At 59.1% G+C, this 57,671-nt stretch carries 46 protein-coding genes, 1 tRNA gene and 1 pseudogene (1 of these 48 running past the window's edge); 31 read left to right on the forward strand and 17 right to left on the reverse strand.

The features are described 5' to 3' along the window. The 10 genes and pseudogenes from tuf to X760_RS66715 all read left to right on the forward strand — a co-directional run. Positions 1–309 (forward strand): annotated as a pseudogene (gene tuf, locus X760_RS66675) (elongation factor Tu); the annotation flags it as partial. Positions 310–459: 150 nt separating this feature from the next. Further along, positions 460–2,145, forward strand: a complete 1,686-nt coding sequence (locus X760_RS66680) for a hypothetical protein (protein WP_023721630.1) — start codon at positions 460–462, stop codon at positions 2,143–2,145. Between the two features lie 21 nt (positions 2,146–2,166). Next, complete coding sequence (locus tag X760_RS78935) at positions 2,167–2,340, forward strand: hypothetical protein (RefSeq protein ID WP_156948204.1); 174 nt, start codon at positions 2,167–2,169, stop codon at positions 2,338–2,340. 223 nt (positions 2,341–2,563) lie between these two features. Beyond that, complete coding sequence (locus X760_RS78225; RefSeq protein ID WP_023721632.1) at positions 2,564–4,351, forward strand: hypothetical protein; 1,788 nt, start codon at positions 2,564–2,566, stop codon at positions 4,349–4,351. 105 nt (positions 4,352–4,456) lie between these two features. Then, the gene (locus X760_RS66690; RefSeq protein ID WP_023721633.1) at positions 4,457–4,939 is read left to right on the forward strand and encodes a group II truncated hemoglobin; all 483 of its coding nucleotides are present in this window, start codon (positions 4,457–4,459) and stop codon (positions 4,937–4,939) included. A 130-nt stretch (positions 4,940–5,069) separates the two neighbouring features. Next, positions 5,070–5,585 carry a hypothetical protein gene (locus tag X760_RS66695; protein ID WP_023721634.1) on the forward strand — a complete coding sequence of 172 codons (516 nt, stop codon included), beginning with the start codon at positions 5,070–5,072 and terminating at the stop codon, positions 5,583–5,585. A gap of 77 nt (positions 5,586–5,662) precedes the next feature. Next, positions 5,663–5,738: transfer RNA gene (locus X760_RS66700), tRNA-Trp, on the forward strand. Between the two features lie 47 nt (positions 5,739–5,785). Then, positions 5,786–7,063: a site-specific integrase gene (locus X760_RS66705; protein WP_245278702.1), complete on the forward strand. Its 1,278-nt coding sequence runs from the start codon at positions 5,786–5,788 to the stop codon at positions 7,061–7,063. Between the two features lie 269 nt (positions 7,064–7,332). Next, on the forward strand, positions 7,333–8,427 hold the full coding sequence (locus X760_RS66710) for a MobA/MobL family protein (RefSeq protein WP_023721636.1): 1,095 nt from the start codon (positions 7,333–7,335) through the stop codon (positions 8,425–8,427). 330 nt (positions 8,428–8,757) lie between these two features. Beyond that, positions 8,758–9,219 carry a hypothetical protein gene (locus X760_RS66715; RefSeq protein WP_023721637.1) on the forward strand — a complete coding sequence of 154 codons (462 nt, stop codon included), beginning with the start codon at positions 8,758–8,760 and terminating at the stop codon, positions 9,217–9,219. An 11-nt stretch (positions 9,220–9,230) separates the two neighbouring features. On the opposite strand, the gene X760_RS73865 is transcribed toward X760_RS66715, so the two are convergent. Then, positions 9,231–10,460: a M48 family metalloprotease gene (locus X760_RS73865; protein ID WP_051409741.1), complete on the reverse strand. Its 1,230-nt coding sequence runs from the start codon at positions 10,458–10,460 to the stop codon at positions 9,231–9,233. A gap of 8 nt (positions 10,461–10,468) precedes the next feature. Continuing rightward, positions 10,469–12,103, reverse strand: a complete 1,635-nt coding sequence (locus X760_RS66720) for a type IV secretory system conjugative DNA transfer family protein (protein ID WP_051409742.1) — start codon at positions 12,101–12,103, stop codon at positions 10,469–10,471. Positions 12,104–12,947: 844 nt separating this feature from the next. Here X760_RS66720 and X760_RS66725 point away from each other — a divergent pair. Continuing rightward, positions 12,948–13,127, forward strand: a complete 180-nt coding sequence (locus X760_RS66725) for a hypothetical protein (protein WP_023721640.1) — start codon at positions 12,948–12,950, stop codon at positions 13,125–13,127. Between the two features lie 44 nt (positions 13,128–13,171). Further along, on the forward strand, positions 13,172–13,702 hold the full coding sequence (locus tag X760_RS66730) for a hypothetical protein (RefSeq protein WP_023721641.1): 531 nt from the start codon (positions 13,172–13,174) through the stop codon (positions 13,700–13,702). Positions 13,703–13,940: 238 nt separating this feature from the next. Here the strand turns inward: X760_RS66730 and X760_RS66735 are convergent, their stop codons facing one another. Further along, positions 13,941–14,243 carry a hypothetical protein gene (locus X760_RS66735; RefSeq protein WP_023721642.1) on the reverse strand — a complete coding sequence of 101 codons (303 nt, stop codon included), beginning with the start codon at positions 14,241–14,243 and terminating at the stop codon, positions 13,941–13,943. Further along, entirely contained in the window at positions 14,243–15,115 is an 873-nt protein-coding gene (locus X760_RS66740) for a phage integrase N-terminal domain-containing protein (protein ID WP_023721643.1), read from the reverse strand. Before X760_RS66740 ends, X760_RS66735 begins: the two co-directional genes overlap by 1 nt. 927 nt (positions 15,116–16,042) lie before the next feature. On the opposite strand from X760_RS66740, the gene X760_RS0139310 reads away from it, so the two are divergent. Further along, positions 16,043–16,258, forward strand: coding sequence for a hypothetical protein (locus X760_RS0139310; RefSeq protein WP_031194765.1), 216 nt, complete (start codon positions 16,043–16,045; stop codon positions 16,256–16,258). 9 nt (positions 16,259–16,267) lie between these two features. Continuing rightward, entirely contained in the window at positions 16,268–16,624 is a 357-nt protein-coding gene (locus X760_RS0139315; protein ID WP_031194767.1) for a DUF2958 domain-containing protein, read from the forward strand. A 127-nt stretch (positions 16,625–16,751) separates the two neighbouring features. On the opposite strand, the gene X760_RS66745 is transcribed toward X760_RS0139315, so the two are convergent. After that, a complete protein-coding gene (locus X760_RS66745; RefSeq protein ID WP_156948208.1) occupies positions 16,752–17,261 on the reverse strand; it encodes a hypothetical protein in 510 nt (169 codons plus the stop codon). Positions 17,262–17,358: 97 nt separating this feature from the next. Beyond that, complete coding sequence (locus tag X760_RS76630) at positions 17,359–17,943, reverse strand: hypothetical protein (protein WP_023721645.1); 585 nt, start codon at positions 17,941–17,943, stop codon at positions 17,359–17,361. Between the two features lie 308 nt (positions 17,944–18,251). Between X760_RS76630 and X760_RS79190 the strand changes: the two genes are divergently transcribed. Then, the gene (locus tag X760_RS79190; RefSeq protein ID WP_348633250.1) at positions 18,252–18,764 is read left to right on the forward strand and encodes a hypothetical protein; all 513 of its coding nucleotides are present in this window, start codon (positions 18,252–18,254) and stop codon (positions 18,762–18,764) included. A gap of 234 nt (positions 18,765–18,998) precedes the next feature. Then, the gene (locus X760_RS66755; RefSeq protein ID WP_198030543.1) at positions 18,999–19,838 is read left to right on the forward strand and encodes an ATP-binding protein; all 840 of its coding nucleotides are present in this window, start codon (positions 18,999–19,001) and stop codon (positions 19,836–19,838) included. 252 nt (positions 19,839–20,090) lie between these two features. Here the strand turns inward: X760_RS66755 and X760_RS66765 are convergent, their stop codons facing one another. The 3 genes from X760_RS66765 to X760_RS66770 form a co-directional block, all read right to left on the reverse strand. Next, entirely contained in the window at positions 20,091–20,942 is an 852-nt protein-coding gene (locus X760_RS66765) for a hypothetical protein (RefSeq protein ID WP_156948210.1), read from the reverse strand. Between the two features lie 42 nt (positions 20,943–20,984). After that, positions 20,985–21,116: a hypothetical protein gene (locus X760_RS78940; protein WP_023721650.1), complete on the reverse strand. Its 132-nt coding sequence runs from the start codon at positions 21,114–21,116 to the stop codon at positions 20,985–20,987. A 343-nt stretch (positions 21,117–21,459) separates the two neighbouring features. Further along, the gene (locus tag X760_RS66770; protein ID WP_198030544.1) at positions 21,460–22,332 is read right to left on the reverse strand and encodes a hypothetical protein; all 873 of its coding nucleotides are present in this window, start codon (positions 22,330–22,332) and stop codon (positions 21,460–21,462) included. Between the two features lie 729 nt (positions 22,333–23,061). Here X760_RS66770 and X760_RS66775 point away from each other — a divergent pair. Next, positions 23,062–23,646, forward strand: coding sequence for a hypothetical protein (locus tag X760_RS66775; RefSeq protein ID WP_023721652.1), 585 nt, complete (start codon positions 23,062–23,064; stop codon positions 23,644–23,646). A 1,519-nt stretch (positions 23,647–25,165) separates the two neighbouring features. Next, complete coding sequence (locus X760_RS66780; protein ID WP_280940430.1) at positions 25,166–27,082, forward strand: ParB N-terminal domain-containing protein; 1,917 nt, start codon at positions 25,166–25,168, stop codon at positions 27,080–27,082. 1,462 nt (positions 27,083–28,544) lie between these two features. On the opposite strand, the gene X760_RS66785 is transcribed toward X760_RS66780, so the two are convergent. The 4 genes from X760_RS66785 to X760_RS66800 all read right to left on the reverse strand — a co-directional run bounded on the left by X760_RS66785 (position 28,545) and on the right by X760_RS66800 (position 30,621). Further along, a complete protein-coding gene (locus tag X760_RS66785) occupies positions 28,545–28,823 on the reverse strand; it encodes a DUF2285 domain-containing protein (protein WP_023721654.1) in 279 nt (92 codons plus the stop codon). Between the two features lie 51 nt (positions 28,824–28,874). Continuing rightward, positions 28,875–29,291, reverse strand: a complete 417-nt coding sequence (locus tag X760_RS66790; protein WP_023721655.1) for a hypothetical protein — start codon at positions 29,289–29,291, stop codon at positions 28,875–28,877. A gap of 95 nt (positions 29,292–29,386) precedes the next feature. Continuing rightward, complete coding sequence (locus X760_RS66795; RefSeq protein WP_156948216.1) at positions 29,387–29,791, reverse strand: hypothetical protein; 405 nt, start codon at positions 29,789–29,791, stop codon at positions 29,387–29,389. A 26-nt stretch (positions 29,792–29,817) separates the two neighbouring features. Continuing rightward, positions 29,818–30,621, reverse strand: a complete 804-nt coding sequence (locus tag X760_RS66800) for a hypothetical protein (RefSeq protein WP_031194776.1) — start codon at positions 30,619–30,621, stop codon at positions 29,818–29,820. Between the two features lie 239 nt (positions 30,622–30,860). Between X760_RS66800 and X760_RS66805 the strand changes: the two genes are divergently transcribed. From X760_RS66805 to X760_RS66815, 3 genes are all read left to right on the forward strand, one after another. After that, the gene (locus X760_RS66805) at positions 30,861–31,406 is read left to right on the forward strand and encodes a recombinase family protein (protein WP_023721659.1); all 546 of its coding nucleotides are present in this window, start codon (positions 30,861–30,863) and stop codon (positions 31,404–31,406) included. Between the two features lie 107 nt (positions 31,407–31,513). Next, positions 31,514–32,755, forward strand: a complete 1,242-nt coding sequence (locus X760_RS66810; protein WP_023721660.1) for an ATP-binding protein — start codon at positions 31,514–31,516, stop codon at positions 32,753–32,755. A gap of 3 nt (positions 32,756–32,758) precedes the next feature. Further along, complete coding sequence (locus X760_RS66815) at positions 32,759–33,415, forward strand: RloB family protein (protein WP_023721661.1); 657 nt, start codon at positions 32,759–32,761, stop codon at positions 33,413–33,415. A gap of 161 nt (positions 33,416–33,576) precedes the next feature. Here X760_RS66815 and X760_RS66820 read toward each other — a convergent pair whose 3' ends face one another. Further along, a complete protein-coding gene (locus tag X760_RS66820) occupies positions 33,577–33,972 on the reverse strand; it encodes a hypothetical protein (RefSeq protein WP_023721662.1) in 396 nt (131 codons plus the stop codon). 81 nt (positions 33,973–34,053) lie between these two features. Beyond that, positions 34,054–35,424, reverse strand: a complete 1,371-nt coding sequence (locus X760_RS75310) for an integrase family protein (protein ID WP_084642958.1) — start codon at positions 35,422–35,424, stop codon at positions 34,054–34,056. A gap of 751 nt (positions 35,425–36,175) precedes the next feature. Here X760_RS75310 and X760_RS66825 point away from each other — a divergent pair. Next, positions 36,176–40,279 carry a hypothetical protein gene (locus tag X760_RS66825; RefSeq protein WP_156948218.1) on the forward strand — a complete coding sequence of 1,368 codons (4,104 nt, stop codon included), beginning with the start codon at positions 36,176–36,178 and terminating at the stop codon, positions 40,277–40,279. A gap of 113 nt (positions 40,280–40,392) precedes the next feature. Next, complete coding sequence (locus X760_RS66830) at positions 40,393–41,838, forward strand: hypothetical protein (RefSeq protein WP_023721665.1); 1,446 nt, start codon at positions 40,393–40,395, stop codon at positions 41,836–41,838. 200 nt (positions 41,839–42,038) lie between these two features. On the opposite strand, the gene X760_RS66835 is transcribed toward X760_RS66830, so the two are convergent. Continuing rightward, entirely contained in the window at positions 42,039–45,347 is a 3,309-nt protein-coding gene (locus X760_RS66835; RefSeq protein ID WP_023721666.1) for a VPA1262 family protein, read from the reverse strand. 182 nt (positions 45,348–45,529) lie between these two features. Further along, on the reverse strand, positions 45,530–46,966 hold the full coding sequence (locus X760_RS66840; protein WP_023721667.1) for a HEPN domain-containing protein: 1,437 nt from the start codon (positions 46,964–46,966) through the stop codon (positions 45,530–45,532). 607 nt (positions 46,967–47,573) lie between these two features. Here X760_RS66840 and secE point away from each other — a divergent pair. From secE to rpoC, 8 genes are all read left to right on the forward strand, one after another. Beyond that, positions 47,574–47,777 carry a preprotein translocase subunit SecE gene (gene secE, locus X760_RS66850; protein WP_023721668.1) on the forward strand — a complete coding sequence of 68 codons (204 nt, stop codon included), beginning with the start codon at positions 47,574–47,576 and terminating at the stop codon, positions 47,775–47,777. Positions 47,778–47,804: 27 nt separating this feature from the next. Further along, positions 47,805–48,332, forward strand: a complete 528-nt coding sequence (gene nusG / locus X760_RS66855; RefSeq protein WP_006333333.1) for a transcription termination/antitermination protein NusG — start codon at positions 47,805–47,807, stop codon at positions 48,330–48,332. Between the two features lie 159 nt (positions 48,333–48,491). Then, a complete protein-coding gene (rplK, locus tag X760_RS66860) occupies positions 48,492–48,920 on the forward strand; it encodes a 50S ribosomal protein L11 (RefSeq protein ID WP_023680440.1) in 429 nt (142 codons plus the stop codon). Between the two features lie 4 nt (positions 48,921–48,924). Beyond that, positions 48,925–49,623: a 50S ribosomal protein L1 gene (gene rplA / locus X760_RS66865; protein WP_023721669.1), complete on the forward strand. Its 699-nt coding sequence runs from the start codon at positions 48,925–48,927 to the stop codon at positions 49,621–49,623. A 391-nt stretch (positions 49,624–50,014) separates the two neighbouring features. Next, positions 50,015–50,533 carry a 50S ribosomal protein L10 gene (gene rplJ / locus X760_RS66870; RefSeq protein ID WP_008875657.1) on the forward strand — a complete coding sequence of 173 codons (519 nt, stop codon included), beginning with the start codon at positions 50,015–50,017 and terminating at the stop codon, positions 50,531–50,533. A 54-nt stretch (positions 50,534–50,587) separates the two neighbouring features. Continuing rightward, positions 50,588–50,965 (forward strand): 50S ribosomal protein L7/L12, encoded by a 378-nt coding sequence (gene rplL / locus X760_RS66875; RefSeq protein ID WP_023680442.1) that lies wholly within the window; start codon positions 50,588–50,590, stop codon positions 50,963–50,965. Between the two features lie 281 nt (positions 50,966–51,246). After that, entirely contained in the window at positions 51,247–55,383 is a 4,137-nt protein-coding gene (gene rpoB, locus X760_RS66880; protein ID WP_023721670.1) for a DNA-directed RNA polymerase subunit beta, read from the forward strand. 131 nt (positions 55,384–55,514) lie between these two features. Next, on the forward strand, positions 55,515–57,671 hold the 5' portion of the coding sequence (gene rpoC / locus X760_RS66885; RefSeq protein ID WP_023721671.1) for a DNA-directed RNA polymerase subunit beta'. It continues 2,040 nt past the right edge of the window; 2,157 of the gene's 4,197 nt are visible here — the first part of the coding sequence; the start codon lies at positions 55,515–55,517; the stop codon falls past the right edge of the window.

Raw genomic sequence — 57,671 nt, forward strand, 5'->3', positions numbered from 1 at the left:
CTGGCCAAGCCCGGCACCGTCAAGCCGCACAAGAAGTTCGTCGCCGAAGCCTACATCCTGACCAAGGACGAGGGCGGCCGTCACACGCCGTTCTTCACCAACTACCGTCCGCAGTTCTATTTCCGCACGACGGACGTGACCGGCATCGTGTCGCTGCCGGAAGGCACCGAGATGGTGATGCCGGGCGACAACATCACCGTCGATGTCGAGCTGATCGTGCCGATCGCCATGGAAGAGAAGCTGCGCTTCGCCATCCGTGAAGGCGGCCGCACCGTCGGTGCCGGCATCGTCGTCACCATCAAAGAGTAATCAACGCCGGCGTTGCCGGTCGAGATCGAATGCGAAAGGGCGGTCTTCGGGCCGCCTTTTTGATTCGAATAGATTAACCGCCTTGCTTCAAATCCCGTTGCAAGCGCCTCTGCCGTAACTAGTATAGGTTGCATCGAGGGGGCTGCCCGAATGGTTCCATGGCGCCGTTTGCATAGTCAGGCATTGTGGTCGTTAGGGCTGATCTGCCTGGTGTCGTTGCTCGCCTTGGGCCACGCTGCCTTCGCAGCCGATGCCAAGAAATCCACGCCGGAAAAATCCACGCCGGATCTCGGCCCGACGATGCGGTTCGTTGTCGTCCGCAGCAGCGCGCCGGGCTGCGAGCCGACCTGTCCGGAATGGATATCGGCGGAAGGCTCGATAGAAGCCGGCACGCCGGCCCTGTTCAAACGCACGCTGAAGGCGCTTGGCGGCCGAAAGCTGCCGATCGTCGTCGATTCCCCCGGCGGCAATGTCGAAGCGGCGCTGACACTTGGTCGCCTGATCCGCAAGAACAAGCTCGATATCGCCGTCGGCAAAACCCGGTTCGTCGGCTGTCTGCCAGATGTGAAAAACTGCAAGGAAAAGGACGGCAAGGGCGCCCGTTATTTCGGCAATGCCTATGCCGACGGCGCCATCTGCAATTCCGCCTGTCCGTTGATGTTTTCCGGTGGCATCCGGCGCGTGGTCGGGGAATGGGCCTTTCTCGGCGTCCATCAGATCACCACGACCTATATCCGGACGAAATTGCTGTACCGCACCACCTACCGCGTGGTGAAGGGTAAGAAGAAGATCCTCAGCACCAAGGTCGTCAGCCGGAAGAACGCCGGCAGCTACAAGACCTACGAGATGAACAAGCCGCTGGAGCGGAAGCTGGCGGCCTATCTGAAGGAGATGGGCGTCGGCCTGGGCGTGCTCGAGACCATGAAAGGCACGCCGGCCAGCAGCATCCAGCAACTGGTTCCCTACGACATGCTGCAAATGAATCTCGTCACCAGCTTGGATGCCGTCGACCTGCTGACCGCGCCAACCCTATGCAAATCCGATCCGTTGCCGGCGAGTTGTAGGGAGCTGCCGGCGCCGGCGAATGTCGCGAAGCCGGCCGGCGAAGTGGTGGCGAACGCCGAGCCTGCACCCGCAGGGCACGAAACCACGCGGCCGAAGGAGGCCGCAGACATGCGCTTCGTCCTGGTCCGCGGCAGCAATCCGCTTTGCAATCCCAACTGCCCGGAATGGATCTCGGCCGAAGGCACAATTACCGCCGACACGCCCGAAAAACTGCGCCAACTGCTGGACGGCGTCGGCGACCGGCGTCTGCCCATCGTCATCAACTCGCCGGGTGGTGATGTGCTCGGTGCTTTGGCGGCCGGAAGGCTGATCCGCGAACGCAAGCTCGACGTCACCGTGGCGCGGACAGATTTCATTGGCTGCGAACCGCGGCAGGCCGACTGCACGGCCGAAGACGGCGTCTATAACGGACTGACGGTCGATGCTGGCGGCGCGTGCGGCTCGGCCTGTCCGATCATGCTCGCCGGCGGTGTCAAACGCCTCGTCGGCCCGCGTGCACAGTTGAGCGTGCATTCGGTAGGGCAGGAGCAAAAGGTCAAGGCCTATCTCGAGGACATGGCCATCGGCCCCGGTCTGTTTACCGCAATTCAGCTGAATTCAGTCGAACGGCAGCTCGAACTCGACAGGATGCTGAAATACGGGCTGACAACCGGGCATCAATCGGCAGACGAATTGACAGGCCCCGGCATCTGCAGATCGGAGCCACAGCCCGAGAACTGCCGCGAAGCCTCGGGCGCCAAGGCTCAGGCCAGCACGCCGGTCAAATCGTAAGGCGGGCTTGATAGCTGCGAGCTGATCGTGCCGATCGCCATGGAAGAGAAGCTGCGCTTCGCCATCCGTGAAGGCGGCCGCACCGTCGGTGNCGAGCTGATCGTGCCGATCGCCATGGAAGAGAAGCTGCGCTTCGCCATCCGTGAAGGCGGCCGCACCGTCGGTGCTGGCGTCGTCGTCACCATTATAGAGTGATCGGCGCCGGCATTGCCGGTCGATGCGAAAGGGCGGTCTTCGGGCCGCCTTTTTCGCTTACTGACTCGAGGCAGAACAATCTTGCGCGGGTGTTTCAAAGCTATTGCAACCACCATTGCCGCAACTATTATAGGTTGCATCAAGGGGGCTTTTGCCAAGCGTGGTTTCGGGACGCCGTTTAGATAGCGTGGCAAGGTGGTGGCGCGGGCTGCTGGTTATTGCCATGGCGATGGCTGCCTTCGCCGCAAAGGCCGAGGATGTCTTCCCGAAATGGTCCGATCCGACGACTTGGACCGATCCGAAGCTATTATCCGATGATCTCTCGCCGATGCGATTCGTCGTCGTGCGCAGCAACGCGACCGGCTGCGAGTCTAACTGTCCGGAATGGATTTCGGCAGAAGGCGCCATCGAAGCGGGCACGCCAGCGCAGTTCAAGCGCATATTGAAGACGCTCGGCCGCCGCAAACTGCCGATCATCGTCAATTCCCCGGGCGGCAATGTCGATGCTGCGCTCCAGCTTGGTCGAATAATCCGCAAAAACAAGCTCGATATCGCCGTCGGTACGACCAAGTTTTCCGATTGTTGGCCCGGGATGAAAGATTGCCGGGCCAATGACGGCAAGGGCGCAGCATATTTCGGCATTGCGTCTGACGGGGGTGCCATGTGCAACTCCGCATGTCCGCTGATGTTTGCCGGAGGCGTCGGACGCGTGGTCGGCGGTTGGGCCTATCTAGGCGTCCATCAGATCACTACGACCTATTTCCGCACAACACGGCACTATCGAACCACCTATCGAGTTGTGCGGGGCAAAAAATATAGGATCACCACAGAAACCATCACTCAAGACAATGCCGGCTACAAGACCTATGAGATGAGCAAGGCGCTTGAGAGGAAACTTTCGGCCTATCTCAGGGACATGGGTGTCGGACGGGGCGTAATCGACAGAATGAAGGCCACGCCCGCCAGCGACATCCGGCAGATCGCCCTCGACGACATGCTGACGATGAAGCTGATCACCAGCAGGGACTCCCTCGACATACTTACGCAGGCGGGCATATGCCAGCGGAGTCCTGCGCCGCCGAACTGCAGGGAGGTCCCTGCGAATGCCAAGCCGGCCAAGGTGGCAGCAATCGAAGCGAAGGCCGGACCGTCTCAGCCGGCTCAAGTCCCACTTTCTCACCTGGCCAAGGAGGCACCTGCTCAGCCGGTCGAGGCAGTGCCAGGAAACGAGGCGCCGGACAAGGGCTTCATACTCGTTCGCGGCAGCGATCCGATGTGCGAGCCCCACTGCCCGGAATGGATGTGGGCTCGGCCGCTCGTGGCAGTGCCGGGGAACGGGGCACCCGAGATGCGCTTCGTTGTGGTTCGCCGCAGCAATTCGTCCTGCAATCCCGACTGCCCGGAATGGATCTCGGCACAAGGCGTAATCACGAGCCAAACCCCGCAGAAGCTGGGCCAGTTGCTCGCTACGCTTGGCAGCCGGCGGCTGCCTATAGTGGTGAGCTCGCGAGGCGGCGACTTGTTCAGCGCTCTGGCGATGGGGCGACTTATCCGTGAAAAGAAGCTCGACGTCGCCGTTGCCCGTACCGATTTCGTTGGCTGCGACCCGGAAGAGTGGAATTGCTTGGCCAAAGATGGCGCCTATGCCGGAGTGGCCAGCGATGCGAAAGGCGACTGCGATTCGGCCTGCGCGCTGATGCTGGCTGGGGGCGTCAGGCGGCTTGTCGGTCCACGGGCGCTACTCAGCCTTTACCTGATGGGACAAGCCCAGCTGATCAAGGCTTACCTTGACGAGATGGCAATCAACCGTGATCTGTTCATGACGCTTCAGCGCATTTCGGTCGAGCGTCAGCTCGAACCTGACGTGATGCTGAGGGCCGGACTGACGACTGGGCCGCAATCAGTGGACGAGCTGACCGGTGCCACCCTGTGCAGATCGGTGCCGAAGCCTGACAATTGCCGCGTGGTGCTCTCGCCCAATGCGCAGGCCGAGGCGCCCGCCAAATTGTAGGGGCGCGTCGGTTTCGGAAGCTGGCCATCGAGACAGGTTGAGCGATGCTGGATGTTTCCGCTATCGTCCGGTGTGGTAGAAGACCAGCCAGGCGAGGGATCGCAAATGAGCCAGGACGTCCCGACATTGTTCGAATGGGCCGGCGGCACCGAAGCGCTGAACCGCCTGACCCAGACCTTCTACGACAACGTCTCTCGGGATCCCATTGTCGGGCCGGTGTTCAAGCATATGTCGGCGGACCATCCGGCCCACGTCGCGGCCTTCATCGGCGAAGTTTTCGGTGGACCGAAAACCTACAGCGAAAAGCATGGCGGCCATCGCGAAATGGTGATGCATCACCTCGGCAAGCATCTGACGGAGGAGCAGCGCCGGCGCTGGATCAATCTCCTAGCCGACGCCGCCGACGAGATCGGGCTGCCTGACGATCCCGAATTCCGCTCGGCCTTCATGGCCTATATCGAATGGGGATCGCGGCTGGCCAAGATGAACTCCAACAAAGGTCCGACCTGCGATCCCGAGGCGGAACCAATGCCGGTCTGGGGTTGGGGCGTGCCGGGCGGCCCCTACAAGCCGCCTTCGGGAAACTGACCGGGCGCGAATCGGTCGAAACCCTGCCGGCCAGGAAAACGGGTGGCTATGGAGGTCTCGGTCCTCCAGGCTAACGGTTTAAAGTCGCCGTCGACTGGCGGGGCCACACTGAAAAACCGGAGGCTTTGCGATGAGATCGGAAGGCAAGAAAAATTCAGGCAGCACCTTTGACGGCAGCCGCGGAACCCGAAATCCGTTCGGTGTCATGGATGTCCCCACTCCCGACGACGAGGAGGTGTCGGCGTTCGCCGCCGGCGTAAAACTGGAGGGAACTGCAAGCGATGAAAACGCCGAAGCCTGGGGCACCGAAAGCGACGGCGACCGCAACGACACCATCGAAGGCAGGTGGTCCAGCCGATGGAACGGCGGTGCCGACCCCACGATTCCAGGCGATAGCAAGGGTAAATGGAAGTCTGGCCGGGGCGAGCTGACGACGGCGGGAGAGAGAGTTTACCTACTGTTCGATTGGCATGATGGCGTGCGCAAGGGGCTCATTGATGCGCGGCGCGTCAGTGCGAAAGGGCTGGTTGGAAAATATATCAATCTGACCGACCCACAAATCGTGCGTCCCTGGGTCGGTTTGGTCGTCAGCAATCAACGGATCGACGGGAAATGGCCGGGAGGACGCCTCGACTTTCGAAGATGAAGGCTGGGCAGCGCACACCGCTCTTTACAGAGCGCGCGGAAGCTTTTAGGAAGCGCCTGCTGCGCCGACATGCGCATACGGGCATAGCTCAGTTGGTAGAGCGGCGGTCTCCAAAACCGCAGGTCGTAGGTTCGAGCCCTGCTGCCCGTGCCACTAAGGCAACAAAATCAAGCATTTAGGAATTCGCTTGATTGCCGGAAGTGCCGAAACTAGCCTTACACATCTCTTTCACAAACTTGCACGTCCGCAGGGAGTGTCTGACGGTGGCCGAAACGCACACGATTCTCGAAGGCAAAGTTCACGTCTATCGGCGCAACGACAGCCCGATTTGGCAGTGTTCGACGTATCTCAAAGGCAAAAACTGGCGGGTCAGCACCAAGGAAGAAAGCCTGGCGCGGGCCAAGGACTGGGCCGAGGATTGGTACTTCGGCCTTAAGGACAAAGGCCGGCGCGGCGAATTGTCGACCGAGAAAACGTTCAAGGACGCCGGAGACCAGTTCATCTCTGAATACGAGGTGCTGACCGACGGCGAGCGCAATGCCCGTTGGGTCCAGGATCATTACCGGCGCGTTCGCACCTATCTGGTGCCGTTCTTTGGTAAGATGGGCCTCTCGACCATCACTGCCGGCACGGTGCAGGACTATCGCATTTCCCGGATGACGCCTGCCGAAGGTAAGAAGGCACCCTCACGCAGCACATTGCACCACGAAACCGTGACCTTGCGGCTGGTCCTGAAAACCGCTGTACGCCATCGCTGGCTGGCGCATCTGCCCGACATCTCCCAGCCCTACAAGAAGTCCGCGAAGGTCGTCCATCGCGCCTGGTTTACGCCAGAGGAGTACAAACAGCTGTACCAAGCGACGCGGGCCCACGCGCAGGAGGCGCGAGACGTTAGCCACAAAGCCAAGAAGGGCGAGCAGGCCTGGCGGGTGTGGCTGGCGGACCAGCTCCACGACAAGATCCTGTTCCTGACGAACACGGGCCTGCGACCGGACGAGGCCACCTGGCTCGAATATCGGGACGTCGAGGTCGTCAAGGACGAGGCGAGCGGCCAAAAGATCCTTGAAATCCAGGTGCGCGGCAAGCGCGGGGTAGGGTACTGCAAAAGTACGTCCGGCGCCGTATTCCCCTTCCAGCGAATGGTGGCGCGCAACAAGCCGAAGCCCACCGACCGGGTTTTTCCGGTCGACCACAAGAAGCAGTTCAACGGCATCCTCGATAAGCTCGGCCTCAAGTCCGACCGCGAGGGCAATCGGCGAACGCTGTATTCGCTCCGCCACAGCTACATCAGCTTCCGGTTGCTTGAGGGCGCCGACATCTACCAGATCGCCAAGAACTGCCGGACAAGCGTCGAAATGATCGAGAAGCACTATGCGGTGCATCTCAAGAACCGCCTCGACGCGGCTGCCATCAACGTGCGCAAGGCCAAGCCGGCACAGCGGGCCAAGCCCGAGACGGCACAGCGGATTGAGAGTTGAGGTGCCTCCTTGGACCGGGCAGGCTTGAAAGATGTCCGGGGCTTATCGCAATGCGTACAGCGCACTTACGCATCGCCCAATGTGTACGCATTGAGCCAGAGAAAGCGATGCGTTGCTCGGTTTTCTAACCGGGCGCGGGAGGGGCGGCCCGGAGAAAACCGGCAAGTGCGCCAGGGGCAAGCCCCTTGGAACCCCGCTCAGCATCGAGAACCGCGTTTCAACTTGACTGTGCGCCGGGGCCCGACAAAGTGCGGATGGAGAGGTGACCCATGGCGATCTTTCATCTGCACGTCAAAAACATCAGCCGCGGTGACGGCCGTTCGGTTGTCGCCGCCGCCGCCTATCGGGCCGGCGAAACGCTGCCGAACGATGCGGAAGAACGCGAGAGCGCGTTTGGTGGCCGGCGCGACGTTGTTCACGCCGAGATCCGCATGCCGGCTGGAGTTCCTGTCTGGATGGGCGAGCGGGCCAAGCTTTGGAATGCCGTCGAGGCCGCCGAGAAGCGCAAGGACGCGCGGCTCGCCAAGGAAATCGAGTTTGCGCTGCCGCGTGAAGTCGCGCCGACGGTTTGGCTGGAGTTGACTGGCGCCATGGCCGACGCGTACACGCGCCAGGGTTACGTCGTCGATTTGGCGATTCACGAGGACGGTCGCAACACCAATCCGCATGCCCACCTGCTGCTGACAACGCGTCGGATCACTGCGGGAGGCTTCGCCGGAAAGCTCCGGGAAGCCGACGGGGTTCGCTTCGTCACCGACGCGCGTGCCATGTGGGCCAAGATCGCCAACGCCAGCTTTGCCAGCGCCGGCCTCGATGCCCGCATCGATGCCCGCAGCCATGCCGCGATCGGTTCGGCCCAGCGCGCGGGCCAGCACGTAGGTGCCGATCGCCAGGCGCGACGGGCACGCCGGGCCCAGATTGACGTAGAACGTATTGCCACGGTCCGCCAGGAGCTGAGAATGCCAAACCCGCTTGCCGACCTGTATCCCCACCTGTCCCTGAGACGGGACTGGCCGCCTGAAAGCCGCGAGCCGGCGCCGGACATGAGTGAGCGCGAACGTGACGAATTCTGGCTCTATTGGCAGTCGCGCGATCACGAGCAGGGCGATCCGGTTGCCGGGCGCGATCGGCCTGTTCCAGGTCCCGAGGGCGACCTGATACCCGCGCATGAGCTGGAGGCGGCGCAGGACAGGATGATTGCCGAGGTCGAGCAACCGGCTGACCGTTATCCGCTCCCGAACGCCCAGGAACTCACTGCGGAGAACGACAGGGCGTGGTGGGTCAATGCCGAACACCAAAGGCAACCGGAAAGCGAACCTGACGCACCTGAACGGGACCGCGAGGCGTGGTGGCGGACCCGCTGACTGGCGTCCCGGCCGGGATGTGTGGAACGCTAGTGCAGTGTATCTTTTGGAAAATGCCTGGGGGGCAGCGCCTCCGCGAGCGTGGTGCGGCGCACGCGGGTTGCGGTAGCGCTGGGTGGCAACCCTACCCGATAGGTTCCGAGCTTGCGGCGACGGTAGAGCAGGTAGGCATAGTAGTGTCGTTTCACCAGGTGAAACCACAACCAGGTTGGCCAATCGCGCCAGCGGCGCCGCTTTGCTAATGCAAGTTCGTAGTCTAACCTTCTGATCCAATAGGGCCGCATAGAGAAAATAGGACATTATTCCTACAGTCTGTCAAAGGATATCGCGATGGCGAGGGATTATTCGATCGACCCGGAAGCAGACATGCAGAAACTGACTACGCGGATGGTTCAGCTCAACCGCCAGTTCGCCGATCTCTTCGGGCGCTGCTTTGAGCAGCCCGATGTCGCTTATGGCGAGTGGACCAAGTTCGCCTTGAACGATGCCCATTCGTACGAAATCCTGAAAAACCATCTGTTCTCGCTCGGCGAGATGCCCCGGGACGGGGCCCGGAAGGAGCAGGCCATCGACGCCAGCTTGCGTCTTCCGGCCTTGTTTCAGGAGTACCGCGGGCTCCGCGACCAGTTGGAGGAGATGCGCGCTGTTAACCCGGCGCATTTCGATGGCATGCAACGTCAGATCCAGGCGGACGCCGATCCATGGTGGGTCAAGCGGTCACCCGGCGCTGCTGCTTCCGGTGGCCATGAGGAAGAGCGGGACTTAAGCCCGGAATGGCAGCGAGATCGCTAAGCCTGCAAGGATCAGGCGGCCTTTTTCCCGCGAAGCATTTTCAGGTGGGCGCCGCTGCGAAGGGCATCGGTGCGGCGTTTGAGCGTAGGGTGGGTACTGAACAAAGCCCCCATTTTGCCGCCGCGAAACATCAGGTAGCCGTATTTGTTTTCGACCCCGGTCGGCTTGGCCGGTATGCCATGGACCCGCTCGAGGGCGCCAATCATCGCCTCCGGTGAAGCAATGCTGGCACCGATGGCATCGGCCTTGAACTCACGGGCGCGCGACAGCCCCTTCACCATAAGCTCGGACCCGGCAAAAAGCGTGTGCCGGGCCGCCGTGCCCATGGCGCCGGTCACCTCCGTCACATCGCGCCCGTAGCGCTTGTCTTTGGTGGCCTGCGCCACCACTGTCGTCGCGATGACCGTGCCGAAATTCGCCACGTGACCCATCATGGTCTGGAACCCTTCCGCGAACTGCATCCGTTCCACGTCGTTGTAGACCACGTGCCCGAGTTCGTGGCCAATCACCGCGTCGAGCTCCTGCGGCGACAGCAGGTTCAACAGGGGCTTGCCAATCACGACCGCCGCGTCTTTGCGGGTTCCCATGGCAAAGGCGTTGGTGACATTCACCACGCCGACGGCCGGCGGCTTGATGCCAAGCGTCGCGGCATGTCCGGCGACACGCTGCGCAAGCGGGTGATTGGCCTGGAGGTACTCAACCCCGAACGAATTGCCGACCCTGGCCTTGGCCCGGGCGGTAAACCTGTTGCCGTAGACGAGGCCGGCAACCGCCAGGAGTCCGCCGATCACCCATCCCGGGCTGTCCAGCGGCATAAACACGAAGGGCACACCGAGCGGGCCGCCCGTGATCAGCCATTGAATGAAGACGCAGGTAAACAGCACGGTGCCCGCCAGCACGAGCGGGGTGCTGACGACGGTCCGGCTTAAGGAGGTCAGGTCACGTTCCCGGGTTTCACCCGGCGCGGTCGTCAGGTGGAGCGTTGCGGCGGTATCCGGTTGATAGCGGATCAAGGCGGCTTTCACGACTTTGATGAGGAGCACCACCTGCCAGATCGTAAGCCCCAGGTCGACCAGCACGAACAGGCCTGGCCAATCAAGGTGGGGCGGCAGCGGCAGAACAACGCTCGGGTAAAGCCTAAGGCCGCTGTTGATCGCGTACCAGCCGAGCCGCAGCGCCGTGGCCGTCAAATACCTGGCAGCTAGGGGCTTAACGTCGTCCAGGAAAGCACCAGAGGTCATACCGCTCCTCACGTTCTGCGATTGGCTGGTGGAGTGACGCGCTCACGGCAGGCTTGCCCCAGATACCAGGGCACGAGCTTGGCCCGGATCGGGCGGACGCCCCGCGCAAAGACCAGGCCGCTGCGGGTCTGGTCCGCGGCGGAGCCACTGAGCAGTTCCGTCACTTCGTCCGGCGTCAGCAGGGGACGGCCGGAATAGGCGATGCCGTGATTGACCGAGCCGGTGCCTGCGCCATTGCCGCTGAAGACCGGGCCGGTCGAGGCGCTGTTGCTGGTCCCTGCCGTGCGGTAGCCGCGCGTCTGGTCGCCGAGGAAATCCGAGATCATCGCGGCGGTGAAGTGTTCGTCGGTGCCGAAGAACGTCTTCACCGAGGTGTTGAAGAACGTCTTCCAGCCGGCGGGGTAATGTTCTTCCAGCGTGGGCACGTCCTGCAGGAAGAACCAGAGGCGGACGCCCGCGCCGGCATGCGTGCGGATGGCGTCGCGGAAGCGCGGGAACGGCCCCAGGCTCAGGAACTCATCAAGGATGAAGAGGACGGGGATGTCGGGGATGGTTTCGTTCTGGAGCATCGCGTCAAGGGCGGTGGTGAGTGTGATCTTCAGGAACGCGGCATACGCGGACATCTTGTGGAACGGCACGGTGATGTAGACGGTCGCCGGTGCATCCTTCAGAGAACGGAAATCAAATGACGCCACCGAGGTCGCGCGGTGGAGTCCCGGGTCGTCCCAAAGGGCGAACTCGGTGTTGATCGTGTCACGGAGATTCGGAATGGATTTGCTGCGGTCCTTGCCAAGGACAATGTTGGCGGCATTCGCGATGGCATGGTTGCGCGAGCCGGCCATGGTCCTGATCGCCTCGGTGAAGAGGTCGAGCGGCGCGGCGGTGATGCGCCGCACCTCGGCCATGCTGCGATGGCCCGGCGGAGCCGCCTCGGTGACGAACATGATAATGGCCGTAAGGACTGAGATGGCATCCTTGCGGAAGAAGTCCGGCGCATACTGATCGGGCGGCATGATCAGGTCGGCAAGCGCCTGGGCATCGGAAAACGAGGCCACGCCGTCGAGCGGGTTGTAGGCGTCCGTTTCAGGCTGGAACGGTGCGATCCGGTAAACCGGCCCGACGTTCTGCCGGCGCCAGGCCGCCGTTTGCGCGTAGAGTTCGCCCTTGGGGTCAAGCACGACGCATGACCCCTTGTAGCGCACCAGGTTCGGGATGATCGTCGTCGTCGATTTGCCGGAGCGTGTCGGCGCCACAGTGAGGAGGTGCCCTTCGCCGTCCCAGTGAATCTGGCCGGCGACGGCGCCGCCGAGGGCGGGGTCCTCGAAGGCCCCGATCAGAATCGAAGACGCGCTCTCAAATTTCGGCGCCGGGTGCAGCAGGTCGGCTTTCAGGAGATCGGAGGCATCGGCCCAGCGCGCCGAACCATGCAGCGGCGGCGGGTTGGCGATGCCCTCGTCGACGCGCCGTTCCTCCTCGCGCTGCTCGTTTTCGATCCGTTTGCGCGCCCGCCGTTGGGCGAACATGTTGCTGATGGCGCTACCGATCTTAATCCCGGTGGACAGGCCGTCTGTCGCCCCTTTGCTGGACGATCCGAACGGCTCCATTCCCTTCAAGGGATCGAAATCCTTGAACCAATCCGGCATGCCCCAGCCCCCGCAAGACTGGACGATGTAACACCAACAAACAGCTGGCATAAACCCCTTTGGCGGGGCGAGATGAATTTTCCAGACGGTTCGCTCGCGGATTGGTGAAGAGATTGCTGTAGGGGGCCGGAGTGGAAAGCTGGCGGGCCGGGATGCCCGCCTTTCAGTCACACAGCAGAACTGCTGTGCCAGAGGCCTCCGGAAGCGGAGGCAAGAAACAAAAGACGGGGATGAACATCCCCTTGCCTCTTGAGCAGGCGAACGCCTTGTTTCCGTTCTTTGACGCCTTGATTACTGTTCCTTGCAGTTGCCCTTGTTTCCGGCATTTCACCAGGAAATCTCCGGTTCAGGGTATTCCGTGACAACCGACGGGTGATCCGAGCTTTTGATGTGGGCACAGAAGAGCCGTGGCCGAATGCCCGTGTTTTCAAGACATACGTACTTTCTGATAGTCCGACCTGCGAGAAATGGCCAACGCTCGAGACCCTAGATATCGACTGCCTCCAGCAGCGCAAGACTGCTCTGGGGACACGGATGGGGGCTAGACTCGCCTCCCGTTGTTTAGATCAACCATGTGTGCTCTGGCGTCACCCGTTTCATGCTAAGCGGCGACAGCGACCAACTTATCCACCGGGCAATTCCTCGCATTCTGGGAAAAACATTGAAAGTGTTGCGAAAAAACACCACTTTTCTTATCCAAAATATGCATTAAATAGGCTCGGGTAGTAGTTTACGGGCTGGGAATTATGTCCTATCATCGGATTGAGCGAATGTCGAGCTCGTCACTGCGTCATGGCAGGACGAGCAATCGTCTTGCCCATTGATCGAATGAAGGAATAGATTAGTGGCAACACAACCTGGCACCATCGAAAAATCCGTTTCCCCTCAGAATAAGAGCAAGAACAAGCAGACGTTGTCGTTTGATGACACGTTGAAGCGGCTTGATGTGGAACTTCCAACCACCAAACTGTCGACGCATGAAAAGATTTCGCTGCGTCAAACGCTTTTCCGGCTACACAAATGATTAGACTTTGATATGTTCCGCGCCCCTTGAGGGGTGCGGAGCATATGAAAACTCGATACGAATTTTTCCGACGGCTGCTCGACTACTCGTTTTTTGAAAGCGAGTTTCAAAGAACTCTGGAAAACATCCGAGAAAATACTGGGCTCCGCCTTATCGTTGGGCCTGAGCTTGGTTACGTCCATTCGATTTGGACAGAGCTTTTGCAAAGGAAGCGCTACCTCGTCAGCGAGCCGATGCATCGAATTACCAGTCAAGAGTTCTTAGGGGAACTCTGTCACCTCCTTTCGAAGTTTGACACGGTGATTGTGCAAGGCAGCTCAATCAATGTAGCGATGGAAACGCAGAGAATCGATAAAGGTCTGACTGAATTTATCGTTTCGTTCAGCCACGAATACGTGGCGGTTGATATATGCGCCTACCTTTATCGAGCCATTATGCAGTTTGAGACCAAGGCCTACTCCGCAACGAAAATCGAACATGTCCAAGTGCTCTGCAGAGAAATGAAAAAAGAGCCGGGACGAGGCAAATTTTTTGTTAGGGCTCTGAAATATCCAATATTTTCAGACCAGTTGTAGCTATCCGTTCTATCTTGTCAGGGCGATTTGACGTCAACCGCTCAATGCAGCGCGTCGGGCCGACGTGTTGCGTGAGTTAGTGCACGACTGCGGCGAACACCGCCAAAGCCGTGCGCCTGCACTGCCGCCCACTGCCTCCTGAACCGAAGCCAAAACAAAAGACGGGGATGAACATCCCTTTGCCTCTTCAGGCGTACGCCTCATTTGCTAGTTTTCATAACTGCCTCGCCTCCAGCGTTCACCAGGAAATCTCAAGTTCCGGGTATTCCGCCACGATGGACGGGCGGAAATCATCCTGTTCGAGACGGGTCGGACGCCAGACGTATTCGAACTGCTCGGAATCGAGCCATTTCTCAAGCGCCTTAGCGGCCTCCGTATCAGAAAGGTCGAATGGAAACTCCTGCACCACACGGTAGCGGCGATGGCCTTGGAAGGCGGCCTCATCGATGGCGGCCGCGATCGTCGCGGGCTTGAAGAGCCTTTCAGCGTATTTCGTCCTCGTATTGGTGGCCATGAGGACATTGCCTTCCGCGCGTTTCATCAGAAGGCACTCCCGAGGTAAGTGTCGGTGATTTTCAGGCGGCCGTGGCCCAGCTCGGCGGAAATCCGGTGGCGCGCCGCGCGGTCGGCGGCACGTTCGTTTCCGCTCATGTCAGCCCAGCGCTTGCCGCCTGCCAGGGGGCAGGCATGCCCGGTCAGCACCGCATAGCGTTGCTGCGCATAGGCGTGGCGGAATCCGTGGGTATTGCGCAGACCAGCCTTGAGGGTCTGATACTCGAACCGCTTGAGGTGTTCGACATAGGTCATTTGCGCGGGGATCAGCGATCCGCCGCCGGGGACGAGGCGCATGATGTGTTCGAGGACCTGCCGCTGTTCCAGCGTGGTCACCGGCACGGTGCGCGCCCGGCCCCCTTTCGTCCAGCTCGCCTGCAAGGCGATCTGGTCGGCACGGATGGCCGCCTGCGGCTGGAACTTCATGGCTTCCTCGCGCCTTAGGCCAAACGCCACCTGGAGGAGAATCGAGGCCTTGATGTAGGGGCATTCGATGGTGCCAAGCTTGGCATGGTCGAGGGTTTGCGCACGGTTGCGCGTGACCTCGCCACGTTCGGCGACGCCGTACGCGGCATTGTCGCGGTTGACGACGTTAACCTTGTTGACCTTCTCCGCCCACCAGCGCAGCCAGGTGAGGCGGTTGCGGATACTCGCATCCGAGGTATCGGTATCAAGCCATCGTTCGACGAGGGCCTCTACATGCTTGGGTTTGAGGGAGGTCGCGGACGGCAACTTGTAGCCGAGGTCCACGAGGTCGTTGGCCATTGCGGACAGGCCGCGCCGGCGGTTGTTTTGAGTGCCATAAGAGCCGTCCCGGTTGCGTTGGCACAGCCGCACCAGGTCCATGGTCAGATCGTCCATCTTGCTCGCTTTTTGTTTTTGGCTGAGTGTTGATGGCCGATGCACGTCCGTAGAGCGTGACACCCCGCGAAGGTCATTCGCGGCAGGGCCGGAATGCGTAGTTTCCTTACGGTATGAGCCTCCCGAGCCAGCCGGGTGGCTGGCCGATATGGTTTGCCCTGTTGGGCATCCGGTTACCGAGAGGTCGAAACCGGAGGTGTGGCCGCCGCGGCGGCGCACCTATGCGATAAGCAGTCATTCTGCTCTCCTTTGGTTGGGGAAATGGTCGGGTGAGATGGATCAGGCAGTTTTTTGCCCGCCGGGATAGTGGAGGCTGTCGCCTGCTCATGGCCAGCACATTGCACCGGAAATGATCAGCGAACCGCAGCGTCATTTGCAGGTCATGCAGTGGCGTTTGCGCGAACCCGGCATCCACCGTGGGATTGCGGGCGGTCTGTCACTCCCCAATACATTGGCGAGTGACAGACCGCCGGCCGCCGGCATCGTCGGACATTCCATGCCCGACCATGCTCGTCACGCTTCTCCGCGTTCCTGGCCAATGGCATTGGCCCGGATCCCGTATTTGCGTTCGGCGCGGCAAGCGGTGGCCCTTGTGGGCCGGGCTTGGCGGGTCGGTGGCCGCCTACGCAGTCTGTGCATACGGAGCCAGGACTGCGGCCCGTCCGGCAGGCCTCCAGCCTCCGCCATAGCGTGCTCGTGGTATCGAATTTGGCTCGTCACGTCCGGTGTCGCGCGATTGGCCTCTGGCCTTTCCGTCGATGGTCTGCCCGGAGCTGATGACTGTTCTCTTCTAGCCGGCGCGGCCGTCTTGTCCCGTTCCTGCCCGCTCCTTCGCTGCGCTCCCGTGTTGGGGACAAGCCAGCCCTGTGCGCCGTCTCCTTTGGAACCGTCCTCCGGGACAGCAACCATCAACCAAAGGAAAAGACCATGACCATCAAACGCAACACCGAAACGAAGTCCGAGCCCAAGATGCCGATCTACCACGCCTACACCGTGCGGGACGGCAAGGACGGCCAGAAGGGCTTCTGGACCCGCATCGGCTCCTTCTTCGCCCACGACGACGGCGAAGGCGGCACGCTCCTCCTCGACGCCCTGCCGCTCGACGGACGCATCGTCCTTCGCGCTCCCAAAGACGAAGAATAGGAGGCCGCCATGCAGCTCTTGACCCAAGACCTGCGGAACAAGCTGCTGGCGAACGGTCGCCAGCAGCTTCCTCTCCGCGGCACCGACGGCGAAATCGACTTCATGCCCGTCGTCAAACTGTTCACGCCGGATGCCGGCGCGACCTGGCTCCTCACCGAGATCGATCCGGAAGACCCGGATATCGCCTTCGGCCTTTGTGACCTCGGGCTTGGTTGTCCCGAGCTTGGCAGCGTCAGCCTCACCGAACTTGCGTCGGTGCGCGGACGCCTTGGCCTGCCGGTCGAGCGTGACCGGCATTTCCGCGCGGATAAGCCTCTGTCGGCTTATGCCGAGGAGGCACGACGACTCGGCCGCCTCCGAGTGTAGCGATCGACACCGTTTTCAACGCCGTCCTTTGGGGTGGCGTTGAATGTCGAAAGCTGTGGCGCACCACCGTGGCTACCGCCAATCCCGCTAGCGGCAAGGTGGCTGGGCGCCGATGATCTACGAAAACTCAAAGCTCAACGAGTTTGCGGCTTCGGATTGCGTTTTTGGTGAGTATCGAGATGCAAAGGTGGGAATGATCGTAGAGCCACGACGTATCAAAGACTGGAGCGCCTTCCATAAACGCAGCCATGATACTGGAAACCGGTCTCTGCCGGCGCAGGAGCTCGACATAGGCGTTGACGAGATCATTATCGTCGTAATTCCGGTAAAGCTGGGGGTTGGACGGATCCGAAACCATTGACCATGGCCCCACTTGACGAGGTGTCCTGATGGTGGCGGTCGCCAGCCGTTTCAGCGCTTCCCAGTGACGGTCCGTACTGTCTAGCAAATTGATGGTGTCGGCGAGGTCGACTTCGCATTCGATGACGGCCGGACCGATGCCAGGATTGTTTTTGCGGCGACGGTCGGCCACTGATCGAGCCCACTCCGCTGCGCGTCCGGGAGCGCGATAGAACAGGTAGAACCCGGTTCCCAACCAAGATCCTTCTCTAGGAATTAACTGGAAATCACCGGCCATAATGGCGCTTGCCCTATCCGACGTCGTGCCGTGATAGGCCGTAATGTAACGACCCTCCAAAAGTCCCCCCCCCAAACACGAAAGTAGCCCCGAAGGGCTACTTAGATTTACGAAACGTGACGAACTCTTCCTCTGGACGGGGCTTTAGGCCCCACTCCTTATCAAATTTCTCTACCGTCTTGGCGGCGAGCTGTTTGAGCTTTTTGGGCGAGTTGACCTTATCGATCTCGGAGAAAAGAGCTTTCATATCAACGTTATGCGTAGGCATAGCGTCGGTTGGCGAAAGTTGTGAAACGGTATCGGGTTGCACAGTCGTTGCCCTTTCAGGTTTGTCGGGCGCGACGATGTAACCTTTTGAAGGGCTGCGTCGGCCCTTCTTAGGAGTAACAACTTTACTGTAACTCAATTCATAAGGCTGGAAAAATAATTTAGTTGATTCGATTGCTGCTCCAGATAACTTCTTTCCACGAGCGTCAGTGACAATAACGGAGCCTTTTCGACTAAGATTCTGGCCGCCAAAGCCTTTCACGAAATTGCCTCTACGTTCGTCAAGCCATCCGACAACCTTGCCTGACTGATCCACAAGCTTATTTCCATCGACCACGGCTTCTATGACCAAGCCCTCATCGATGCCCAGTCGGGACTTCTTTTTGGGGCTGGTATGGATCGTTTTCGTTTTCAAACGAGAATCCTCGATCTGAATCTGTCCCTGTTATATGGCTCAAAATAGTGGCTGCGCAAGCTTGGGTACTCCGGGTGTCCTCGATGGTAAGCGGAACAGCTTGCTAAGCCGTGTAGGTAGCAACTTCCTGTAACTTCCCACTGCATGCAGGTTTTGCGGGCAAGGCCCACGGGCAGCCTTTGGCACCCTATTGAAAGAGCGCCACTTGCCGATACACTGGGAACGTCGAGGCGGCCAGGGGTTCACGACATAAAGCGGAAGGCTGGGTTGCGGCGCCATAGGGCATGTGATGCAAAGAGGCTTTTGAAATGAAGCGGATGCGAGAAGAGGACATTCCGGCGTTCGTGCGGGAGGTGGCCGCAACCGGCTGCGACATCTGTGCCGTCGGGCCGGCTTACTACACCATGGGCGATTCCGATGTTCGGCGCGGCAAGCGCAGGGGGCTATACAAGAAGCTCGCCGACATCGACGCGCGCTATGGCAGCCGCGACCACCTGCGTTACCAGATCGTGGCGCACCTGGCCTCGATTGGCCGCTACATCGACGCGCCTCCACCGGACGAGGAAATGTGGATCGATAGTGAGGCGCCCGACTTGGCCGAGGTCACGCCTTACGACGAGGCGCACTTCCCTACCTACGCAGTCCTGCTATTCGCGGAGGCCAAGGGCGTCGACTGGCGCAAGGTGGCACGAGCCCTCTTGAACATCGACCCAGAGCGCCAGCCAGAACGGGCACGCCGGGCCTGGGCATCGCATCTGGCGCGGGCGCGGTGGCTGGCGACGAGCGGGTACGGGGAGCTTCGGAGCGATTTGCTGCAATAGGCAACGACTGCCGCAGGAAGCCCCCCCGGCAGACCGCCTCCAAAGGCGGGCGGTCCATGGCAGTTCCCGGGGCGGCATCGTAGTGATGTATGCCGTTAATAAGCAGAAGACGGTTCAGGCAACATCCACATGGACCTGTTATTCCTCAATCAACAACGTTCCCGGCGAAGGCGTGTACGACAGCTGAGGCGAGTCGATGAGATCGTCCTAAGGCGTCAGGATAGGGGTGATGTTTTGGTCAAACACGAGAGTTGGTCCGAACAGGACATTCTGGATTTGCCGCCAGAAGAGTCGGACGATTTTGATCGTAAAGGCGGGCGTCTTTTTGATGAAGTGGAAGACAAGGTACTGACGACCATAGCCAAGGCGCTATCAGCCTTCGCTAACTCCGGAGGCGGATCACTTGTGCTCGGCGTGAAGGACGACCGTTCCATCGACGGCATTCCGGCGATGAAAGGTAGGGCAACAATTGCCGACTGGTTGGAGCAGAAGGTTCCGCACCTGCTAGATTACCCGTTGGCTGATTTCAGGGTCCACACGGTCCTTCGCAGGGAACAGTCGCAAATCCCAATCGGCAGAGAGATCATTGTGATCGACGTTGGCGACAGTGCCGCTGCGCCTCATCAAAGTGCACGTGATCACCTGTATTATCATCGCCAGGGCGGCCGGTCGGTTCCCGCCAAACACTTCTATTTGGACCTGCTGCGGCAAAGACTGACACATCCGGTTTTGACGTTGGGGATGCATGGCATCCAAACCCATGCCGCGCAGGAGCTCAATGGCGGAATTTACTTCATTGTGAATTTGACGTTCGTTGTGAGGAACGTGGGGCGAATAGCAGCTCATGAATGGGCGATCTCGTTGCGAAACGTGGAGCACCCCACCGATGGCTTCTTCGACCGCCATCGCCTCATGTTCGAGTATGAACACGAGTTCCAGATTCCGTATTCTTCAGGTGGTATCGAACTCAGGCAACCAATCTTGCCGGGACGGGGTTTGAGGCAAACCCGANGATTCCGTATTCTTCAGGTGGTATCGAACTCAGGCAACCAATCTTGCCGGGACGGGGTTTGAGGCAAACCCGACCGCTAGGGTTCCCGGTATTCTTCCCGGTGGGCGGACCTATTTCCAACATCACTGAGGCCATCGAAGAAAGATTCAAAGGCACTATGTTTCAATTTCAGTTGGCGACGGAATTTTCTGCCGGTGAGATTTCACCTTTGGGTTTGGGGCAACTCATGCCTGTGCAGGAGATGGCACTTATGGCGTGCAAAATGGCTCCGCACTACTTCTCATTGTGATCGACACACCCTGAAACGCGCTAGACTAGGTTCCGGGATCAGCCACCGGATGTTCTGCTTGAATTCCCTGAGCAATCGAAAACTCATTGAGCTTTGCAATGACATGGTCTGTGGCCATGTGAACGGCAAAGCAGATTTCCGATAATTCATGACGGGTCAGGCGAATATTAGTGCCCACCGCAAAGCTTCTTTCCTTCCATGTCAGACGCATGATGATCATCGCGCCCTCGTGGCCGGTAGCAACGTGTCCGGCTTCAATGGCCTCGTGATCTATCGGTTGTTCCGTACCATCGGGGTGCCTCATGAAGACGCCCAAAAAAGACCAACGGATCAGAAGTCGATTGTTTTCGGGGCTCACATCCTTCCGTGAGACGAGGCCCATTCGGTGGGAAAGGCAATTGCGAGCTTTTCGAAAGCTCTCAAACATCTCCCAATACCGCTGATCGAGACCGATAAGCTCCCGCAAACGGCTGTATTGAGCACTGATGCTAAGCATCTCAACTTCGGCGGCGAGCGCGCGCAAATCCGTTGGAATGTAGCTGTGCGTCGCCATCATGTGCTGAATCGGAAAGCAATGCTTCAGAAAGATGGTGAACGCATCTACCAGATCGCGAAGCGCGTTGCCGATGATCCAAGCTTCGAAGTTCTCGTTGAATTGCCTTCGCGTCTCGTCGGAAATTTCACTGGGAACAAGATGATAGCTCATGCGGTCATCGAGCTGGTGGGGCAAAGAAGGAATATGATTTGCGGCATTGGAGCCCAACGCCAGAAAGACCGAAGCTCTCCGAACCCCTAGGTCGGCAGGTCGACGCAAGCGAGCAAAATCAATTCGCACATGCGGTCGCTCGCCAGGTCCGTCAGTAGCTTGGTCCGACATGCTTACTCCGGCAGAGAGTTCAACTGGAATACTCAATCCACATTATTCGCCGGGTTCCGGCGGCCGAGGACGCCACCAGCGCCACAGAATAAGTCCAGCGCCGGCGACAGCGCTGATGATGGTGACGATGTTCGCGCCGTCGGCGAGAAAATCGCTGTAGATGCTACCCGTCATTTGGAGGCTCCTTTCGAGGGATCTTCCTAAAAAGAAAATCTCAACAAAGAGCTTTTGAGCGGTATCGCTTTGCCAAGCACATTTCAAGCTCAAAAATTCGGCTTATTCTACAGAAACATCCTATAAGGAATTGTCAGGCGAAAATGCTATTCAATCAAACAGTTATCTTAAAAAATCACGATTTGTGTCAACTGAGTTATTTGCCGCCGCCAGCATTAAAGGGGAATGCTGCGTGGTTGCCATGCAACAGCCGGTGTTCGGCCTTCCAGACCGATCTGAAACTGAAGCTTGACCCCATCGCCACGGCTCTGAGACTCCAAAACGCGCTGCCGGTCGCGTTGTTTTATTGTTGGAGTTTTTGCTGCAAAATCAGGAAGTCTAGGTCTCTAAGAAGTCTCTCCTTTGAACCCTCGTCGACGGGTGGTGGCGCTGGCGGGATGACCGCCTTGGGTTTCTGACCATCCGGTAGCTTGGTCGCGCGCTTCGGCGGCTCGACCTTTTTCTTTGGTGCTTCGGCGGGTTTCTTCGGTGCCTCGGCGGGCTTGGGGGCAAAGGTGATGATGATCTTGTTGGTATCAGTCCACGCGCTTTTCCAACCCCAACCAAGGCCAGCCTGTGCGGTATTGAAGGGGATCTTGACGATTTTTACGCTGGCTTCCCCCTTCTGCACGAGTTTAAAACTCAGGGTATAGGCCACGGATTCCGGCTTCGTTCGGGTCTCCGCATAGGCATCCTGCAACTGGGCCAGCCAACTGGCAATACCCAAGTCTCCCATCAAACGGATGCCATGCGTCCTGCGTGCTTCAACCGCTTCGTGGTCACAGTCAATTTTATCCTCAACGCCCAAGCCGATCGTGAATTTGTAACCGACCTGCCGGTCGGCTGTGCCCGTCACGTCCGTGGAAAGAGCCAGTGTGGCAGTTTGCGGAACGTAAGGCACATCGTTGCCGGCGCTCCCGTTCCCACCGCCTTCGGCAATCACGTTCAAGGATAGGTCGACTCCAGCGTTCCACTTTTCTTTGTCAGTCAGGAAGGATGCCGGCCCGACGCCTGTCTTTGTGTTGCCGTCGCGCCCTTCCTTTAGCTCGCACCGAATATTGTCGACGATGTCAGAAATACGCAGCAGTCCGATGTCGGTCTGAAGCTTTGGGACACTTCCGCACCCTGAAAGGGCCAAGCAAATTCCGAATGATCCCCTTATGAAAATTTTCATCATTTGCTCCCCTTGCAGCATCACAACTGATGCATCCTGCAAAGGAAAACACAAACGAGATTTTCATCCGGAAAGTGCTGTCAACAAGTTTTCAAAGTTCAGCGGCCATTTCGATACTTTTCGTTATCTACACGGGTTCCCTCCGGAATTAGACAAGTCCGTGGTTCACGGTAGGATTTCGTCCGTTAGGTATCGCTTCCGTTCTTCCTCTTCGTCTTTCCCAACAAAGTCCCCGTTCGGATGTCGCCCATAGAGACATAGGGGCGACTGCATCGCGGTCATGGCTGACCTTCCCGCTAAGAGCGTCGACTTCATCCTCACCGATCTCCCGCACCTCTGCCGCTACCGCGATCGCAGTGGACGCACAGTGGCCAACGACGACCAACGGCGTTGGTCCCAACCGGGCTTTTACCGAGGCTTGTCGCGTGCTGCGACCGGACAGTTTGTGTGTCAGCCGCATGCCGGCGCGTCGAAGCCGAAGCAGGACCACGCTGAATAGGTGCGTGCGTCGCCTTGGGCCTATTCCCCAAGGTGCGGCCGTCACAACTTTCAACCCAGCGCCAGATATCCTACTGTGAAAGACGCCGGATACGCCGAAAGTTATACATCGACGAAGTTGCAGTCGTGCTGGCATATTGATTTTGTACGTCAATCCATATCACACTATTTGTGTCAGCGCCCTCGGACGGGACCTGCTAAAATAATGCGACGCTCTGCGAAAGAGAATCACAAATGTTTCAAGTTAACGAGCAATGGTCCGGCGCCTTTTGGGCGGGTATACAGGGGGCACTCAAACCTTCATCGCTGGTTACCTTTTTCGGCCCTCTCGTCCTTCATTTGAGCCTAAAATTGGTCAGCAACGATGAGTACACGCGGACCACGCACGATCAAGCCTTCGCAGACACGTTAAAAAATCCATGGGTCTATGGGATTATTGAGTGGAATATTCAGTATTATACCTATCTAATAGCCCTGATATTTTTTGTGGCGAGCTCCTACAACTATTTTTCGGAGTATCACGAGCAACCATCTTACGTTAGAAAAGAGATACGCAGTAACGCGTACGTATACATTGCCTTCATTATGGTTGCGATAAACGTCGTTCTGTTCTTCTACGTGTTATCTAGTTCTGCGACGGTTGAGACGGTGGGCCTGTACACGCCGCCAAGCACCAATCTGGCAGCTAACGATCTCGCGCTGCCCCCGCTCGGTAGCCCTCTAACTTGGGCCCGGGGTGCAGTGCTATTTGGGGGCATCGTTGTCTCGGTCTGCTACGCCGGCGTTTCCCAGCTTCTTACAAGAAAAACATGGCAATGACATTGCACACGCGAGAATAAGCAAGACGATAGTAACATATCCGGCGTGATTGCTCGCGATGCTATTGAAATCCAGCGGGACCTTGGACATAGCGAAGACGTAGGAGTATTGAAAGACGGCTGTGGATACGCAAGACAGAAGAAAATAGAACCTTAACGGCTCCCGTCTAAAGCCGCTGAGCGCATAGTATGACGTTAGGGCCGACGGTTGGAAGGCAAAGACGATAGACCCCACCCATCTTGGGAGCCAATCTGTGAGTTTTGTCACCTCAAAATGGATAACTTTATGAGCTCTCTGTCCGAGAGCCCCGAACCAATACCAAGTGATCGCGCACCCTGTCAGCGTCCCTAATGTGCTGAAAGCTGGGTACAAATAATAGAAGGGTGACTTGGCGGAAAGTAAGGCTATTCCAATTAAGAGGGTCGTCCCAGGAAAATAGATGGTGATGGGGAATAGCGACTCTAATAAAGCGATTAAAAATATCGCTGATAGCGTGATGGGCAGATAGCTGACGGATATGCGTTCCACTGACAGTGTGTAGTCAATCCGCCCGTCGAACGACGCCGAAATGAGGTAAAACACTAATACAACAACTACAAGAACACCTGAATTCCTTAGGAAGCAGCCTGCAATTTGTCTTGCTCGATCAACGGGCGGCAACATACACGCTGCTCATCAGCGCTTTATCCACAATGAAAACGCCAGCGCAATTGGGGATGATTGCTATGGATGACAAAACCATTACTCGTAGAAAGTATTTCATATCGATGTCCTTTTGTAGGTTAACCTAGCACACCTCACCATCTGGTCAATTGCCTTTCACGATCTCAAGACACCGCGGCTTCATGAAGTCGGACGCTATCCCGTCGCACTCATCGGCCACTTCTCGGATGCGCATGGCACCGAAATCCCTACGCTTGGCTTTGACCCCTAGGATGCTTCTCTCCGGTCCTTGACGTCGGCAACACCCCACCACTCAACGTTGCCGCCTTGGGGCGGGACAAGACCGGTCTTGGCGTGTCAATTGCTCGTGGAGGTCGGCGCATCATATGGCGCCCATTCGCCGGGGGCTGTCGGTCCCGCATCCCGCCTGACGGCGGCGCTATGCTGATGCTCCTACGGCCGCCCTGTTGAACCGGTCTCAGGGGCCACGAACTTTCTCCAGCACCGAACTGACTTAGTCCCGCTGGCGGGCATTTCGGTGCTTCCGCCTTGTACGCCCTTCTTTGTTGCGGCCGCTTCGCGGCAGGGCTACGCCGATATGGATGTGCCTGGCGGCACGTTTCCTGTGTGAGGGGAGAGAGGCGCGCGGCCCTCTCTCCCCAGCAAGTCGCCGCGGGCGGTTTCCCCCATCTTCCTCCGCTTCGCTCCGTGCAGACCGGGGAGACCCCTCCGCCCCCGGGACTTGCCCCCCTCGCTCCCCGCTACTCGCCGCGAGGCAGGGGTTCAGGGGGCCTGAACCTCAGGTCAATCCCTGAAATCAACAAGGAGCAAGTCCAAGAACACGAATGAAATCACAATCCCGCTTGGCAAGCTGGTGCCGAGCGCATCCAACGTTCGCCGCGTCAATGCGGTGGCAGGCAGGGCCGCACTGGCTGCCAGCATCGAGGCGCACGGCCTCATCCATAACCTTGTGACCCGTAAGGCCCCGAAAGGTGCCAAGTTCGAGGTCGTCGCCGGAGGGCGGCGACTGGGGGCGTTGCGGTTGCTGCTGGAGGAAGGTCGCACCGTGCAGGGTGTGGCGGTGACCAAGGACTATCCGGTCAGGGCCATCCTGAGCGAGGACGGCAGCGGCACCGAGATTTCTCTGGCCGAGAATGACCAGCGGGAGCCGATGCATCCGGTCGACGAGGTCATCGCCTACCGCGACCTTGTCGAACAGGGCATGGCGGCCGAGGACATCGCGGCGCGCTTCGGTAAGTCCGTGGTTACAGTTCGCCAGCGGCTGAAACTGGCGACCCTCTCGCCCCGCATCCTCGATGCCATGCGCGCCGATGAATTGACCCTTGAACAGGCCAAGGCGCTGGCGTTGAGCGAGGACCATGCGGTGCAGGAGGCTGCATGGTTCGAGCAGGATGGCTGGAGCCGTAATCCGGGGAGTATCCGCTCATTCCTGACCAGCGCCCATGTACGCGGCAACGACCGGCTGGCCCGCTTTGTTGGTGTTGAGGCGTACGAGGCCGCAGGGGGCGGGGTGTTGCGTGACCTGTTCGCCGACGACGATCTGACGTTCCTGACCGACCGGCCCTTGTTGGTGAAGCTTGTCAGTGACCGGCTCGAGGCGGTGGCCGATGAGTTGCGCCCGCTGGGCTGGAAATGGGTGGAAATCAGCCTCGACAGCACCTTCATCCACAGCGGCGGGTTTGGGCGCATCCATGCAGTGCGGCGCGACCCAACCGAGGCCGAGCAAGCGGAACTGTCAGCGCTGGGCGCGCAGTACGACGAATTGGCAGAGGCCATCGACGCCTACCCCGAGGGCGACCCGCAAATTGAGGCCGATGAGGTCAAGCTGCGGGCGCTAGAGAGCCGTATGGAGACCATCCAGAACGCCGCGCAGGTCTTTGACCCACAGGAAATGGCGCTGGCGGGCTGCATCGTGTCGATAGCGCACGGCGGCACGTTGCAGGTGACGCCGGGGCTGGTGAAGGCCGAAGACCGCAAGGCGCTCGACGCGTCGCAGCACGGCCACGAAGGCAACGACCAAGACGAGGCCGACCAAGCGGGACAGGTGGAAGCGCCCGAAGCCGAGGCCACCGGTATGTCGGCGGCCCTCACCGAGGAACTGACGGCCATTCGCACCGCAGCCTTACGCGTGGAACTATCGAACCATCCTGATGTGGCGCTGGTCGCCATCCTGCACGCGCTGGTGAGCCGCGTGTTCTATGACTACCACCATGGGCGCATCGAACCTGTGGTGGAAATCACCGGCCAGCGCCGCAATCTGGTTCCGTCCATCAAGGAGCCGGATGCCTGTAGGGCGTTGAGCGGCTGGAACGAGGTGACGGAAGGCTGGGGACATCGCCTGCCCGGAGACCCCGCCGACCTATGGCCGTGGCTGGTGGCGCAGCCGCAGGACGTGCAACTTGACTTGTTGGCAGCAGTCACTGCCGCCAACGTCAACGCCGTGGTCGCCCGCCACGAACCGGGCAAGCAACGCATCGCCCATGCCGACCGGATGGCTGTGGCGGTCGGGCTGGACATGGGCCTGTGGTGGATGGCCGAGGCGGCCTTCCTCGCACGTTTGTCGAAGGCTGACATCGCCGGGGTGATGCGCGAGGCCGGGTGCGCGGAGGACGCCGCGAAAGCGGTGGAACGCGCCCCGAAAGCCGAAGGCGTCCTGCAGGCCGAGAAGGAACTGGACGGCAAGGGATGGCTTCCCGCAGCGTTGCGGGCTCCTTTGGTCGAGAGTGAAAGCGTGGCAATCGCAGCCGAGTAGGCTCGCATATCGTCCAAGGCCGGGGCAGTGATGTCCCGGCTTTTTTGCGTCCGGAATGCCCTCGGCCCGGTATCGAACCGGTCGAGGCCAGGCGAGGGCGCCCCAGGCCCGCCCCCTCGCGCTCCCCCCCCCAGCCCGCCCGTCCTAAGCAGAGCGCAAGCCATCTGGGTGCGTCCAAAATGTGGGGCTTGTATTCAACAGTATTTTACGATTACGTTAGGACAGGGGATTTTGTTGGGGGATAATAATGAGGACGTTACTTATTGCTCTAAGCATGGTGGTTTGTGGTGCAACGGCTAGCGCAGCCCAAGAGGTTTGCACCGGACTTCTCTCATACACCGGACGGGACATATCCAGTGAAGCCCGAGAGAATGCGATCGCGGCATCACTGTTTACGCAGCACTGTGAAGGTTCGTCTGCTAAGCAGGGGTCCGCGACGAGTGTAGGACTTGAAGCGGTCGTCAAGGCAATCCCCATAAAATTCAACTTTGGCGGATCTTCATCCTCAGAAAAACTGAATAACTTCTGCAGGGTTTACGACTCGCGACGGTCGGAATTTTCGACGGAAACGATAGACACGTCGATAGTCGTGAGAGAGGCCCTCCAGGCTTTTAACACTTGTATTTCACTTGCCGGATCTGGGATTTACTTTAATCCTAAGGTGGGTAAAACCAATTTGGTCATTGACGTGCGCCGCGGTAGTGACGATGCATATATTCGAGGCCTGACGTACGATGCGACATTACTGCAGTGCTATTTACCTCCCACGCCAACGCAGAACGGCGAATCGCAAGGCGCTAAGCTCGCTAATAAAGATTCAGTTCTGCAACTGGACGGGAATTTCGTGCCGATCACGTGTGACCGGTTGCCTCAGAATTCCGCAACCGCAGGGGAGCGAGTTTATCCCAGCGCGGAATTGACGATCGGTACGAGCCGGGGAAGCCTTTTCCTCGGCGTGCCGGCGGATGCGTCGCTGCCTTTACAATTTGCGTCCGACTTATCCGTGCGAATGGCGGCTATCGAAACCGCTTCTACCGCCCTGTCGAAGCGTTCGTTAAGATGCGACAAATCGGAGGCTCAAACGACAGGGCACTATCCCTCCGCCACTGCAGTAATCCCTGCCGGCTCAATTCTAACGGGAGGCGGATGCGCAACTAGCTACTATCCGGAGAGCCCGGACAACGCTCCCACGATGCATTCACGACCTTCCGACGATAAGCTGGGATGGTTCTGTCAAGCAGGCGATCCTCCTAATATCCCATTAACCTCGCTGCGAGTGACCGCATATGCCGTTTATTGCTCGCTTGCGAACTAGCAATAGTTCGGGCGCAGGTCATCCAACTCCTTGAGCCGACCGACAATACGCAGGAACTCGTTGCCACCGGCAGCAGGCGGCGGAAGGGAGATCAATCTTGGCGCAACCGGTGAGTTCACTGGCTGAGCGGCCGGGATCGGCAAGGCTTCAATGCGGCGCGCCACCAGCCAGCAGATAGCGATACCCCGTCGTGGTCATCCACCGGGCCCGCGCGAGATGGGTCTCCCAGGCGCGGAAGGCGCGATCGGGCTCTTTGGCTGGATCGATGCGCAGGACGATCTTGGCAACCTCGCGCCAGTCGGCATCCTCGGCGGCGGCATCGAGCACGCGCATATAGGTCACCATGTGCTCTTGATCGTATCCGGTAAGGACCGGAGACGTCGGCGCCTCGTCGGCGACTTCTGGATCGAGAAGCGGCTTGACCATGCCTGAAGTTTAGCGGCTGTTCGCGGCCACGCAAGCGCTGTACCGCGTGGCTCAGGTTGCGGGCGGGGACTGGCGGCCGCAGATCGTGACGAAGGCGGAGCTGCCCCAAGCCGCCCGGGGTGTGAACATGATGGAATAGTCCTGTGTCCGGGGCGTGGGTCCGAACCAGAAATACGGCGAGGCGCTTTTCGTTTCCGGCAGGTCCATAGCCGGCGTCCGGTCCTCGTCGGCGGCCGGTGTCGGCATGCCGTCCTTGCCGATGGTGATCATCGACACGCCGATGTAGCTGCCGGTTTTGAAGCGGCCGACCAATTCGACCGCGTCGCCAATGTAGCGGAAGCACCCGTCACTTTGGTCGAGTTTGAATTTCTGTGCCGGAGTTGGTTGAGGCTGTTCTTCCTGGGCCGTCGCGGGAGCGACCACGAAAACGGCTGCGGCAGCAATCACGAGCGCTCGAATGGAAGTCATATCTCTCTCGGCAATCTGGATGAAGGCGCAAGCGGCCCGCCAGCAGGTCTATGCGCATCGACCAGGCCGCGATGCTACAGCAGGGAAAAGAACCGTTATCGTTTTTCCAGCATGTGGTTGTAAAAATCGCCTTCAAAGCCCTTCGCCTCGGCCTGGAGCTTGATCAGGTCGCAGTCCATGGGCTGACCCATACAGAACACGGCGCCGTAAGTCGGCCAGTTGAACGTCCGCGCGATGTCGCGTGGACGGTCCCCCTGGTTATAGCCATGGAAGTCATACTTGAAATTCCTGGCTATCAGCACCGCCGTCATGGTGTCGATGATGTTGCTGGTCCACGCCTCCTTGTTGTGAAGGATCAGAATCAGGCTTGGATTCGCCTGCTTCGTCACCTGACCGACGAACCCGACGATGTCCCTGGCGGCGGCCGGTTGGGCAACCATGGAAAGGCTGGCGGCGAGAGCCACGGCACCAAGAATCTGGACGCACGATCGTATTTTCAAAATCATCCTCCTTTGTTGCGATGTAGCTAGAGCTTCGGCGCGGCGGCGTTCCCGTCGCGGATCTTCTTCGCGGCACCTTCGACGGACTTCTGGAACTGGGTAACCTGATCCCGGTCGGCGGCCGCTGCGGCGTCGTCGACCAGCTCGTAGGTGATGGCCGTCACGTAATCGCTTCTGACGTCCATGCCGATCGCCATTTGCTTGTCATGGGCGGCGCTCTTTTTGACTTGTTGGCCCTTGCTCCAGAACCAGCGCATTGACGAGTTGCCATCGACGCTTGGCGGGCCAAACTTCTGGAGGATCGCCGCACGGAGCGTGGCGAGTAACGGGCCTTTGCCGCCGTTGTAGGTGACAAGGCGCCGGACGTCGGTGGAGCGCTGGCCGGTCAGGGGAGATGAGAACTCCACCCTCACGCTTTGGGTGGCTTCAGCATCCTCGGGCCCAGACCAGATCACGTGGGTAAAGTACCTGTTGGGCCCCGTGGCGATGATCTCGACGGTGAAATATTCCTCGTCGAGTAGGAAGCGGCCCGACGAATCCTCGTTGGTGAAGTTCTGGCCGGTCAATATTTTTCGAATGTCATCAAGGGTCTGGCCCAGGCCGACTCCAAGAAAATCGGCTGCGCCACCATTGGGACTGAACAGGCTCGAAGGCAGGGTAGCGGCGGGTACGGTTACTTCAAGGGACAGTTTCTGCTGCGCACTCACGGGCGTCGCGGCTAACGCCAATGCGAACACCAAAGCCCGAATGCGGGTTCGTCTGACGACTTTTACGGCGTCTCGATCCTGCCGGTGATAGCGGGAATCGTTGACGGCCGCGACGGAGGACAAGGCTGCGTTACGTCTCAAAGGTGCACCCATACAGGAGGCTGGAGAGAGACGAGACGTCTACGCACAAATCACGATATTTGCGATCGACTATGGACCGGTCGCGGTTAAGCGCGCCTTCGCTTTTGTGCTCATGTTTTAGGCAAACAGCGCCGATTTCCATGAAAAAAAAGATCAAACATGACAGGAGGATTGTATTGCAAATATCGTGACTTATGGAGAAACATAGGAGTCTTATGTGAATGAAATACGGCTATGCGCGGGTGTCCACTGAAGCGCAGGACTTGGCCGCCCAGATCGAGCGCCTGCAAGCGGCAGGTTGCGAGAAGATTTTCTTTGAGAAGCGCAGCGGCAAAGATGCCGACCGCCGTCAGTTGCAGCGGCTGCTGAAAGCACTGAAGCCCGGTGACGTGGTCCATGCCGTCGTCAGCGACCGGATGGCACGGGATCCCTTTGACATGCTGAATATCCTCAGGACAGTAACAGCGGCCGGTGCCGGGCTGCGCCTGCTCGATGAGCCCTTTATCGATACCACGTCGGAGATGTCAGACCTGATATTGTTCCTTGTTGGGTGGGCCGCCAAATGGCAGCGACGCAGGATCCTGGAAAACACGTCGAACGGGCGCGCCCGCGCCAAAGCCAGGGGCGTCAAGTTCGGCAGGAAGCCCAAACTCACGAAACAGCAACAGCGGGAGGCGCTGGCGCGGCTTGCCGCCGGAGAGGCAAGGGTGCAGGTCGCCCACCGCTTTAATGTCAGCAACAGCACGATCTCGCGGCTGCATCTTTAGCCGCCTTGATATGATAGCGGTCGACAGCATATCGGGGTATCTGCCGAAATACCTTTTATTTTTGCAGATTTTATGCGACAATCTCTTTGAAACGGGAAATGTGCGCTATGTTGTTGGAATTTCGAATAAAGAATTTCCGGTCGTTCCGCGACGAGGCGGTGTTGCAGATGACCGCCAGTAATGACGATTCGCTGCAAGACACCCACACGCGTGAGACTGGGTTGGAAAAGGCCAAGCGGGTGGTCAATTCAGTTGCGATTTACGGTGCCAATGCCAGTGGGAAATCCAATCTCATCCGAGCGCTGCAGTTCATGCAGTTGATGGTGGTGACCTCGAACCAGGTTCAGCCGGATCAGGAAAGCGCGCTGACCCCCTTTTCGTTACGGCCAGATGCCACCGCGTTCCCAACGCTGCTTGAGGCGACCTTCGTCATCGACGGAACGCGGTATCAGTACGGCTTTGAGTTCACACGCCGCGCGATTGTCGAGGAGTGGCTGCATGTTTATGAAACCGCCAAGCCTCAGGTCTGGTTTTCTCGGAAACTCGACGGCAGAACTGGCAAATACAAATATACCTACAGCGACTATTTCCTCGGCCCGAAAAAAGTCTGGGAAGGCGCCACTCGCAAGGAGGTGCTGTTCCTCACGACCGCGATCAACCTTAACAACGAGCAGCTGCGTCCACTCTATCAGAAGTTCGCCGAAGACATGGCCCTGTCTGTCGCAGGCGGAGCAATCGGTGTTGAATTCACCGCAAACTATGTGCAGGACACCAAGAACCGGCAGCGTGTCGTGTCGCTGATCGCCGCGGCGGACACCGGCATCTCCAGTCTATCCTTCGACAAGAAGCGTGGTCAGCAGCTTCAGCTGAATCTGGCGAGCGGTCGACATGAAACGACCGAGGTCGAGATCAACATGCCGCAGCTGGGTCACTTGGCCAACGGGGTGACATACCCTCTCGACTTTCAGGACGAGTCATCCGGAACCCAGATCATTTTTAGTCTCGCCGGTCCTGTGCTCGACATCCTGCAGCGCGGCCGGCTGTTGATTGTGGACGAGCTTGACCGGAGTCTGCATCCTTTGCTGGTGCAACAACTCGTCAGCATGTTCAATGATCCGAAGCTGAACCGGCGCGGTGCCCAGCTGATTTTCACAACCCACGACGTCTCCCTTTTGGATAGCTGGCACCTTCGCCGTGACCAGGTGTGGTTCACAGAAAAGGATGCTGACCAGGTTTCGCATTTCTTTCCTCTGCTCGAGTTCTCGCCGCGGAAAGGAGAGGCCTTGGAAAAGGGATATCTGGGAGGGCGCTACGGCGGGGTGCCGATTTTGGCACCGTTGCAGGACTAGCCCATGGCGCGACGTTCCCGTTCAGAGGCGACATTCCGCCGGCGCGAAGGCCGGAAGAAAGGCGCGCCGCGCATTCTTATCGTGTGCGAAGGCGAAAAGACCGAAACAAACTATTTCAACGCCATTAGGCGTGAGCGACGCATCAGCTCCGCACGGGTCAGGATTATGCCGTCCGATTTTGGCACTGATCCGCTGAACGTGGTGAACTATGCACTCGATCAGTTCCTGAAGGAGGATAAGGCGTTCGATCTGGTTTACGCGGTCTTCGATCGTGATGACCATCTGAATTTCAACAATGCACTCAGCCGAGCGGCTGCCCTCGACGAGTCGCATAAGAACGATGCCGGCGTCCCTGTGCCGTTCAAGGCCATCCCATCCGTTCCCAATTTTGAGCTATGGCTCCTGCTGCATTTCCGTGACGTCTTGGCGCCGATCCATCGGGCAACGGTCTATGCCGAGCTGCGAAAACCTGGCATCTATCCTGCCTATGCGAAGAACATCGCCAGCGCATACGACGATACAAAGGCTCGTATTGCAGCCGCCACGCAGCGCGCCGTTCATCTTCGTGGTCTATTCACGCCTCCCAACGGGACAGATCCCTATACCGATGTCGATGTTCTCGCGGCGACAATCTTGGCGATTCCATCGGCATGGGCCTGAGGCCCGAATGAGAACGCACACCGCCCGCGGACCGCGCGCGACTAAGCAAGCGTTTGGGGGCACGGCCGTACTGCGAAGCATACCACCTATTGATGCTCACGGTTCCTGATTGGCCTGGGCTCCGCCGGGCCGCCACAACAACTTAACGTATCCGACGATTGCTAGCGCGTGCGGTAGTAGACACCCCACGCCAACCCAATGTCGGCAAATGTCCATTCCCGCCGCCGGCCATAGGCGGGGCTCTGGCGCGTACGGCATTCGTTCAGGCCTGTCTCCCGCTGGAACTTCATGAACCACGCCGTGGATTTTGGCTTGCCGTGGGCCGTTGCCTGGACCCGGCGGATGAGATCGCTATGCGCCCAGTGGTCCTGTGGATCGGGGAGGGATGCGGGGTCAGCTAGATAGCTGCGGAGCTTTTGTAAAGTTGCATCTTCGGGTGTCTGGTGGAGGTCTGCGCGGAGTTCTGCAACGGCGAGCGACGCTCCTTGTCGCGCGGCTTCCGTCAGCATGTCGCGCAATTGCGTGCTGGTCAGCACCAACGCTTGCAGGGCGTCCATGAGCCATACTTTCCTTGATGGGATTTGCGGCAGAGATCGCCGCAGGTTCATTGCCTCACAGCCAAAAAATGACGTCAAGCGCTAGACGCCGAGAAGGTCGCCAAGCTTTTGGGTGACAGGACGCATCGGGTCAACAAAGCCAAGATCGTAGATCATGGTCGTTTCAAGGTTCCCCTTGTGGTCGACGTAGTGCGAGATGGCCTCATGCGACACCCCTTGGCCCGCCAGCATCAGCGAGATCGCAATCCGCTTGAGGTCGTAAAGCTGAAAATACTCGGGGACGCCGGGCAGGGCTTTGAACCTGTCCAGCCCCTTGCGGAAGTTGTCGCGGGGCTGTGTCATGTCGGTATGTGACGGGAACAGCAGCTTGCTCTCGGGCCAGCGGTCGCGTTGGGCCTGCACCATCGCGGCAACCCTCGGATGGATCGGCACCGACCGGTAGCCGTACTCATAGAGCGAACGCGATAGCTTGATCCCCTTGGTGTTGTACTTATGCCAGACCAGGGTCGCCAGGTCGAAGTGGTCGAATTCGGCCTTGGTGAGATCGCTGGGGCGGGCCATGGTCAGGAACAGGATGCCCATGTAATTGCAGAGTTCCTGCATCTGGTCGTTGGCGGTGACTAGCCACGCCTTCCGCAGCGCCATGTCGCGCTTGGCCAGGCCATCGAGGTGGTCGACTTCCGGCAGCACCTCCACTGCCGGATAGAAGACATGGGCCGCGATCTGCCGGATCTGCTCGGTCGAGTAGTCGCGGCGGCGACGGATGATCTTCTTCTTCCGGAGCGGATGGCACGGGTTGCGCATGTCGACCAGTTGCATGCGGATTGCCCAGTTAAAGAGCGCACTAACGAGTCCCAAGGCCCGGTTGTACACATGGGGTGACGCGAACTGCGCCTGGAACCGCTCGACATCCGTAGGCTTGATAGACGAGAGCGATCTATCCGCATACATAGCCCCGAAAGCCGTGTACGCCTTACGCTGGTTGTGGCCGCGCTTGTTGGCTTCGTTGTCCTGCCTTAACCACTTTCCCACGAAGGCAGTGAAAGAGTATCTGACCCCCTCTGAAAGCTCACAGACGTGGCTTTCCCAATAGCGGTCGATGACCTCCGCGATTGTCTGAAAGTGCTTCCGACGTGGATCGACGCGGTCTAAGTCGGGATCCTTGCCGGCTTTGAGTTCCTGTTCCCGATTGATGACCGCAAGACGCGCCGAGGCGACACTGAGAACGGTTGCTGTGCCAAGCACGCTCCGGCAGCGCTTGCCGTTAAATCGATAGGCGTGGACAAAGGCCTTGTGGCCAAGCGCGGTGACGCGAAGCCCCAGTCCGGAAACCGAACCATTGTGAATTTGGCCATTGGCAGCGACCGCATAATCCCAGAAAAACTCCTGGTCCTTGTCCACCGGGCAACTTGCTTCAAAAACAGTGTCGTCAGTCAAAAATATCTTAGGCATTTCATGTAACTTCCATGTAACCGATTTATACCAAATGTTACATGGGAAGTGAAGTAATGATTGATACTAGATGTTAAAAAATGACGCCATAACAAATGATTACATATTTCGGTGTTACGGTAATATTAGCCTGGAGCCGTTTGTAAACCGAAGGTCGGGAGTTCAATCCTCTCTGCCGGCACCAGATTTTCCAAATAGTTACGTGAAGACCGAGTCTGCCAATTCTTTTCATGTAACTTTCATGTAACCGATCCTCAACTGACCACCCCCAGAGAATTGCATGAATGCGCATGGCAGATTTCGGCCCCCTCAAGCCCCAAAGACTGCAATGCCTTCAGCGTCAACCAAGCCGCATTCGTAGCAACGTTTCGAAGACGCGTTGCACTGTTGATCGCCTTTGCCAACTTGCCTGATGTCTCGTAGTCTGAGGCATGCACCAAAGTTATCATCACACCTCACGTCGCTTTGCTGGTGCTATTAAATGACGGCCTCGACGATGCGCCCGCCCGGACGGGACAATTTCAAAGCCGAGGTAAAGACAAAGCTCGCCCAGCGTGTAGGGTACCTATGCTCCTTTTGCCAAACAGCGACCATAGGCCCGCGCACTGGGGAGGAAGGCGCCCTCAATTTGGGTACAGCTGCACATATAAAAGCCGCCTCACGGGGTGGTCCGCGTTACGACGCCACCCAAACACCTGCGGAACGTAGCCACATCGAAAACGGCATCTGGCTGTGTAACATGCACGCGCACATGATCGACCACGACCCGAACGCGTACCCGGTCGAAGTTCTGCAGAAATGGAAGGCCGAAGCTGAAAGACGTGCGCTGGAACAGTTGCTGGCGGGTTCAGGCCCGGCGACGGTCCACGCCGCTACGCCAGAGCTAATCGCATCGCTCGAGGGCGTTGTCGCGCGGCTGGCATTGCCGAGCGCGACCGACCTTCCGACTGTTAAAAGGGATGCCTTGGCAGCCGCGCACACCCACGCCGAGACATTCGAGGCGACAGACCGCTGGCCCCGCCACGCCGTGGGTCTGTCACTGGCGGCGGAAGACAGCAACATAGTGCATGGACCGGTGTCTCTTGAGCGGCTGCCGCGTGTGCTTATGGCAGTCCAAAAAATCGCATTGTTTTCGGCGCCAGGCACCGGCAAGACCACGACAATGGTGCAATTATCGAAACTGATGACGGGCGATGCGCCAGTGCCGCTGTTGGTGCCGCTAGGTGAGTGGGCAGAGACTGGCGTTAGCCTTTTAGATTGGATAGCAGCCCGAAACGCCTTCGGCACACTGACTGTCAAACATTTGCAGTTTCTTGCATTCCACGGCGAGGTTGCTCTCTTGCTGGACGGTTGGAACGAGGTGCCACCAGCAGCTCGCCGGCGGCTGATCGCTGAAGTGCAAACGCTTGAGCGGGAGTACCCGTTGTTGCACCTCGTCATGAGCAGCAGGCGTCAGGCGATTGACGTGCCGTTCGCAGGACAACCGTTCAGCATGCTACCACTGTCGCTGGCGCAACAGATGGAGATCGCGAGAGCGATTAGGGGCGAGGCTGGGGCCAGTGTTGTCGATGCAGCCTGGCGCTCTCCAGGGCTTAGTGAACTCGTTTCCGTACCACTTTATCTCTGGTCTTTGCTCGATATCAGCGATGGCGGTGTTTTACCCGCCGATAAGGAGGATTTGCTCAGACGGATGGTGGCGGCGCACGAGGTTGATGCCGCCCAAGCAGAGCTATTCCACCGCGAGTTCGCCGACCGCCAGCAGGATTACCTGCGGGCTTTGGCGAGCGCGGCACAACACGCGGAAACAACCTCGCTCAAAGAGGACGCGGCGCAAAGGGTCGTTGGGGCTATAAACGTCCGGTTGCGGGACGCCGGGCTGGTTGCGACACCACATAATGCGGCGGCTGTGCTCGATATTTTAGTCGCGGCGCACGTGCTGGTGCGCGATGGCGGTCCTGTTTACGCTTTCCAGCACCAGCAAATTCAGGAGTGGTATGCCTCGCTAGACTTGGAAGACGAAATTCGAGCAGCCGCTGGCACATTGAGCCTCCAGCATCCACTCGTCAGTGGGAAGCTGGACCACTATTTCTGGGGCGAGGCGTTTCTGTTTGCCTGCCAGAGAATGTCGCGCGGTGATGATCGCGGGGTGCAAGCGGTAGCTGAGCTCATCGAACTATCGCTGAAGATCGACCCACTTTTTGCTGCCACGCTCGTCAATCGGTCGGGGCAAGCAGTATGGAACCGGGTCTCGGACGCTATTATTCTCTTTGCTCGCGCCTGGCATCAACCGGGTGCGCCGGACCGCGCCGCGGGGTTCATGGTGGCGACCGGTAGACCTGAGTTTAGTGATGATGTCTGGGCACTTGTCTCAAGTGCCGACCAACAGACCCAAAGCGAGAGTCTGCGGCTGGTTCGCCGTTTCAACCCCGCCACCATCGGCGAGCGGCTCTTAAGGGACTATGGCGGACTTGCCGAAGAGGTTCGCGGAGGTCTGGCCGCCGGGCTGGCCTATGACGGCGATCGCGCGGGGATCGATCTTGCGCTGCGACTGGCTGCAACGGAACCATCCACCGATATTCGCTATCGCGTATTTGAGGGCTTGTCGTTTCGCGGCGCAACTGCGCAGGCTGAAGAACTGCTGCGGCAGTCCGGCGATGCACTTGCCGAGAAGGTTGCCGAAAGCGGCTACATTGACTTCATCGCAGATGGGCCAATTCGCGCCGACATCATAGAGCGCAAACGCCGCTTAGTCGCCATGGATACCAATCCGGAAAATCGTCTAGGCCGCGCCTTGCGCGACTTAACCGATGCGGAGATGCCGACTGTAATCGCAGAAACCCTTGCAGAGGCTGCATTCTCTTTTCGCGACCACGGCGCGAACGTCCTGCACGAAGCTGCCGGACGCTTTCCTGAGGCAGTGGGAGCTGCACTCAAGCAACGAGTGGAGCGGGAACAGACATTGCCATTCCGCCCCAGCGAATATCTGGCCAAGGTCGAGCCGACAGACGAGACGCCAATTAGAAATCTCGTTCTTGATGGCGAATCCAAAGAACACGTAGGAGTGGCCGGGTACCTTGCGGGTTCCGCGACTGTAAAGGAGCTGGTAGAGCGTTATCTTGCAGCTAAGGCAATGCATCGGGCTAGTGACGACCGTGCTGCTTACGCACTTGGCCGAACACTCGCGGACCGACTGGCGCAGACTAGGTCCAATATCTTTTTTGATATCGTAGCCGGGTATGACGACAACCTCACGCCGGATGTGATCAAGGATCTGGCGGACCTTATCAGTGGCTACGGTCGGTCCGCAGGCGAGACGCAACTCGTACTGCCGGAGGATTTGCGCCGAACCACCGTTGAACTGCTCAACGTGTGGGCCCGACGTTTGCTTGATGCTGGTGCAGACCGGTCGGTGATGGGCAAATTGACATGGGCAATGCGACGTATTCCACATGCCTCGCAGGTAACAACCCTCGCAGAGATGCTCACCGCCGACTTAAGAATACGAGGCGATGCAAAGGAGGCCTTTGCCGTCAACCGTTCCAATCGGCAGGCCATGCGGGAACTGCAGGTTTCCCACAGTTGGGACTACCGCAATGCACTGGTCCAAGTTGCGGATGCTCAGGCCGAGGCAGTTTTGATAGCCCACCTTGATGACGAGGATTTTGGTGCAGATGCCGCCGTTGGTTTACAGCTAATCTGGCAGCGGAATAACGAACCAGCCCGCGATGGTCGTTTCCCGCAATGGCCAGAGTTTGACCGTGTGGCAGCCAATCGGGCACGGGACCAACATCCGGTTCCCTCTGCCGCTGCGATTTTTGCGTCAGCGGAGCGAGCAGCCGGGGAAGGAAACTCAAAGGCTTCCGCCCGAGCAGCGAAGTTGGCTGGGGCAGGGGTCCTGTTGCCTCATGGTGATCAGAAAGCTCTGCTGGACACACTTATGGCTGCTGAAGCCGATAGCTGGGGCAAGCTTGAATTGGCTGAACGGATCGTGGTGAGTGGCGTTGTACTTTCGGCCGACCTGTCCCTGGCAGCTCTCGGTCAAGCCATCGAGAGCCACGGCAAAGGGAACTGGATCAATGATAATGAACTCGGTTTGCTGATTCGTTGGCTTCAATTACTTCCTATGAGCGATCGGCCCGATAGCATATTCGAGGGAATCGACCTTGTGTTTGGGCGATTCAAGCCAGCGGAGTGGCGATCGCGAGACATCCTCCGCTCGTTGCCATTCGTCGACGAACAACTACGCGCCGATCTCCTGCGTCGATTAGTAGATCGCTTTCCCAACCTAACTGGAGAACATGAGTTTTATCGCGTACTCAGCGTGGTGGGTGCACAGACCCTTGAACTCCTCACCGATATTGCAGCGGGGCGGCTCGGCCAAGGCGACATCCACAATGCCATGGGCTTCGACTACGCCCGTAAGCTCTACAATAGCCTTACGCCCGGCTTGCGTGATTCACTTCCAGAACGTTTTGCAGAAGCTCGTGATGACGGCGGCAAAGTGCTTCTCGGACAAATGCTTGCCGAAAGCGAAGATTTGGACACGATCCTCATGATAATGGCCGACCCAGCCGCCTCCAGGATCATGGGCTCGTCCTACCGCGTCGCTCAGGACCTTATCTACACCCGTCAACCTCTCGATGAAAGCGGGACAAGCTACGCGCTTGTGCCGCGGGACGTGGCTCGCTTGCGTGCCGGACTGTTCGACCTGACTGCTACGGACGATAATGTAGCGGCCTTTGCCCGCGCTTGTTTGACTGAAGTGGATGCCAACCGCGATCGTGAAGATGGTTTTGGCACCGGCACCCGCCATCCCCATGTTGCATCCGGTAGGCCGTGGCCGATGTTAAGATAGAAACGCCCGCTGAAGCTCCCTGTTTATCGCCGTGGAAACATCTGAAGTCTGTCCAGCGACCGATGCGGGTCGCCTGATTGTTCGAAAGGCGGGAACGCGCTATCGATAGGGTCATGGCCGGGCAGCCCTTCGTTATCGATGTTAATTGCAGGCAGATCCCAGGACACTGGAGCGGCCAACTGCGTGTCGGAAACGGCCTCATCACCGCTTCATTGTTTGCTTTCGATCGGCAGGAGCAAGTTCGTCCACTGGGACCAGGGGAAGACCTTTGCCTGGTTTTGGAAACGGGCCAGCTCGCCGCGCTCGTTCGATGCGGCCAATCGTGCTGGGGCACGCGGGCCTATCGCGGCGGGCGCGCGATAGATCACCAGCTTATCCGGGCACAATATCTTTTAGCAGGTGCACGTGAATGGCGTGAGACGGACAGGGTCTCGGTGTTCGAGTTCTGCCTTCCTCAGGCAAGAGGATCGCTGTCATTCGGAAACGACGATGATGACTCTTCCAAGCCGTCGCATGATGCACTGATCCGCGCCGTGGCATGGGCTGACGATACGCCAAGCGAATTGATGCGAATCGAAGGCACCGATTACAAAGTCATTTTCTCCAGAAGCCCCTTGGTTGCCGCCGTCCGGAGCGAGGATGTCGGCGAACAGTCGGTATGGATCACTATCGTGTACGACGATCCTCAACCGCTTCTGAAAGCGCTTCAGCTTCCTTACCACGTACAGATTTTCTTCGAACTCTCGGAGGGAAAAGCGTTGCGGGAAACGGGGCTGGCGGTGCGCTGCGCAGGCGGACAAAGGTCAGATGAGGGGGCGGAGGACCACCTTGACGACTTTGCTCTATATCGGACCTGGCACCCGGCGGAATTTGTCGAACCGGAAGAGTGCGGCATCGAGAACATTTTCCGCATCTACGCCCGGGAAGATCGCGTCAGGACACAGAACGCTCTGACCGAATGGCTTAGACGCAGGGACGCGTGGGCAGGAACCTATTGGCTCGCTTCTCAATTCGCGCATGGCGGGCTGCTCGCCGATCGAAGCAGGCTTCTGCGCGCCATGGCATGGTTTGAATCAATCCCTGACTATCAACTGGATGCAGGCATACGGCGCCACGCGTTAGACAGGTTTCGCCGCGAGGCGCAACAGCTCGGTGCTTTCGGCGAGTTGGGGGTGTCTGGCGAGCGCCTCGGACAGGTTCTCAACGAATTGAAGCGCATTCCATTGAATGAACGGTTCCGTCGGGCGATCGCCGATATCCGGGACCGGCTCGGCGACATCGATCCCGCCACGCTGGAGCGCGATTGCGGGCGTGCCATCGCTTTTCGCAACAGCGCCGCGCATGGATCGAGCGGAACAAATGAAGCCGACTTCCTGGAGTTTGTTATCGCCACTTCGGCCGTGGAAACGGTGGCGCTTCTGTGCACGATCCGCGAACTGGGTGTTGACCCAGATCGCATCAATGCCATCTTGAACAGATACTGTCCCCATCCCTTCGCGACCTACCAGCTTTGGGCGGACGCCAGGACAGCGCGGGAGCTCGGTTCAGCAGACGTTTAACGCTGCCCGCTGGCTATGCGACGGGCAGTATCGCCGTAGCCGCACCGTTCGTCGCCAATATTCTCGCCCGACGTTCCTACACCTGCACATCGTTTACAAAATGGTCTATTTTTGCTTTGCAACGAGATGCAGAAGGTGGAAGGTGGTTCGGTCTCCTAAGGAAAATCTATCGGTTTGACGACTTTGCCGTCGTTTTTCGACTAGTCGCTCGGGCCTAAGAGCTCCTCCACTTGGTCGAGGAAAGCGGCGAGCTCGCCAGTGCCCTTCGACTGCCATTCGTACATCGGTCTGACCATTGCGAGCTCGTGAGCGTCTCGCGATAATTCCTCCAGCTCGCGGTTTGTCATGCCGCGACTGCGCAAATAGTACTGACCCCAGCGAGTAAAGATCAGCATCCACATCGATACCACCAAGGCATCATTCCATTGTGCCCAGTCGGAGGTGCTGGCGAGCGGCTGTCGCACGATCCGCTGGTGCCGCTTAAGGATCGCCTTTAATGGTTTCAGGCTGGCCTGCTGTCGCTCCGGACTGCTGTGGGCGAAGAGAAACGCGGTGATGTTAGTCGTCTGCCCCTCACGCGCTCGTTCAAACAGCCGCGACTGGTGTTCCTGTTTCGGCCCGAGCAAGGCAGCCAGTTCTTCCGCCCAAATCGCGCAGGCATCATCGGTGCTCGCACGTTCACTCTGCAACAAGGGGAAGACGACATCCTGAAAGAGCCACGGCTCAGACCAGCCGAGTTCCCGCATATGCCCGCGCATCGAGTCGACTAGGCACCTCAGCTCGTCCGCCGGGATCGGTGTTGGCAACGCCCCATTTAGTGCTGCGACCAAGTCATTATAGATTTCAATCTTCTCTTGTTTTCTTGCAGCGCGCGCAACCATCCAGCCCAAAGTCTCGACTTGGCTTGGGTAGGGAAACGTGGCGATCAACTGCAGTGCGGCGGCACGCTCCTCCGGCTTTTCCAGCGCTCGCTCGACCGCGTTCAGCCCCATCCAGCGCAGAAGCCCATTTTTACTGAGAATGAGGCAATCCTTTTGCTCTTCGTTAATGTCGAACTCTATCGACTGCGAAATCTCGCTGACAATCTGGCTCAAGAGCGACAGCCGCACGGCGTCCGGACCTTGAGGCTGCTCTGGCGCATTGGCCATCTCGACTTCCGCAATCGCCAGTAGAGGATCTGGAGAAAACCACCACAGAAACCTGATCGCGAAGAACTCCGCCCAGCTTAGACCTGCGTATTTTGTAGGATGGAATAGATGATCAGGACGAAGGGACCGGTGTAATAGCGTCTCGACTGACTCCCGAAAGAGGCAGGCATCCATCACAGCCAATTCCCTGTCCGTCCCGTCATGTGTACGGTCGAATGATGCCTTGAGGAAGCGTGCAAGGAATGCGAGAAAACCACCGTCGTATCTGACCTGGTGGAGGTCTTGATCCTCGGAGTGTGAATGCGCAAGCAAATCGCCGAGAACCTCCCAAGTTGCCGTGAAGCTTGCGAATTCGCCTTTCTGCTGGTCGAGGCAGTTGCGCAAGCTCCCCGTCTCAGCCAACGCGAGCCCATCATGTTTGAGCAGGCCCAACTCTGACATCCGCTCCTTCAGCGGACTTCCGCTCAACCCTCGTAGTGACAGTTCTCCGGCCCACATGCTCAGAACGTCGCCAGCTTGGGCGTTCTCGAGTATACGCAACGGCTCATATCGTCGGGGCTCCCTGGGCACCGCCGTAGCTTCGAAAAGAAGCCGCATGGATGGGTTCTCGTCCTCGCTTTCGGATTGCGCGGCCTCCGTCTCCCGCACCAGACCCGACGCGTAATCCTCAATTTTGAGGAGTGTATCCGAAGGAATCGGAGTGATAAGCAAAGGATAGTTCTCGGCGGCTTTCTGAAATGAGTTGGATAGGTTAAAACCAGCGGTGGGTAGCCCGTCCGGTGCCACGATCAGGATATAGCGATCATGCAGTCGGCCGTCCTTCAAGCCATAGATGCGCAGCTTCATGTGTTCGAGCAAATGGCGGTTGTGCTCGCAACTCGCCATCAAGTTGTTGATCCGGCTCGGCGGGGGTGTGTCAGATTCGCTCTGCGCGGCTTCGCCTGGCTTGGATGGCTTGGATAGAGTCGTGAAGACTATGAAGTCGGCCTTTGGTGCTGCACAGAGCAACAACAAACCTAAGCCGACATCCTCAAAATAGGGATCGAAAACAACTATCTGGTGCTGCTTGTATTTGGCTAGCAGTGCCTTAAGCCATTCTACAAATTGCAGTCTCCCGTCCCCGTCGCCCTGGCTCCAGCGCAGAAAGAACCGCCCCTCCGACTTCGGTGGATGGAGACGAGCGAAAAGAGCTACTAGTTCGCGGTTGGCCGGGACCCAAAGATCCGCATTGCGCCCGCCGATGCGACTGGCGAAACCGAGATCGCCGCGGTTGATCGTCAGAGCAGCCTTAACTCTTGCTGAAGCGGACGGTCGGGTGGCTTTTTCCAGCCAGTCAAACTTGACTGGACTGGTCCTGTCGCCCACCCCAAGGGCTTGAAAATGAATTTCCCGAATATATCCGATCCGCCACCGGCAACACAGCGTGCTCTGGCCGGAATGGTCGCCATCAAGCCCAAAGATCTCAAGTTCAGTGCTGTCGATTTTCGTCCGTAACAGCTCGTTCAGCTCGAACTTGCACTGGAAAATCCCTTCTGCGTCACGTTCTGCAGGGGCAATGGCCGAGTAGGTAATTTGATCGCCGTTCTCGATGTTGAGGCGAAAGTGAAAGCCGCTGAAGTGAGCTACCTGTATTGGGTTAAATCGGACGACCAAGGCAAACGGGGCATCCGTCCAGGTGACGTTCATCAAGGGTCGTTCCAGGTCGTCCAACACAGGAAAAACCATCAACTCCAGCTCACCAAACCGGGAGATGTCAGCTCCGCCGAAGTCTAGACCTGTGTGTGCGTTGAGGTGCTTGACGACCCATTCGGTGAGAGCGACGTCGTAGTCCTGACCTATGCGGAATAGCGCTGCCTTGTCGGTTTGAGAGATCGAAGCGCTGAGGGCCCCAGCTCCGCCATGTGGGCTGGAGGGCGCCCTTCGGTCATGCGCGTCGCGGTTGAGCAGGTAGGCGACGGGGCGGTAGACCAGCTTATCAGCAGCCAGTGCGATCGCCCCGAACCGTGTTTTCAGCTTTTCCGAAAGTCCGACCTTCAGATCTTCGCTGATTGCCGAAATGGTACGGCCAGCGCTCAATTGCTTGAGGACCTCCGCGCAACGGACGCTTGTGGCGTACAAGTTTAGCTGAACAACCTGAGCTTCCACTTGCCCAAAGGCATGAAAATCATCGTCATCGCTAGCGGACCAGCTATCGCTGGAATAGCTATAGGGAAGGAGGCGGCCGTAGATGATACGATTTTCGACCGACTGCTCGGATTTGATCTGCAAGATCCACAACTGTAACGCACAGCTACGAGCGTCCGCTGAAAATAGACGCGCTAGTCGGCTGTCATTGAGTAGGTCGTCTAGTTTAGGTGCCATCGGTTTATTACTAGTACCTTTCAGCGCATAATCACATTTGTTAATATTCGAAGTTGTAAGAAAATAGTCGAGGAGAACATTCAGTTGCTCATGCTAGCGCCTCGGGTTTGGGGCATACGCCCCTTTTGAACCTCACCCAAGTCAGCCATTTGCGATGGGACACTTCCCTGCAGCACTGTGAGTCAAAACCGAGGATTTTCGGCAGTCGCCCACAGCTGCGAGAATTCGCGATGCCGTTCAAGCAGGGGCACGATGCTCTTGGCTGCAATCCCAAGCCTCTGAAGGAATAGGAACGTAAGAAGAAGAACGACGCGCCGGCTCGCCCAATGCATGCCGGCACCATCCAAGGCCTTATCTTTGAGGGTCGCCGAGAAGTGCGTGTAGTAGTTGCGAGTGTCGACGAGCTTCCGAAGGTATCCCTTGTGAAACGCAGGAGGTGGGGTACCGAGTGCGCTCGCTAGGTCCCCGGCGATTGACCGGAGGCGCTGTCCGAGGCTTGGCTCATTCACGAACTGATAGCTAGCTTTGAGCCTCTCTTTCATCGCCGTATTGGCTGATGGGGGGATGGCGTCCGTCAAGGCCTTCGCGAACTTAGCGAAGTCGGATTCCGGCATCAGGGATGAGTCGCTCGTACGGCGATGAAAAACCTCCAAGGCCTGGATAGCAAGCAGCAAGCGAACATTGGTGAACATTTGGCGTTGGCTACTAATCGTGAAAAACAGGGCTATTGCAGGATCAAACAATTCGTATTGATCAAACCAGAGTTGTACAGCGCCTGGATTGATGGCGATGAGCTCTGGTCCGGAGATTAGCGGAGGTTCATGGGCCGGGCGATGCCCGGCTTCCGGATGCGTCAACTGGGCATAGACATGAACGTCTCGGGGTTTCTTGAACCCATTACCCAGATCGTCGACGGGCCCGCGCAGCTCCAAAGAGTGCAACGGAAGATAGTGGCCCATGCAGAGGGAGGCCAGCCCCTGTATGCGCATGGCCCTCGACATGTGCCAGTTAAGGGATTGCGGTGCTTGCGGTATGAGGGCCAACTGGCTGAACACGTCGATCGTAAAGTGGGTGGCTGGTTCATTGCTGGAAAATAGGCTGCCGACCGACGTCAATTCAAAGTCTTGATGGCTCGCGAAATGCTCCTCACGAGAGGGATTTCCACTGACCGTGAGAACCCGACTGTCCTGATCGACCGTTGTGGTGAAAGGCTTACTCTGAAGCCACTGTTCTATCGATTCAAACCGGAGATAACTCCGCGAGAAAACCTGATCCTTGTCATCGTCTTCGAGATGAATGCCGACGACGCATAGGCTGGAGGTCCATGTCTCGTTTGGGATCCCGGGCATATTGATCTGCCGGGACTTATTGATTGGTCGAAGCAGAGTGACCGGCTTACCCTTCTTGGTCGTGCCATAGATTGTGGCCCGTTCGTCGTCATTGTCTACAAATGAGCGGAAGGGCGATGCGCTATCCCGAACAAATCCCAACAAACTGAGCGTCGCGCCATCGGTAGGGGAGAACGTCAGCGTGCCGGCTATCGGGTCGGCTTCCTTCCCCGCCAGCCACCAGAAGCCTTCTTCGGTGAAGCTGTCGCGCAGTCCAAGTGGTGCAGGCATCCTAGCTCCTTTGCATTACAGATATGGTGTCACCCGTCGCATTCTTGGGTCAACAAAGGCGATGGCGCAAACGCATAGCTTGCAAGCTAGAATCTGGCCGAAAAAGCCACCTAGTGCTACACAAATCCTTGCACATCGATTAGAAAAATGCCAAATACCGCTTTGTAAACAAGTAGATGTGAGAAGGCTATTCGGTCTCCAAAACCGCAGGTCGTAGGTTCGAGCCCTGCTGCCCGTGCCATTCCTACGAATGGATACCTAAAAAACGATTCTTTTGCAGCGCAGCCTTTGAAAACCGGCTTGTGACTTGCCATATAGCATAAGTTGCGGCATAAGGGCCGCATAGCCGGGACGGGACGACTGGATGGTTCCGAGGCGGCGTTTGGTCATAAAGCGGACACTTGCCACTTGCGTGGATCAAGAATCGGTTTTATGTAGACGAAACAGACACGCGACGCGTGGAGCTGGGAAGCCGGCTTTACGCGTCTGATTTGCATGGGCGAAATGATTGCGCTGATTCGGCGCGAACGCACGCTCAAGCGGCACGTCCCGGCCAGCGGGATCATCCAGGAGACCCGGCCAACGGGTCTTGCAGACAGAGCGGCATATGGCTTCGAAAACCACAAATCCTTTCACCTTTCTCCAGCAGGTTCGCGCGGAGACTGCCAAGGTCACTTGGCCGTCGCGGCGCGAAACGGTGATCTCGACGGTGATGGTCCTTGTGTTCGCGGTCATCGCGATGATCTTTTTCTTTACCGCAGACGTGGCCATGGGCTTTGCGGTCGAAAAAATCCTCGGCCTCGGACAGTAAGTCCGGCGATTACGGAGAAGTCTTAAAATGACCGCGCGGTGGTACATCGTCCACGCCTACTCGAACTTTGAAAAGAAGGTCGCCGAGGACATCGAGAACAAGGCCAAGCAGAAGGGCCTGTCCGCCGACATCGAGCAGATCGTGGTGCCGACCGAGAAGGTCGTCGAGATCCGCCGCGGCCGCAAGGTCGATGCCGAGCGCAAGTTCTTTCCGGGCTATGTGCTGTTGAAGGCCAATCTGACCGATGCCGTGTTCTCGCTCGTCAAGAACACGCCGAAGGTCACCGGTTTCCTGGGCGACTCCAAGCCGGTGCCGATCACCGAAGCCGAAGCCCAGCGTATCCTGAACCAGGTTCAGGAAGGCGTCGAGCGGCCGAAGCCGTCGGTGACGTTCGAGATCGGCGAAGCGATCCGCGTTTCGGATGGACCATTCGCGTCGTTCAACGGTTTCGTCCAGGAAGTGGACGAAGAGCGGGCGCGGCTCAAGGTGGAAGTATCGATCTTCGGGCGTGCCGTGCCGGTCGATCTGGAATTCGGACAGGTCGAGAAGGGCTGATCCGAAATCCCTGCACCGGTTTCGGCGGCAGGGAAGGCGGCGCGGAGATCGCGCGGCCAAAACGGGTGGGAGGCGAATGCGGCTTTAGCCGGCCGCGCGGACCGCACCACCAGACTGCAACCGCCGGCAAGACCGGCATGAGAAAAGGCAGGAAGAGAGATGGCTAAGAAAATTGCAGGCCAGCTCAAGCTCCAGGTTTCCGCGGGATCGGCCACGCCGTCGCCCCCGATCGGCCCGGCGCTTGGTCAGCGTGGCATCAACATCATGGAGTTCTGCAAGGCGTTCAACGCGCAGACCCAGGAAATGGAAAAGGGTTCGCCGGTTCCGGTCGTCATCACCTACTATCAGGACAAGTCGTTCACCTTCGTCATGAAGACGCCGCCGGTGAGCTACTTCCTGAAGAAGGCCGCGAACCTGAAGTCGGGCTCGAAGGAGCCGGGCAAGGTCAAGGCCGGCACGATCGGCCGCGACAAGGTGCGCGCCATCGCCGAGCAGAAGATGAAGGATCTGAACGCAAACGACGTCGAGGCGGCCATGCGCATGGTCGAGGGCTCCGCCCGCTCGATGGGTCTGGAAGTGGTGGGCTGAGATCATGGCAAAGATTGCAAAGCGTGTATCGCAGACCCGCGAAGGCATCGATCCCAACAAGGCTTACGCTTTGGGTGAGGCGCTGAAGCTGCTCAAGGATCGCTCCTCGGTGAAGTTCGACGAGACCATCGAAGTCGCGATGAACCTCGGCGTCGACCCCCGCCATGCCGACCAGATGGTCCGCGGCGTGGTCAACCTGCCGAACGGCACCGGCCGCAGCGTTCGCGTCGCCGTGTTCGCGCGCGGTGACAAGGCCGAGGAGGCCAAGGCCGCCGGCGCCGACATCGTCGGAGCCGAGGATCTGGTCGACATCGTCCAGAAGGGCACGATCGACTTCGACCGCTGCATCGCCACGCCGGACATGATGCCGCTGGTCGGCCGTCTCGGCAAGGTGCTCGGCCCGCGCGGCATGATGCCGAACCCGAAGGTCGGCACCGTCACCGCCGACGTGGCCGCCGCCGTGAAGGCATCGAAGGGCGGCGCCGTCGAGTTCCGCGTCGAGAAGGCCGGCATCGTTCATGCCGGCGTCGGCAAGGTCTCGTTCGACGTCAAGGCGCTGGAAGAGAACGTCCGCGCCTTCGCTGATGCGGTGACCAGGGCAAAGCCGGCTGGTGCCAAGGGCAATTACGTCAAGAAGGTGTCGGTCACCTCGACGATGGGCCCGGGCCTCAAGCTCGACGTCTCGACGCTCGCAGCGTCCTGATACGAACAATTGGATCGGCCGCTAAAACGCTGATCCGTGAAAGAATTCCGGGCCTCCGACCTGTCGGCGGCCCGGTACCGGAAGTCGAAAGGCTTCCGGACATCCTGTCCGAGATTGCAGGCGGCCCCCAAGCCTTAGGTGATGTGGGCCTTAATTCATGTGGGCCTGCATGAGACGGGTGAAGACCGGACAAAGGAGCGAACGCTCCAATGAAAGGTTCGAACCGTGTTTGCCTTTTGTCTGCGCACCGTCCGGCTTGCCGGCAGGTGTGGCGAAAGGGGGCAGGATCCTCGAGCGTCGTTCGGGAGATCCGTTACTGGATGGCCCGGCCGGCAAAAGGCAACCCGACGCCTGTCCTTCGTAGAGGGCAGGGGTCAACTGGAGATAGGCAGTGGACAGAGCGGAAAAACGCGAACTCGTCACGGGCCTGAATGATGCGTTCTCAAGCGCTGGTTCAGTCGTCGTGGCCCACTACGCCGGTATCACCGTCGCGCAAATGAACGACCTTCGGTCGAAAATGCGCGCCGCCGGTGGCACCGTCAAAGTCGCGAAGAACCGTCTCGCCAAAATCGCTCTTCAGGGCACGGACTCCGCATCGATCATCGAGCTGTTCAAGGGACAGACGCTGATCGCCTATTCGGAGGATCCGATTGCGGCGCCGAAGGTCGCGTCCGATTTCGCCAAGGGAAATGACAAGCTCGTCATTCTCGGCGGCGCAATGGGCACCACCTCGCTCAACGCCGACGGTGTGAAGGCACTCGCCACACTTCCGTCGCTCGATGAGCTGCGCGCCAGGCTGGTTGGCATGATCGCCACGCCGGCAACCCGGATCGCCCAGATCGTCAATGCGCCTGCGGCTTCGGTCGCGCGCGTCATCGGCGCTTACGCCCGGAAGGACGAGGCGGCATGAGGCCGTTCCTCGCTATCACAAACACACGTTCGAACCTTATGAAGGAACATTGCAATGGCTGATCTGGCAAAGATCGTAGACGACCTTTCGAAGCTGACCGTCCTCGAGGCGGCCGAGCTGTCGAAGCTTCTTGAAGAAAAGTGGGGCGTTTCCGCCGCTGCTCCGGTGGCGGTTGCCGCTGCTGGCGGCGCCGCGGCCGCTGCTGCTCCGGTCGAGGAAAAGACGGAATTCGACGTCGTCCTCACCGAAGCAGGCGCTCAGAAGATCAACGTCATCAAGGAAGTTCGCGCCATCACCGGTCTTGGCCTCAAGGAAGCCAAGGACCTGGTCGAGGCGGCTCCGAAGCCGGTCAAGGAAGCCGTTTCCAAGGCCGACGCGGACAAGTTCAAGGCCCAGCTGGAAGCAGCCGGCGCCAAGGTCGAACTGAAGTAAGCGTTGAGTACCGGCGGACGGCGTCGCGCCGTCCGCCACTCCCTTCACGTCGAGGGGAGGCTCATGGCGCGAAGAGTGCGAAACCTCTTTCCTGAGGGCCGCAAACCGGCCTTCAGGAAACGGGTTTTCTCCCGTTTCTGGCCCACCGCCAATTGGTGGTGGGTGAAAAGACAAGAAGCCGCCGACAGGCGGCGGGCAACAAGACAGGGCCGCCGAGGTGGCCCGAGATGCAAGGCGAGCCGCGGCGAGGCTCGTCCCGAGAATTGAGCTAAGGAGCGACGATGGCCCAGACCCAGACTTTCAATGGCCGCAGACGCGTACGCAAATTTTTCGGAAAGATCCCGGAAGTTGCGGAGATGCCGAACCTGATCGAGGTTCAGAAGGCATCCTATGACCAGTTCCTGATGGTGGAGGAGCCCAACGGTGGGCGTCCTGACGAGGGGCTGCAGGCAGTTTTCAAGTCGGTCTTCCCGATTTCCGATTTTTCCGGCTCCTCGATGCTGGAATTCGTGAAGTACGAGTTCGAAGGACCCAAATTCGACGTTGACGAATGCCGCCAGCGCGACCTGACCTATGCGGCGCCGCTCAAGGTGACGCTGCGCCTCATCGTGTTCGATATCGACGAGGATACCGGCGCGAAGTCGATCAAGGACATCAAGGAGCAGGACGTCTACATGGGCGACATGCCGCTCATGACCTTGAACGGCACCTTCATCGTCAACGGCACCGAGCGCGTCATCGTCTCGCAGATGCACCGTTCGCCGGGCGTCTTCTTCGACCATGACAAGGGCAAGTCGCATTCGTCCGGCAAGCTTCTGTTTGCCGCGCGCGTCATTCCCTATCGCGGCTCGTGGCTCGACATCGAGTTCGATAGCAAGGACGTCGTGCACGCCCGTATCGACCGCCGCCGCAAGATTCCGGTGACGTCGCTGCTGATGGCGCTCGGCATGGACGGCGAAGAGATCCTGTCGACCTTCTACAACAAAATCACCTACAAGCGCGCCGGCGACCATTGGCGCATTCCCTTCAACGTCGAGCGTTTCCGCGGCCTCAAGGCCGTTGGTGACCTGGTTGACGCCGACACCGGCGAGGTCGTCGTCGAGGCCGGCAAGAAGATCACTGCCCGCCAGGCCAGGGCGCTTGGCGAAAAAGGTCTTAAGGCGATCAAGGCGACCGACGAGGATCTGCTCGGCAACTACCTTGCCGAGGACATCGTCAACTATGGCACCGGCGAGATTTTCCTCGAAGCCGGCGACGAGATCGATGAAAAGACGCTGAAAGTGCTTCTCGGCACCGGCGATGACGAGATCAAGGTTCTCGACATCGATCACGTCAATGTCGGCGCTTATATCCGCAACACGCTCAACGTCGACAAAAACGAGAGCCGCCAGGACGCGCTGTTCGACATCTACCGCGTCATGCGCCCCGGTGAGCCGCCGACGCTCGAGACCGCCGAAGCCATGTTCAACTCGCTGTTCTTCGACAGCGAGCGCTATGATCTTTCGGCCGTCGGCCGCGTCAAGATGAACATGCGCCTCGAGCTCAAGGCCGAGGATACCGTGCGCGTGCTGCGCAAGGACGACATCCTGGCCGTGGTCAAGACGCTGGTCGAACTGCGCGACGGCAAGGGCGAGATCGACGACATCGACAATCTCGGCAACCGCCGCGTGCGCTCGGTCGGCGAGCTGATGGAGAACCAGTACCGCGTCGGCCTGCTGCGCATGGAGCGCGCGATCAAGGAACGTATGTCCTCGATCGAGATCGACACGGTGATGCCGCAGGACCTGATCAACGCCAAGCCGGCGGCTGCCGCCGTGCGCGAGTTCTTCGGTTCCTCGCAGCTGTCGCAGTTCATGGATCAGACCAACCCGCTGTCGGAGATCACCCACAAGCGCCGCCTGTCGGCGCTTGGACCGGGCGGCCTGACCCGCGAGCGTGCCGGGTTCGAGGTGCGCGACGTGCACCCGACGCATTACGGCCGCATCTGCCCGATCGAGACGCCGGAAGGCCCGAATATCGGCCTGATCAACTCGCTTGCGACCTTCGCGCGTGTCAACAAATACGGCTTCATCGAGAGCCCGTACCGCAAGATCGTCAACGGCAAGCTGACCAATGAGGTCGTCTACCTGTCGGCTATGGAAGAGGCCAAGCACCACGTCGCGCAGGCCAATGCCGAGCTCGACAAGAATGGTCATTTCGTCGACGAATTCGTCATTTGCCGTAACGCCGGCGAAGTGATGATGGCGCCGCGCGAAAACGTCGATCTGATGGACGTGTCGCCGAAGCAGATGGTGTCGGTGGCCGCGGCCCTGATTCCGTTCCTTGAGAACGACGACGCCAACCGCGCGCTGATGGGCTCGAACATGCAGCGTCAGGCCGTGCCGCTGGTGCGCGCCGAAGCGCCGTTCGTCGGCACCGGCATGGAGCCGATCGTCGCCCGTGACTCGGGCGCCGCCATCGGCGCCCGCCGCGGCGGCATCGTCGACCAGGTGGACGCGACGCGTATCGTCATCCGCGCCACGGAAGATCTCGATCCCGGCAAGTCCGGCGTCGATATCTACCGGCTGATGAAGTTCCAGCGTTCGAACCAGAACACCTGCATCAACCAGCGTCCGCTGGTGCGCATGGGCGACCGGGTCAACAAGGGCGACATCATCGCCGACGGCCCGTCGACCGAGCTCGGTGATCTGGCCCTCGGCCGCAACGTGCTGGTCGCGTTCATGCCGTGGAATGGCTACAACTACGAGGATTCCATCCTCTTGTCCGAGCGCATCGTCGCCGACGACGTCTTCACCTCGATCCACATCGAGGAGTTCGAAGTCATGGCCCGCGACACCAAGCTCGGGCCGGAGGAGATCACGCGCGATATCCCGAACGTCTCGGAAGAAGCGCTGAAGAACCTCGATGAGGCCGGCATCGTCTACATTGGTGCGGAAGTGCAGCCGGGCGACATCCTGGTCGGCAAGATCACGCCGAAGGGCGAAAGCCCGATGACGCCGGAAGAAAAGCTGCTGCGCGCCATCTTCGGTGAAAAGGCCTCGGACGTGCGCGATACCTCCATGCGCATGCCTCCGGGAACCTTCGGCACCGTCGTCGAAGTGCGCGTCTTCAACCGCCACGGTGTCGAGAAGGACGAGCGCGCCATGGCGATCGAGCGCGAGGAGATCGAACGCCTCGCCAAGGACCGCGACGACGAGCAGGCGATCCTCGACCGTAACGTCTATTCGCGCCTTTCCGACGTTCTCGTCGGCAAGGAGGCGATTGCCGGGCCGAAGGGCTTCAAGAAGGGCTCGAAGCTGTCGAAGGACACGCTCGACGAGTATCCGCGTTCGCAGTGGTGGCAGTTTGCCGTGGAGAACGAAAAGCTCCAGAGCGAACTGGAAGCCCTGCGTGGCCAGTACGACGATTCCAAGAAGGCGCTCGAGCAGCGCTTCATGGACAAGGTCGAGAAGGTGCAGCGCGGCGACGAGATGCCTCCGGGCGTCATGAAGATGGTCAAGGTCTTCGTGGCCGTGAAGCGCAAGATGCAGCCCGGCGACAAGATGGCCGGCCGGCACGGCAACAAGGGTGTCGTGTCGCGGATCGTTCCGGTCGAGGACATGCCTTTCCTCGAGGACGGCACGCATGCCGACATCGTGCTCAACCCGCTGGGTGTGCCGAGCCGCATGAATGTCGGCCAGATCCTGGAAACGCATCTGGGCTGGGCTTGCGCCGGAATGGGCAAGAAGATCGGCGATCTGATCGATGCGTACAAGACGGCGGGCGACATCAAGCCGCTGCGCAAGACGCTTGAGAGCTTCATGCCGGCCAATGACCGCAACGAGCCGGTCCGCGAATATGACGACGAGAGCATCGTTCGCCTCAGCGAGCAGATGCGCCGCGGCGTCTCCATCGCGACACCGGTGTTCGACGGCGCGCACGAGGCCGACATCAACATCATGCTGGAGCAGGCGGGCCTGCACACCAGCGGTCAGTCGCAGCTCTATGACGGACGCACCGGCGAACCGTTCGATCGCAAAGTGACGATGGGCTACATATATATGCTCAAGCTTCACCACCTTGTGGACGACAAGATCCACGCGCGTTCGATCGGGCCGTACTCGCTCGTTACCCAGCAGCCGCTGGGCGGCAAGGCGCAGTTCGGTGGCCAGCGCTTTGGCGAGATGGAGGTCTGGGCGCTTGAAGCGTACGGCGCCGCCTACACGCTGCAGGAGATGCTGACGGTGAAGTCGGATGACGTCGCCGGCCGCACCAAGGTCTACGAGGCGATCGTCAGAGGCGACGACACATTCGAGGCCGGCATCCCCGAGAGCTTCAACGTTCTCGTTAAGGAAATGCGGTCTCTCGGCCTCAATGTCGAGTTGGAGAACACCAAGCTCGACGACAACCCGATCCGGCTGCCCGACGCGGCCGAGTAAGCAAGACGTCCGGCCGCGGCCTTCCCGCGACCGGACGCACCAAATTCTCGGCCGATGGCCGATCAAGTCGGCGGGCGTTTGGCCCGCGCTAGATGCAAGGGGTTTTCGAGGACCCCGAAAAGGAGAACGGCATGAACCAAGAGGTCATGAATCTCTTCAACCCCCAGGCGCCTGCGCAGGTGTTCGATTCCATCCGGATCTCGCTTGCCAGCCCTGAGAAGATTCTGTCCTGGTCATTCGGCGAGATCAAGAAGCCGGAGACCATCAACTACCGCACCTTCAAGCCGGAGCGTGACGGCCTGTTCTGCGCGCGCATTTTTGGTCCGATCAAGGACTATGAGTGCCTGTGCGGCAAGTACAAGCGCATGAAGTACAAGGGCGTCATCTGCGAGAAGTGCGGCGTCGAAGTCACGCTGTCGCGCGTCCGCCGCGAGCGCATGGGCCATATCGAGCTGGCGGCACCGGTCGCCCACATCTGGTTCCTGAAGTCGCTGCCGTCGCGCATCGGCACGCTGCTCGACATGACCCTGAAGGACATCGAGCGGGTCCTTTACTTCGAGAACTACATCGTCACCGAACCCGGCCTCACCGCGCTGAAGGAGCACCAGCTGCTCAGCGAGGAAGAGTACATGATGGCCGTCGACGAATATGGCGAGGATAGTTTCACCGCCATGATCGGCGCCGAGGCGATCCACGACCTGCTGGCCGGCATGGACCTCGAGAAGATCGCCGGCGATCTGCGTTCGGAACTGGCTTCGACCACCTCCGAGCTCAAGCAGAAGAAGTATCTGAAGCGTCTCAAGGTCGTCGAGAACTTCATGGAATCCGGCAACCGTCCGGAATGGATGATCATGAAGGTGGTTCCGGTGATCCCGCCGGATCTGCGTCCGCTTGTCCCGCTGGACGGCGGCCGTTTCGCTACGTCGGATCTGAACGACCTCTACCGCCGCGTCATCAACCGCAACAACCGCTTGAAGCGGCTGATCGAGCTGCGCGCGCCCGGCATCATCGTGCGCAATGAAAAGCGCATGCTGCAGGAAGCCGTCGATGCGCTGTTCGACAATGGCCGCCGCGGCCGCGTCATCACCGGCGCCAACAAGCGTCCGCTGAAGTCGCTGTCCGACATGTTGAAGGGCAAGCAGGGCCGGTTCCGCCAGAACCTGCTCGGCAAGCGCGTCGACTATTCCGGCCGCTCGGTCATCGTCACCGGTCCCGAGCTCAAGCTGCACCAGTGCGGCCTGCCGAAGAAGATGGCGCTCGAGCTGTTTAAGCCCTTCATCTACGCCCGTCTCGACGCCAAGGGTTACTCCTCGACCGTCAAGCAGGCGAAGAAGCTGGTCGAAAAGGAGCGTCCGGAGGTCTGGGATATCCTCGACGAGGTCATCCGCGAGCATCCGGTGCTGTTGAACCGCGCGCCGACGCTGCACCGCCTCGGCATCCAGGCGTTCGAGCCGATCCTGATCGAAGGCAAGGCGATCCAGCTTCACCCGCTGGTCTGCACGGCCTTCAACGCCGACTTCGACGGCGACCAGATGGCGGTCCACGTGCCGCTGTCACTGGAAGCGCAGCTCGAGGCTCGCGTGCTGATGATGTCGACCAACAACATCCTGCACCCGGCTTCCGGCGCGCCGATCATCGTCCCGTCGCAGGACATGGTTCTCGGTCTCTACTATCTGTCGATCGTCAACCAGAACGAGCCGGGCGAGGGCATGGTGTTTGCCGATATGGGCGAGCTCCAGCATGCGCTCGAGACCAAGGCGGTAACGCTGCATTCCAAGATCAAGGGGCGCTTCCGCACGGTCGACGCCGACGGTAAGGTCGTATCGAAGATCCACGACACCACGCCTGGCCGCATGATCATCGGCGAGCTGCTGCCGAAGAACGTCAACGTGCCCTACGAGACCGCCAACCAGGAGATGACCAAGAAGAACATCTCCAAGATGATCGACACCGTCTACCGCCATTGCGGTCAGAAGGAGACGGTCATTTTCTGCGATCGCATCATGGCTCTCGGCTTCAGCCACGCCTGCCGTGCCGGCATTTCGTTCGGCAAGGACGACATGCTGATCCCGGATGCCAAGATCAAGCTGGTGTCCGACACCGAGGCTTTGGCCAAGGAATACGAGCAGCAGTACAATGACGGCCTGATCACCCAGGGCGAGAAGTACAACAAGGTCGTCGACGCCTGGGCCAAGTGCTCGGAAAAGGTCGCCGACGAAATGATGGCCCGCATCAAGGCGGTCGAGTTCGAGGACAACGGCCGTCAGAAGCCGATGAACTCGATCTAC

The sequence above is a fragment of the Mesorhizobium sp. LSHC420B00 genome (assembly GCF_000503055.1).
Taxonomy (GTDB): Bacteria; Pseudomonadota; Alphaproteobacteria; order Rhizobiales; family Rhizobiaceae; genus Mesorhizobium.

Coding starts and splice junctions, on each gene's coding strand:
- X760_RS66680 (WP_023721630.1), top strand. CDS start 460: ATGGTTCCATGGCGCCGTTTGCATAGTCAGGCATTGTGGTCGTTAGGG.
- X760_RS78225 (WP_023721632.1), top strand. CDS start 2,564: ATGGCGATGGCTGCCTTCGCCGCAAAGGCCGAGGATGTCTTCCCGAAA.
- X760_RS66690 (WP_023721633.1), top strand. CDS start 4,457: ATGAGCCAGGACGTCCCGACATTGTTCGAATGGGCCGGCGGCACCGAA.
- X760_RS66695 (WP_023721634.1), top strand. CDS start 5,070: ATGAGATCGGAAGGCAAGAAAAATTCAGGCAGCACCTTTGACGGCAGC.
- X760_RS66710 (WP_023721636.1), top strand. CDS start 7,333: ATGGCGATCTTTCATCTGCACGTCAAAAACATCAGCCGCGGTGACGGC.
- X760_RS66715 (WP_023721637.1), top strand. CDS start 8,758: ATGGCGAGGGATTATTCGATCGACCCGGAAGCAGACATGCAGAAACTG.
- X760_RS73865 (WP_051409741.1), bottom strand. CDS start 10,460: ATGACCTCTGGTGCTTTCCTGGACGACGTTAAGCCCCTAGCTGCCAGG.
- X760_RS66720 (WP_051409742.1), bottom strand. CDS start 12,103: ATGCCGGATTGGTTCAAGGATTTCGATCCCTTGAAGGGAATGGAGCCG.
- X760_RS66730 (WP_023721641.1), top strand. CDS start 13,172: ATGAAAACTCGATACGAATTTTTCCGACGGCTGCTCGACTACTCGTTT.
- X760_RS66735 (WP_023721642.1), bottom strand. CDS start 14,243: ATGAAACGCGCGGAAGGCAATGTCCTCATGGCCACCAATACGAGGACG.
- X760_RS66740 (WP_023721643.1), bottom strand. CDS start 15,115: ATGGACGATCTGACCATGGACCTGGTGCGGCTGTGCCAACGCAACCGG.
- X760_RS0139310 (WP_031194765.1), top strand. CDS start 16,043: ATGACCATCAAACGCAACACCGAAACGAAGTCCGAGCCCAAGATGCCG.
- X760_RS0139315 (WP_031194767.1), top strand. CDS start 16,268: ATGCAGCTCTTGACCCAAGACCTGCGGAACAAGCTGCTGGCGAACGGT.
- X760_RS66745 (WP_156948208.1), bottom strand. CDS start 17,261: ATGGCCGGTGATTTCCAGTTAATTCCTAGAGAAGGATCTTGGTTGGGA.
- X760_RS79190 (WP_348633250.1), top strand. CDS start 18,252: ATGAAGCGGATGCGAGAAGAGGACATTCCGGCGTTCGTGCGGGAGGTG.
- X760_RS66765 (WP_156948210.1), bottom strand. CDS start 20,942: ATGTCGGACCAAGCTACTGACGGACCTGGCGAGCGACCGCATGTGCGA.
- X760_RS78940 (WP_023721650.1), bottom strand. CDS start 21,116: ATGACGGGTAGCATCTACAGCGATTTTCTCGCCGACGGCGCGAACATC.
- X760_RS66770 (WP_198030544.1), bottom strand. CDS start 22,332: ATGATGAAAATTTTCATAAGGGGATCATTCGGAATTTGCTTGGCCCTT.
- X760_RS66775 (WP_023721652.1), top strand. CDS start 23,062: ATGTTTCAAGTTAACGAGCAATGGTCCGGCGCCTTTTGGGCGGGTATA.
- X760_RS66785 (WP_023721654.1), bottom strand. CDS start 28,823: ATGGTCAAGCCGCTTCTCGATCCAGAAGTCGCCGACGAGGCGCCGACG.
- X760_RS66790 (WP_023721655.1), bottom strand. CDS start 29,291: ATGACTTCCATTCGAGCGCTCGTGATTGCTGCCGCAGCCGTTTTCGTG.
- X760_RS66805 (WP_023721659.1), top strand. CDS start 30,861: ATGAAATACGGCTATGCGCGGGTGTCCACTGAAGCGCAGGACTTGGCC.
- X760_RS66810 (WP_023721660.1), top strand. CDS start 31,514: ATGTTGTTGGAATTTCGAATAAAGAATTTCCGGTCGTTCCGCGACGAG.
- X760_RS66815 (WP_023721661.1), top strand. CDS start 32,759: ATGGCGCGACGTTCCCGTTCAGAGGCGACATTCCGCCGGCGCGAAGGC.
- X760_RS66820 (WP_023721662.1), bottom strand. CDS start 33,972: ATGGACGCCCTGCAAGCGTTGGTGCTGACCAGCACGCAATTGCGCGAC.
- X760_RS75310 (WP_084642958.1), bottom strand. CDS start 35,424: ATGCCTAAGATATTTTTGACTGACGACACTGTTTTTGAAGCAAGTTGC.
- X760_RS66825 (WP_156948218.1), top strand. CDS start 36,176: ATGATCGACCACGACCCGAACGCGTACCCGGTCGAAGTTCTGCAGAAA.
- X760_RS66830 (WP_023721665.1), top strand. CDS start 40,393: ATGGCCGGGCAGCCCTTCGTTATCGATGTTAATTGCAGGCAGATCCCA.
- X760_RS66835 (WP_023721666.1), bottom strand. CDS start 45,347: ATGGCACCTAAACTAGACGACCTACTCAATGACAGCCGACTAGCGCGT.
- X760_RS66840 (WP_023721667.1), bottom strand. CDS start 46,966: ATGCCTGCACCACTTGGACTGCGCGACAGCTTCACCGAAGAAGGCTTC.
- secE (WP_023721668.1), top strand. CDS start 47,574: ATGGCTTCGAAAACCACAAATCCTTTCACCTTTCTCCAGCAGGTTCGC.
- nusG (WP_006333333.1), top strand. CDS start 47,805: ATGACCGCGCGGTGGTACATCGTCCACGCCTACTCGAACTTTGAAAAG.
- rplK (WP_023680440.1), top strand. CDS start 48,492: ATGGCTAAGAAAATTGCAGGCCAGCTCAAGCTCCAGGTTTCCGCGGGA.
- rplA (WP_023721669.1), top strand. CDS start 48,925: ATGGCAAAGATTGCAAAGCGTGTATCGCAGACCCGCGAAGGCATCGAT.
- rplL (WP_023680442.1), top strand. CDS start 50,588: ATGGCTGATCTGGCAAAGATCGTAGACGACCTTTCGAAGCTGACCGTC.
- rpoB (WP_023721670.1), top strand. CDS start 51,247: ATGGCCCAGACCCAGACTTTCAATGGCCGCAGACGCGTACGCAAATTT.